Source organism: Streptomyces sp. Je 1-4 4N24 (assembly GCF_026239515.1).
Taxonomy (GTDB): Bacteria; Actinomycetota; Actinomycetes; order Streptomycetales; family Streptomycetaceae; genus Streptomyces; species Streptomyces nigrescens.
The window spans coordinates 970,693-1,026,728 of the sequence record NZ_CP110836.1 but is presented as its reverse complement, the minus strand read 5'-3'; the positions used below and the strand labels follow the sequence as shown (position 1 = coordinate 1,026,728).

52 protein-coding genes and 1 pseudogene (1 of these 53 running past the window's edge) are annotated in these 56,036 nt (G+C 71.2%); 23 read left to right on the top strand and 30 right to left on the bottom strand.

The window, feature by feature from the left end; translation table 11 throughout:
- Window positions 1-625, top strand: partial view of a hypothetical protein gene (locus SLV14N_RS04235; RefSeq protein WP_263268138.1) — the final stretch only. It extends 773 nt beyond the left edge of the window; 625 of the gene's 1,398 nt are visible here — the last part of the coding sequence; its start codon lies off the left edge, out of view; it ends in the stop codon at window positions 623-625.
- A complete protein-coding gene (locus SLV14N_RS04230; RefSeq protein WP_263268136.1) occupies window positions 622-1,188 on the top strand; it encodes a hypothetical protein in 567 nt (188 codons plus the stop codon). The genes SLV14N_RS04235 and SLV14N_RS04230 overlap by 4 nt, the downstream gene beginning before the upstream one ends.
- A gap of 295 nt (window positions 1,189-1,483) precedes the next feature.
- Here SLV14N_RS04230 and adh read toward each other — a convergent pair whose 3' ends face one another.
- The 3 genes from adh to SLV14N_RS04215 all read right to left on the bottom strand — a co-directional run bounded on the left by adh (window position 1,484) and on the right by SLV14N_RS04215 (window position 5,890).
- Window positions 1,484-3,007, bottom strand: a complete 1,524-nt coding sequence (gene adh, locus SLV14N_RS04225; RefSeq protein WP_263268134.1) for an aldehyde dehydrogenase — start codon at window positions 3,005-3,007, stop codon at window positions 1,484-1,486.
- A 67-nt stretch (window positions 3,008-3,074) separates the two neighbouring features.
- Window positions 3,075-4,397: a GAF domain-containing protein gene (locus SLV14N_RS04220; RefSeq protein WP_263268132.1), complete on the bottom strand. Its 1,323-nt coding sequence runs from the start codon at window positions 4,395-4,397 to the stop codon at window positions 3,075-3,077.
- Between the two features lie 224 nt (window positions 4,398-4,621).
- A complete protein-coding gene (locus SLV14N_RS04215; RefSeq protein ID WP_263268130.1) occupies window positions 4,622-5,890 on the bottom strand; it encodes a glycoside hydrolase family 18 protein in 1,269 nt (422 codons plus the stop codon).
- Between the two features lie 407 nt (window positions 5,891-6,297).
- Here SLV14N_RS04215 and SLV14N_RS04210 point away from each other — a divergent pair, with 407 nt between their 5' ends.
- Window positions 6,298-7,470, top strand: a complete 1,173-nt coding sequence (locus SLV14N_RS04210) for an acyl-CoA dehydrogenase family protein (protein WP_208679794.1) — start codon at window positions 6,298-6,300, stop codon at window positions 7,468-7,470.
- Between the two features lie 66 nt (window positions 7,471-7,536).
- Here SLV14N_RS04210 and SLV14N_RS04205 read toward each other — a convergent pair whose 3' ends face one another.
- On the bottom strand, window positions 7,537-8,085 hold the full coding sequence (locus tag SLV14N_RS04205; RefSeq protein ID WP_263268126.1) for a pyridoxal-phosphate dependent enzyme: 549 nt from the start codon (window positions 8,083-8,085) through the stop codon (window positions 7,537-7,539).
- A 335-nt stretch (window positions 8,086-8,420) separates the two neighbouring features.
- On the opposite strand from SLV14N_RS04205, the gene SLV14N_RS04200 reads away from it, so the two are divergent.
- Window positions 8,421-9,593, top strand: coding sequence for a hypothetical protein (locus tag SLV14N_RS04200; protein ID WP_263268124.1), 1,173 nt, complete (start codon window positions 8,421-8,423; stop codon window positions 9,591-9,593).
- Window positions 9,590-10,735, top strand: a complete 1,146-nt coding sequence (locus SLV14N_RS04195; protein WP_263268122.1) for a phosphotransferase family protein — start codon at window positions 9,590-9,592, stop codon at window positions 10,733-10,735. Before SLV14N_RS04200 ends, SLV14N_RS04195 begins: the two co-directional genes overlap by 4 nt.
- Before the next feature lie 49 nt (window positions 10,736-10,784).
- On the opposite strand, the gene SLV14N_RS04190 is transcribed toward SLV14N_RS04195, so the two are convergent.
- Window positions 10,785-11,210 carry a hypothetical protein gene (locus tag SLV14N_RS04190; protein ID WP_208679791.1) on the bottom strand — a complete coding sequence of 142 codons (426 nt, stop codon included), beginning with the start codon at window positions 11,208-11,210 and terminating at the stop codon, window positions 10,785-10,787.
- 209 nt (window positions 11,211-11,419) lie between these two features.
- Between SLV14N_RS04190 and SLV14N_RS04185 the strand changes: the two genes are divergently transcribed.
- The 5 genes from SLV14N_RS04185 to fxsA all read left to right on the top strand — a co-directional run bounded on the left by SLV14N_RS04185 (window position 11,420) and on the right by fxsA (window position 17,233).
- Complete coding sequence (locus tag SLV14N_RS04185) at window positions 11,420-11,860, top strand: Lrp/AsnC family transcriptional regulator (RefSeq protein ID WP_026170119.1); 441 nt, start codon at window positions 11,420-11,422, stop codon at window positions 11,858-11,860.
- 56 nt (window positions 11,861-11,916) lie between these two features.
- Window positions 11,917-13,584 (top strand): amidohydrolase, encoded by a 1,668-nt coding sequence (locus tag SLV14N_RS04180; protein ID WP_263268119.1) that lies wholly within the window; start codon window positions 11,917-11,919, stop codon window positions 13,582-13,584.
- Between the two features lie 533 nt (window positions 13,585-14,117).
- Window positions 14,118-15,791, top strand: a complete 1,674-nt coding sequence (gene lnt / locus SLV14N_RS04175) for an apolipoprotein N-acyltransferase (protein WP_263273016.1) — start codon at window positions 14,118-14,120, stop codon at window positions 15,789-15,791.
- Window positions 15,788-16,543, top strand: a complete 756-nt coding sequence (locus SLV14N_RS04170; protein ID WP_208679789.1) for a polyprenol monophosphomannose synthase — start codon at window positions 15,788-15,790, stop codon at window positions 16,541-16,543. Before lnt ends, SLV14N_RS04170 begins: the two co-directional genes overlap by 4 nt.
- A 90-nt stretch (window positions 16,544-16,633) precedes the next feature.
- Window positions 16,634-17,233 (top strand): FxsA family membrane protein, encoded by a 600-nt coding sequence (gene fxsA, locus SLV14N_RS04165; protein ID WP_208679788.1) that lies wholly within the window; start codon window positions 16,634-16,636, stop codon window positions 17,231-17,233.
- Between the two features lie 105 nt (window positions 17,234-17,338).
- Here fxsA and SLV14N_RS04160 read toward each other — a convergent pair whose 3' ends face one another.
- The 3 genes from SLV14N_RS04160 to SLV14N_RS04150 form a co-directional block, all read right to left on the bottom strand.
- Window positions 17,339-17,716 (bottom strand): RNA polymerase-binding protein RbpA, encoded by a 378-nt coding sequence (locus SLV14N_RS04160; RefSeq protein ID WP_026170122.1) that lies wholly within the window; start codon window positions 17,714-17,716, stop codon window positions 17,339-17,341.
- 451 nt (window positions 17,717-18,167) lie between these two features.
- On the bottom strand, window positions 18,168-18,968 hold the full coding sequence (locus tag SLV14N_RS04155) for a glycerophosphodiester phosphodiesterase family protein (protein WP_208679787.1): 801 nt from the start codon (window positions 18,966-18,968) through the stop codon (window positions 18,168-18,170).
- A complete protein-coding gene (locus SLV14N_RS04150; RefSeq protein ID WP_263268110.1) occupies window positions 18,965-19,642 on the bottom strand; it encodes a YitT family protein in 678 nt (225 codons plus the stop codon). Before SLV14N_RS04150 ends, SLV14N_RS04155 begins: the two co-directional genes overlap by 4 nt.
- Before the next feature lie 107 nt (window positions 19,643-19,749).
- Between SLV14N_RS04150 and SLV14N_RS04145 the strand changes: the two genes are divergently transcribed.
- On the top strand, window positions 19,750-21,255 hold the full coding sequence (locus SLV14N_RS04145; RefSeq protein ID WP_263268109.1) for a PLP-dependent aminotransferase family protein: 1,506 nt from the start codon (window positions 19,750-19,752) through the stop codon (window positions 21,253-21,255).
- Window positions 21,256-21,333: 78 nt separating this feature from the next.
- Here SLV14N_RS04145 and SLV14N_RS04140 read toward each other — a convergent pair whose 3' ends face one another.
- Window positions 21,334-23,181 (bottom strand): hypothetical protein, encoded by a 1,848-nt coding sequence (locus SLV14N_RS04140; RefSeq protein ID WP_263268108.1) that lies wholly within the window; start codon window positions 23,179-23,181, stop codon window positions 21,334-21,336.
- Between the two features lie 156 nt (window positions 23,182-23,337).
- Window positions 23,338-23,532: a hypothetical protein gene (locus SLV14N_RS04135; RefSeq protein ID WP_208679784.1), complete on the bottom strand. Its 195-nt coding sequence runs from the start codon at window positions 23,530-23,532 to the stop codon at window positions 23,338-23,340.
- A gap of 196 nt (window positions 23,533-23,728) precedes the next feature.
- Here SLV14N_RS04135 and SLV14N_RS04130 point away from each other — a divergent pair, with 196 nt between their 5' ends.
- The gene (locus SLV14N_RS04130; RefSeq protein WP_208679783.1) at window positions 23,729-24,157 is read left to right on the top strand and encodes a YchJ family protein; all 429 of its coding nucleotides are present in this window, start codon (window positions 23,729-23,731) and stop codon (window positions 24,155-24,157) included.
- A gap of 61 nt (window positions 24,158-24,218) precedes the next feature.
- On the opposite strand, the gene SLV14N_RS04125 is transcribed toward SLV14N_RS04130, so the two are convergent.
- A complete protein-coding gene (locus SLV14N_RS04125; protein ID WP_018092436.1) occupies window positions 24,219-24,593 on the bottom strand; it encodes an RNA-binding S4 domain-containing protein in 375 nt (124 codons plus the stop codon).
- A gap of 47 nt (window positions 24,594-24,640) precedes the next feature.
- Window positions 24,641-25,756, bottom strand: coding sequence for a Ku protein (locus SLV14N_RS04120; RefSeq protein WP_263268107.1), 1,116 nt, complete (start codon window positions 25,754-25,756; stop codon window positions 24,641-24,643).
- A gap of 30 nt (window positions 25,757-25,786) precedes the next feature.
- Here SLV14N_RS04120 and ligD point away from each other — a divergent pair, with 30 nt between their 5' ends.
- On the top strand, window positions 25,787-26,734 hold the full coding sequence (gene ligD / locus SLV14N_RS04115) for a non-homologous end-joining DNA ligase (RefSeq protein ID WP_208679781.1): 948 nt from the start codon (window positions 25,787-25,789) through the stop codon (window positions 26,732-26,734).
- Window positions 26,735-26,759: 25 nt separating this feature from the next.
- Here ligD and SLV14N_RS04110 read toward each other — a convergent pair whose 3' ends face one another.
- Window positions 26,760-27,194: a hypothetical protein gene (locus tag SLV14N_RS04110; RefSeq protein WP_263268106.1), complete on the bottom strand. Its 435-nt coding sequence runs from the start codon at window positions 27,192-27,194 to the stop codon at window positions 26,760-26,762.
- A gap of 159 nt (window positions 27,195-27,353) precedes the next feature.
- Between SLV14N_RS04110 and SLV14N_RS04105 the strand changes: the two genes are divergently transcribed.
- The 5 genes and pseudogenes from SLV14N_RS04105 to SLV14N_RS04085 all read left to right on the top strand — a co-directional run bounded on the left by SLV14N_RS04105 (window position 27,354) and on the right by SLV14N_RS04085 (window position 32,097).
- Entirely contained in the window at window positions 27,354-27,980 is a 627-nt protein-coding gene (locus SLV14N_RS04105) for a bifunctional 2-polyprenyl-6-hydroxyphenol methylase/3-demethylubiquinol 3-O-methyltransferase UbiG (protein WP_208679779.1), read from the top strand.
- 99 nt (window positions 27,981-28,079) lie between these two features.
- Window positions 28,080-29,112, top strand: a pseudogene (locus SLV14N_RS04100) (MFS transporter); the annotation flags it as partial.
- Window positions 29,113-29,310: 198 nt separating this feature from the next.
- Window positions 29,311-30,192 (top strand): endonuclease I family protein, encoded by an 882-nt coding sequence (locus SLV14N_RS04095; RefSeq protein ID WP_263268104.1) that lies wholly within the window; start codon window positions 29,311-29,313, stop codon window positions 30,190-30,192.
- Window positions 30,193-30,392: 200 nt separating this feature from the next.
- The gene (locus tag SLV14N_RS04090; RefSeq protein ID WP_263268102.1) at window positions 30,393-31,601 is read left to right on the top strand and encodes a D-alanyl-D-alanine carboxypeptidase family protein; all 1,209 of its coding nucleotides are present in this window, start codon (window positions 30,393-30,395) and stop codon (window positions 31,599-31,601) included.
- 292 nt (window positions 31,602-31,893) lie between these two features.
- Window positions 31,894-32,097, top strand: a complete 204-nt coding sequence (locus SLV14N_RS04085) for a cold-shock protein (RefSeq protein ID WP_006601696.1) — start codon at window positions 31,894-31,896, stop codon at window positions 32,095-32,097.
- A 262-nt stretch (window positions 32,098-32,359) separates the two neighbouring features.
- Here SLV14N_RS04085 and SLV14N_RS04080 read toward each other — a convergent pair whose 3' ends face one another.
- Both SLV14N_RS04080 and SLV14N_RS04075 read right to left on the bottom strand, forming a co-directional pair.
- Window positions 32,360-32,554, bottom strand: a complete 195-nt coding sequence (locus SLV14N_RS04080; protein WP_127154347.1) for an antitoxin — start codon at window positions 32,552-32,554, stop codon at window positions 32,360-32,362.
- A gap of 111 nt (window positions 32,555-32,665) precedes the next feature.
- The gene (locus SLV14N_RS04075) at window positions 32,666-33,691 is read right to left on the bottom strand and encodes an esterase family protein (protein ID WP_263268096.1); all 1,026 of its coding nucleotides are present in this window, start codon (window positions 33,689-33,691) and stop codon (window positions 32,666-32,668) included.
- 196 nt (window positions 33,692-33,887) lie between these two features.
- Between SLV14N_RS04075 and SLV14N_RS04070 the strand changes: the two genes are divergently transcribed.
- Window positions 33,888-34,187 carry a hypothetical protein gene (locus tag SLV14N_RS04070; RefSeq protein WP_018092446.1) on the top strand — a complete coding sequence of 100 codons (300 nt, stop codon included), beginning with the start codon at window positions 33,888-33,890 and terminating at the stop codon, window positions 34,185-34,187.
- Between the two features lie 38 nt (window positions 34,188-34,225).
- Here the strand turns inward: SLV14N_RS04070 and SLV14N_RS04065 are convergent, their stop codons facing one another.
- Genes SLV14N_RS04065 through SLV14N_RS04040 form a run of 6 tightly spaced genes read right to left on the bottom strand, consistent with a single transcriptional unit; the run spans window position 34,226 to window position 43,901 of the window.
- Window positions 34,226-37,267, bottom strand: coding sequence for a glycoside hydrolase family 38 C-terminal domain-containing protein (locus tag SLV14N_RS04065; RefSeq protein WP_263268094.1), 3,042 nt, complete (start codon window positions 37,265-37,267; stop codon window positions 34,226-34,228).
- A gap of 55 nt (window positions 37,268-37,322) precedes the next feature.
- Complete coding sequence (locus SLV14N_RS04060) at window positions 37,323-39,416, bottom strand: endo-beta-N-acetylglucosaminidase (RefSeq protein ID WP_263268093.1); 2,094 nt, start codon at window positions 39,414-39,416, stop codon at window positions 37,323-37,325.
- 29 nt (window positions 39,417-39,445) lie between these two features.
- Complete coding sequence (locus SLV14N_RS04055) at window positions 39,446-40,702, bottom strand: glycosyl hydrolase (protein ID WP_208679772.1); 1,257 nt, start codon at window positions 40,700-40,702, stop codon at window positions 39,446-39,448.
- 45 nt (window positions 40,703-40,747) lie between these two features.
- Window positions 40,748-41,632 (bottom strand): carbohydrate ABC transporter permease, encoded by an 885-nt coding sequence (locus tag SLV14N_RS04050; protein WP_208679771.1) that lies wholly within the window; start codon window positions 41,630-41,632, stop codon window positions 40,748-40,750.
- The gene (locus tag SLV14N_RS04045; protein ID WP_263268091.1) at window positions 41,629-42,594 is read right to left on the bottom strand and encodes a carbohydrate ABC transporter permease; all 966 of its coding nucleotides are present in this window, start codon (window positions 42,592-42,594) and stop codon (window positions 41,629-41,631) included. The genes SLV14N_RS04050 and SLV14N_RS04045 overlap by 4 nt, the downstream gene beginning before the upstream one ends.
- Window positions 42,595-42,608: 14 nt before the next feature.
- Window positions 42,609-43,901, bottom strand: coding sequence for a sugar ABC transporter substrate-binding protein (locus SLV14N_RS04040; RefSeq protein WP_263268090.1), 1,293 nt, complete (start codon window positions 43,899-43,901; stop codon window positions 42,609-42,611).
- Window positions 43,902-44,229: 328 nt separating this feature from the next.
- Here SLV14N_RS04040 and SLV14N_RS04035 point away from each other — a divergent pair, with 328 nt between their 5' ends.
- The 3 genes from SLV14N_RS04035 to SLV14N_RS04025 all read left to right on the top strand — a co-directional run bounded on the left by SLV14N_RS04035 (window position 44,230) and on the right by SLV14N_RS04025 (window position 47,238).
- On the top strand, window positions 44,230-45,342 hold the full coding sequence (locus SLV14N_RS04035; protein ID WP_263268088.1) for a LacI family DNA-binding transcriptional regulator: 1,113 nt from the start codon (window positions 44,230-44,232) through the stop codon (window positions 45,340-45,342).
- A 2-nt stretch (window positions 45,343-45,344) separates the two neighbouring features.
- The gene (locus SLV14N_RS04030) at window positions 45,345-45,599 is read left to right on the top strand and encodes a hypothetical protein (RefSeq protein ID WP_263268087.1); all 255 of its coding nucleotides are present in this window, start codon (window positions 45,345-45,347) and stop codon (window positions 45,597-45,599) included.
- A gap of 88 nt (window positions 45,600-45,687) precedes the next feature.
- Entirely contained in the window at window positions 45,688-47,238 is a 1,551-nt protein-coding gene (locus tag SLV14N_RS04025) for an SDR family oxidoreductase (RefSeq protein ID WP_263268085.1), read from the top strand.
- Window positions 47,239-47,351: 113 nt separating this feature from the next.
- On the opposite strand, the gene SLV14N_RS04020 is transcribed toward SLV14N_RS04025, so the two are convergent.
- The 3 genes from SLV14N_RS04020 to SLV14N_RS04010 all read right to left on the bottom strand — a co-directional run bounded on the left by SLV14N_RS04020 (window position 47,352) and on the right by SLV14N_RS04010 (window position 49,921).
- Entirely contained in the window at window positions 47,352-47,801 is a 450-nt protein-coding gene (locus SLV14N_RS04020) for a spore-associated protein A (RefSeq protein ID WP_259670105.1), read from the bottom strand.
- Window positions 47,802-48,021: 220 nt separating this feature from the next.
- Window positions 48,022-48,882: a lysozyme gene (locus SLV14N_RS04015; RefSeq protein ID WP_208679766.1), complete on the bottom strand. Its 861-nt coding sequence runs from the start codon at window positions 48,880-48,882 to the stop codon at window positions 48,022-48,024.
- 385 nt (window positions 48,883-49,267) lie between these two features.
- Window positions 49,268-49,921: a transglycosylase SLT domain-containing protein gene (locus tag SLV14N_RS04010; protein ID WP_208679765.1), complete on the bottom strand. Its 654-nt coding sequence runs from the start codon at window positions 49,919-49,921 to the stop codon at window positions 49,268-49,270.
- Between the two features lie 712 nt (window positions 49,922-50,633).
- On the opposite strand from SLV14N_RS04010, the gene SLV14N_RS04005 reads away from it, so the two are divergent.
- The gene (locus SLV14N_RS04005; protein WP_018092459.1) at window positions 50,634-50,837 is read left to right on the top strand and encodes a hypothetical protein; all 204 of its coding nucleotides are present in this window, start codon (window positions 50,634-50,636) and stop codon (window positions 50,835-50,837) included.
- 167 nt (window positions 50,838-51,004) lie between these two features.
- On the opposite strand, the gene SLV14N_RS04000 is transcribed toward SLV14N_RS04005, so the two are convergent.
- The 6 genes from SLV14N_RS04000 to SLV14N_RS03975 form a co-directional block, all read right to left on the bottom strand.
- A complete protein-coding gene (locus SLV14N_RS04000) occupies window positions 51,005-51,715 on the bottom strand; it encodes a transglycosylase SLT domain-containing protein (protein WP_208679764.1) in 711 nt (236 codons plus the stop codon).
- 478 nt (window positions 51,716-52,193) lie between these two features.
- Window positions 52,194-53,042: an SRPBCC family protein gene (locus SLV14N_RS03995; protein ID WP_263268080.1), complete on the bottom strand. Its 849-nt coding sequence runs from the start codon at window positions 53,040-53,042 to the stop codon at window positions 52,194-52,196.
- Window positions 53,039-53,356, bottom strand: coding sequence for a helix-turn-helix transcriptional regulator (locus tag SLV14N_RS03990; protein WP_263268078.1), 318 nt, complete (start codon window positions 53,354-53,356; stop codon window positions 53,039-53,041). Before SLV14N_RS03990 ends, SLV14N_RS03995 begins: the two co-directional genes overlap by 4 nt.
- A gap of 59 nt (window positions 53,357-53,415) precedes the next feature.
- Complete coding sequence (locus tag SLV14N_RS03985) at window positions 53,416-54,315, bottom strand: alpha/beta fold hydrolase (protein WP_263268076.1); 900 nt, start codon at window positions 54,313-54,315, stop codon at window positions 53,416-53,418.
- A gap of 61 nt (window positions 54,316-54,376) precedes the next feature.
- A complete protein-coding gene (locus SLV14N_RS03980) occupies window positions 54,377-55,615 on the bottom strand; it encodes a beta-ketoacyl synthase (protein WP_208679760.1) in 1,239 nt (412 codons plus the stop codon).
- Complete coding sequence (locus SLV14N_RS03975; RefSeq protein WP_263268073.1) at window positions 55,612-55,845, bottom strand: acyl carrier protein; 234 nt, start codon at window positions 55,843-55,845, stop codon at window positions 55,612-55,614. The genes SLV14N_RS03980 and SLV14N_RS03975 overlap by 4 nt, the downstream gene beginning before the upstream one ends.
- Window positions 55,846-56,036 lie beyond the last annotated feature (191 nt).

Genomic DNA, 56,036 nt, shown 5'->3' with positions numbered 1-56,036 from the left:
GGCCCTGCTGGTCCTCCCGGCCGCTGCACGCGACACCTACGTCGTCGACAAGGCCGCCGCCGCCCTGGTCTGCGACGGACCGGTGTGCGTGACGCAGGCAAGCCGCTCACGCCTGCCCGAGCTCGCACGGCACGGCAAGGAGGCGCTGCGCGTGCTGCACGAGGCCCTGGGCGACAAGGCGCCGAACGCGGTGCGGGAGGACACCAGGCTGCGCGCGATCGCCGACAAACGCGAACCCTCCGGCGACGTGGTGCTGGTCGACTTCGACGACCGGCTGCTCGCCGAGGCGACAGGTGAGAAACTGACCCGCGCGCTGATCGCCCAGGGTCTGGCACCCAGCTGCTACGGGAACAACGACCGGGAGGGCGGGGGGCGAGGCAACGTCCCTGTCCAGAGCGTCGCCGTGAGCTGGGCCCTGCACGATTCCCGGCTCCAACCGCTGGCGGAGAGGGGCAGCGACGCGTACTTGCGCACGATCTGGCCGGACGCCGACGTCGCCTGGCAGAGGCTGACGGCGCTGTCACCGGCCGAGCAGCGCTCGCGGATCGCCGAACTGCACACCGCCGGCCTCTCCTGTGCGGCGGACCAGCAGCTTGCGGTGCTGGCGGGGAAGGCGACGCGATGAGGTGGCTGATCCTGCACGCCCGTTCACGGCAGGTGCCCGCCTCGGCCGCCGCGGTCGCGCTCGTCGCGCTGGCGGTGTGGGCCCTCCACGGCCCAGGACCGGTGGATCAGGCGATGGCGGTCCTGCTCCTCACCGCGAACGTGGCGGCCGCTTCCGTCGGGCTCGGTGGGTGGGACGTCGTGCTGGAGAGGACGGCCGCGATCCGGTGGATGCCCCGCCGGGCGGCGCACGTGCTGCTGGCCGGCGCGTGCGCCGGTGCGGCGCTGCTGACGGTCCAGGCGGCGGGATTGAAGCTCGCCCCCGCCGAGGTCGTCGTCCGGGACAGCGCGGGCCTGGTCGGTCTGGCCGCGCTCGGGGCGGCGCTGTGCGGGGCACAGTTCGCATGGACCCTGCCGACCGGCTGGCTCGCGTTCACCCTCTTCGGACCGCCTCCGGGCGGCACCGCGGGAGAAGTGGTCATGTGGATGATCTATTCCCCTGCCACGACGGCGTCCACCGGGACCGCGTGGGCCCTGTTCGCGATCGGCACCGTGGTGTACGCCATCGCAGGACCAAGACGGTAACGGACACGCCCCGCGCCGAGCGCTTCAGCCGGCGAAGCTCGCCGACTGAAGCGCTCAGTCACCGCGACGACGCCCCCGCACCGCGCAACCGCCGCCCCGCGTCAGGGGGGTGGCGGGCCGGCCGCGCGCGTCAGGCGTGCTGCGGAATCTCGTCCCTGGCCCCCACCCGACCACTCGCGCGGCTGGCGGGGTGGGAGGAATCGGGAGTAAGGCCGAATTTCGTCTCGTGGCTCAGGCGCATCCCGGCAAGCCGCCTGCCGGACATCTGCCCTGGTCAGGCGCCCTTTCTTTGCGTCTAGAAGAAGCCGAGCTTCTTCGGCGAGTAGGAGACGAGCAGATTCTTCGTCTGCTGGTAGTGGTCCAGCATCATCTTGTGGGTCTCCCTGCCGATTCCGGACTGCTTGTAGCCGCCGAAGGCCGCATGAGCCGGGTAGGCGTGGTAGCAGTTGGTCCATACGCGTCCGGCCTGGATGGCGCGGCCTGCGCGGTAGGCGGTGGAGCCGTCCCTGGTCCAGACGCCCGCGCCCAGGCCGTAGAGCGTGTCGTTGGCGATGCCGATGGCGTCGTCGAAGTCGCTGAACGGTGCCACGGCCACCACGGGGCCGAAGATCTCCTCCTGGAAGACGCGCATGTCGTTGTTGCCCTCGAAGATCGTCGGGCGGACGTAGTAGCCGCCCTCCAACTCGCCGCCCAGTTCGGCGCGGGAGCCGCCGGTCAGGATGCGGGCGCCTTCCTTCTGGCCGATGTCCAGGTAGGAGAGGATCTTCTCCAACTGGTCGTTGGAGGCCTGGGCGCCGATCATGGTGTCGGTGTCCAGCGGGTGCCCCTGGACGATCTTCTCCGTGCGTGCCACCCCGGCCTCCAGGAAGTCCTGGTAGTGCCCGCGCTGGATCAGCGCCCGGGACGGACAGGTGCACACCTCGCCCTGGTTGAGGGCGAACATGGTGAAGCCTTCCAGCGCCTTGTCGTGGAAGTCGTCCGCGGCGGACGAGACATCGTCGAAGAAGATGTTCGGGCTCTTGCCGCCCAGTTCGAGCGTCACCGGCCGCAGGTTCTCGCTCGCGTACTGCATGATCAGACGGCCGGTGGTGGTCTCACCGGTGAAGGCGACCTTGGCGACCCGGGCGCTGGAGGCCAGCGGTTTGCCGGCCTCGGCGCCGAACCCGTTGACGATGTTGACCACACCGGGCGGCAGCAGATCCGCGACCAGGCTCATCCAGAAGTGCACCGAGGCGGGGGTCTGTTCGGCCGGCTTGAGGACCACCGCGTTCCCGGCGGCCAGGGCCGGGGCGAGCTTCCAGGTCGCCATCAGGATGGGGAAGTTCCAGGGGATGATCTGGGCGACCACGCCGAGCGGCTCGTGGAAGTGGTACGCGACGGTGTCCTCGTCGATCTCCGACAGCGAGCCCTCCTGGGCGCGGATGGCGCCCGCGAAGTAGCGGAAGTGGTCGATGGCGAGCGGGATGTCGGCCGCCAGCGTCTCCCGTACGGGCTTGCCGTTCTCCCAGCTCTCCGCGACCGCCAGCGCCTCCAGATTCTGCTCCATCCGGTCGGCGATCTTGTTGAGGACGGCGGCGCGTTCGGCGGCGGCGGTGCGGGCCCAGCCGGGGGCGGCCGCGTGTGCCGCGTCCAGGGCGCGCTCGACGTCTTCGGCGGTGCCGCGCGCGACCTCGGTGAACGGCGCTCCGGTGACCGGGGTCGGGTTCTCGAAGTACCGGCCCAGCGCGGGCGCCACATACTCGCCGCCGATCCAGTGGTCGTAGCGGGGCAGATAGCTCATCACGGCATCGGCGGAACCCGGGCTGGCGTAACGGGCCATGGTGCGGCCTCCCAATCGCTCTCGGCGCGGTGCCCGCCACTCCCGTGTGACGGGCGTTGAGCGCAGGCTAGAGCCGGGGAGGTTGCGCGAACGTTGCGACGCGCGCGGCGGCCGGTGCGCCCACCGCACCAAGGTGACCGCTGGTCAGGCCGTATGCCGCGCGCAGCCGGTGCGCGGTGGCCAGCGGGGCGCTGCGGGCCGGGGAGCGCTCCGGGAGGGCGTCCACCAGGGCTTCCCAGATCTCCAGGTCGTCCTCGCCCCAGGAGGTGTGTGACCACTCGCGCAGCAGGCCGGGATCGCGGGCCCCGAGCAGCGCGGACCGCATCCCGTCCGCCAGCGCGCCACGCAGCCGCTGCACACCGGGCGCCTCGGACAACGGCAGCAGCGGACCCTGATAGGCGTTCAGCGCGGAGCGCACCTCGCCGGCCGCCAGGGCCTCCTCGACCACGCCCAGATCGGTCTCGACGGACCTGCTCAGCCGGTACGGACGGGAATGCAGCAGCGCGCCCACCAGCTGCCGCAGCCGGGACAGCTCGGCCCGCAGTGTCACCGGGCGCATCTCGCGTTCGCCGTACAGCAGCACCGAGAGCTGATCGCCTGTCAGTCCCTCGGGGTGCCGGGCCAGCAGCATCATGATCTCGCTGTGCCGGCGGCCGAGCCGCAGCCGCTCCCCGTCCATGACCAGCAGCGCCTCGTCCCGGCCGAGCACCGACAGGCACACACCCAACTCCGGTACGCCCGACGTGAGATGGGCCTCCGCGGCACGGGCGGTGGCCTGTACCAGAGCCAGGCTGTGCGGACTTGCCACATGGTCCCCGCCGGTGATGTCCACCGCGCCCAGCAGCCGGCCGGTCCGTGGATCGTGCAGCGGGGCGGCGGCACAGCTCCAGCGCTGCACCTGCCGGTTGTAGTGCTCGGTGGCGAAGATCTGTACGGCGTGGTCGGCGGCGAGGGCGGTGCCCGGGGCATTGGTGCCGGCGTGCCGTTCGTCCCAGCGGGCGCCGACGACGAAGTTCATCCGCTCGGCACTGCGCCGCACCCCGGGGTGCCCCTCCACCCACAGCAGCCTGCCCTGCGGATCGCAGACGGCCAGCAGATGGGCGCCGTCCTGCGCGAAGCTGCCCAGCAGCTCCCGGAAGACCGGCATGGCGCGGGCCAGTGGATGCCCGTCCCGGTAGGCGCTCAGCGTGGCCTCGTCCAGCTCGATGGGCGCGGCGCCGTCCGCCGCCGCCTGGGCGTCGGCGGAACGGCGCCAGGAATCGGCGACGACCTGACGGACCGGCGGCGCGACGGTCCCGTCGGCCAGGAAGGCCGCATGCGCCCTGCGCACCGTGCGGGTGCGCTCCACCGGATCGGCTCCGGTCTCCATCGCCAGCCAAGGGTTGACCACGTGTCACCTCTCCGGTGCGGCTCCTGCCCCCGTACGGCCGATGGTGCTCGTACGGGGCGGGGCCGTAAACCCCACGGGGCGCGCGGGGGCACGGTGAGGGAGTGCGCGCCGAGCGGTCCGGCGCCGCCCGGCCGCCCGAGGGGAGGCCATCAGGCGGTGCCGCAGGACGGAGAACGGGCGGGAGGCCAGTGCCTTCCGCCCGCCCGGCTCCGAGCTCGCCGGCGCTACCTGATCGCCTTGATCAGCTCACCGTTGGTGGTGTCGCCGCTCAGCTCCCAGAAGAACGTGCCGCCCAGGCCCTGTGCGTCCTTGAAGGCCATCTTCGTGCCGATGGTCTCCGGGGTGTCATAGCTCCACCACTGGTCGCCGCACTTGGCGTAGGCGGTGCCGCCCACCTTGCCGGTGGCCGGACAACGGCTCTTGAGCACCTTGTAGTCGTCGATACCGGCCTCGTACTTGCCCGGCGCGGCGCCGGTCGCCGTGCCGCCCGGTGCGCTCTGGGTGACGCCCGACCAGCCGCGGCCGTAGAAGCCGATGCCCAGCAGCAGCTTGCTCGCCGGAACGCCGAGACCCTTGAGCTTGGCGAGGGTGTCGGTGCTGTTGAAGCCGGCCTTCGGGATGCCGCTGTACGACGTCAGCGGGGAGTGCGGGGCCGTCGGGCCCTTGGCGTCCCAGGCGCCGAAGTAGTCGTAGGTCATCGGGTTGTACCAGTCGACGTACTGGGCCGCGCCCGCGTAGTCGGCAGCGTCGATCTTGCCGCCGGCCGAGGCGTCCGCGGTGATCGCCGCGGTCACCAGATTGCTCTGGCCGAACTTCGACCGCAGTGCCTTCAGCACGTTGGTGAGGGCGTCCCTGCCGCTGGTGTCGCAGGTCAGACCGCAGGCGTTGGGGTACTCCCAGTCGATGTCGATACCGTCGAAGACATCCGCCCAGCGCTTGTCCTCGACCAGGTCGTAGCAGGACTGCGCGAAGGCGGCCGGGTTCTTGGCGGCCTCGCCGAAGCCGCCCGACCAGGTCCAGCCGCCGAACGACCAGATCACCTTGAGGTTCGGATGCAGCTTCTTGAGCTTTCTGAGCTGGTTGAAGTTGCCGCGCAGCGCGCCGTTGTCCCAGGTGTCCGCCGTGCCGTCGACGCTCTGGTCGGCGGTGTACGCCTTGTCGTAGTCGGCGTAGGAGTCGCCGATGGCGCATTTGCCGCCCTGGACGTTGCCGAAGGCGTAGTTGATGTGCGTCAGCCTGTCCGCCGAGCCCGACGTCTCGATGTTCTTGACGTGGTAATTGCGGTCGTAGACGCCCCAGTTGGTGAAGTATCCGACGACCTTGCCGCCCGCGGCGGCGGCTGCCGGGGCCGCGGCGCGCGGTGCGGTGGGGGTGTTCGCGGGGCTTGCGGAGGCCGGTCCGGCGAGCAGGGTGCCGGCCAGCGCCGCCGTACACAGCGCGGTGACGGCGGCGAGCACTCTGCGCGGTGAGCGCATCCGGTGCGGTCTGAGCATGTCGTCTCCTCGGAGGGGGTGGGGGTGCCCGCACACTCCCGGACGGCCCGTTCTCCGGGCGGATGACGGGGGCGCTGCGGACACCCCCTGGGGGGAGATCCTGACCTGCGTTCCGAATTGGCATGAACGCGTTGAACGTTGGAGGAGAAGGTAGAAGGACTAGACCAGTGAGTCAATGGTTCGGACCAATTTCCCGGCCAGTCGGTACGCCGGGCCGGATCCCCGCAGCCCGTGATGATCAACCCGTGACGCGGAGCCTCCGATCGGGCATACTCCTAGCGCCACAGTCGCAGGTCATCGCCTTCCGAGACCCGGAACGCGATCATCGGCCTGGCACTACGGAAACCGGCGCCGCCGCCCACCCCGCGCGTGTCGCCGCAGCGCCCGACAGGGAGGAGAGCGCCGCCATGACCGAGTACGGCCCCCGGCCGGTGGACCGCAGGCTGCCCACCGAAGAAGCCCGTGACCTGTTGACGCTCGTACGCGAGCTCGCCGAGCGCGAGATCCGGCCAACGGCCGCCGAGGAGGAGGACGCCGGGCACTTCCCCCGTGCGACCTTCACCCTGCTGTCGGAATCCGGACTGCTGTCGCTGCCCTACGACGAGGAATTCGGCGGTGGCGGCCAGCCGTACGAGGTCTACCTCCAGGTCCTGGAGGAGCTCGCCGCAGCCCGGCTCACCGTCGGCCTCGGCGTCAGCGTGCACACCCTCGCCTGTCATGCGCTCGCCGGATACGGCAGCAAGGAGCAGCGCGCCGAACACCTTCCGGACATGCTCGGCGGCGGACTGCTGGGTGCGTACTGCCTCTCCGAGCCCTCCTCGGGCTCCGATGCCGCCTCCCTGACCACCCGGGCCACCCGGGAGGGCGACGTCTGGACGCTGGAGGGCACCAAGGCCTGGACCACCCACGGTGGCGTGGCCGATTTCTATACCGTGCTGGCCCGCACCGGCGGCAGCGGCGCCCATGGCATCACCGCCTTCCTGGTGCCCGGCGACGCCGAGGGGCTGAGTGCCGCGGCGCCCGAGCGCAAGATGGGCATGAAGGGCTCCCCGACCGCCCAGCTGCACTTCGACGCCGTCCGCGTCCCCGACTCCCGCCGCCTCGGGGACGAGGGGCAGGGCTTCGCCATCGCCCTGTCCGCGCTGGACTCCGGGCGCCTGGGGATCGCGGCCTGTGCCATCGGCGTCGCCCAGGCGGCGTTGGACGAGGCGCTCGCCTACGCCGCCGAACGACAGCAATTCGGCCGCCCCATCGCCGACTTCCAGGGCCTGCGCTTCATGCTCGCCGATATGGCGACCCAGATCGAGGCGGGCCGCGCGCTCTACCTCACCGCCGCCCGGCTGCGCGATGCCGGTCTGCCGTTCTCCAAGGAAGCGGCGATGGCCAAGCTGTTCTGTACCGACACCGCGATGCGGGTGACCACCGACGCCGTCCAGCTCCTCGGCGGCTACGGCTACACCCTCGACTTCCCGGCCGAGCGCTTCATGCGCGAGGCCAAGGTCCTGCAGATCGTCGAGGGCACCAACCAGATCCAGCGGATGGTCATCGCCCGCCATCTCGCGGGCCCCGAGAAGCGCTGAGCGGGACGGGGCGGGCGGGGACGTCCCCGCCCACCCCGCGGCTTCCCGCCCAGCCGGGGCCCGGTGTCAGCCCACCAGCCCCTTGAGCCCCGTCGCCGTCCCGATCGCGATCACCAGCCCGCCGGATGTACGGGCCTGTGCCCGCGCCACGGCGGACGCGACGGCGGACGACGGCTCCAGGAGCAGGCCCTCCGCCGCCAGCCTCCGGTGTTCGGCCATGATCGCCTCGTCACCCACCGCGACCGCCGTGCCTCCGCTGCGCCACAGTGCGTCGAGCCCCTGCCAGCAGGGCCGCTCCTCGCCGAGGGAGAACGCCACCGTCGGCCCGCCCGCCACTCGCGTACGCTCCTGGTCCGCACGGTCCGGGTGGCGCAGCGCGGCGGTGAACGGTGCCGTGGCGGCGGTTTCCGCGGCCACCAGCCGGGGCTCCCGGCCGATCAGCCCGGCGGCCGCCAACTCCCGGAAGCCACGGCCGATTCCGGCCAGCAGATCCGCCCGGCTGGTCGGCACCACCACGGTGTCGAGCTGCCGCCCGGGAAAGTCCCGCGCCAGCTCGTAGGCGACCGACTTGTACCCCTCGTTGGCATGGGGGGCAGGGCCGCCGGCAGGCCCCACGGACCGCCGGGATAGCTGCTGAGGTCCACGCCGCACAGATCCGCGAGCGGCGGCATCGTATTGGCACCGATGCCCTCCGCTGCGCAGGTCCGGCAGCCGTCGAAACCCTCCGCGGGGCGGGCGCAGCGCAGACAGTGCAGAGATCGTGAGGTCACCGTGGCTCCAGGGAGCAGTGGCGCGTCGACCAGGTGACGGTAACAGGCAAAGCTCGACTTCGCCCCCTACGATTCATTCCGGGTCTGGCCGTCCGTTGAGAGCTGACGTACCGTCAACTCCCGTTCGCGGGCGTTGTGTCCGGGGTGACGCCCGGCCGTCCGCGCGCCCAGGAGGAGACCGTGCCCGACCGCCCGATCGCGCTCGACGAGTACCCGATCCACCAGGTCCCGCTGTCCCTGCGGTATGTCGCCACCGGCGACCGCAACGCCTACGACCGGTGCATCTTCCATGTCATGGACCACTCCGGCCGCGCCCTGCTGATCGCCGGCCTCGGTGTCTACCCCAACACCGGCGTCATCGACGCCTATGCCACCCTCCGCCTCGGCGACCGGCTGTATGCCGTGCGGGCCTCCGACGCGCTCACCGACGACCGCCTCGCGCTCACCGTCGGCCCGCTCACCATCACCGTCGAGGAGCCGCTCGCCCGTCTGCGGCTGACCTGCGCCGCGGACCCCGCCGACCCGGACGGCCTGGCCTACGACCTGACCTGGCACGCGGCGTTCCCCGCCACCTGGGAGCCGCACCACACCCAGTACCGCGGCGACCGGCTGATGCTGGAGGGCCGGCGGTTCGTCCAGGCGGGCACCTGCACCGGCAGCATCCGCGTCGCCGGCCAGGAGCTCGCCGTCACGGCGGGGGAGTGGACCGGCACCCGCGACCGCAGCTGGGGCGTCCGCCCGATCCCCGGTGAGGACGGCGGACGGGCCGCGGAGGAGCTGCGGCCCGAGGGCTTCCACTGGCTCTGGTGCCCGGTGCGCTTCGACGACCGCTTTGTGATGGTCATCGTCCAGGAGGACGCCGACGGCCATCGCACCCTCAACGAGGCCCTCGTGGTCCACGACGACGCCCGCGAGGTCCAACTCGGCTGGCCGCACACGGACATCGGCTACCGCCCCGGCACCCGCCACCCCGAACGCGCCGTCATCCACCTCACCGGCCCCGGCCGCAAGCCCCTGGAACTCACCGCCGAGATCCTCACCTCCTCGCCCCTCGCCCTCGGGGCCGGCTACCCTCCCCCAAGCTCTCAACTCCGTTCGAGCAGGGGGGACCCCCATGCCGACGACTGGCAGCACGGCACCTGGCGGGGCCGCGGCTGGACCGACCGCCGCAGTTACGACCTCACCGACCCGGCGGCACATCCGCTCGCCGCCTACGGAGTCACCGACCACGCCGCCCGTTTCACCCTCGAAGGCCGCACCGGCTACGGCATCTTCGAGCACGGAAGCTTCGGCCGGCACGACCCCAGCGGCTTCACCGGGTATGACTCCGTCGCGCGGGAGGCCGGCCGATGACACAGCATCCGTCACCCTCCGCGGGCCCCGACGGAAGCCACCCCGGGGGAGCGCCCGTGGGCCGGCGCCCCCGCACCACCACCCGTGACCCCGAAGCCCTCACCCGCCGGCTCACCGCCTGGCTCGGCACCCGGCTGCCCGGCGCCCGCGCCGTCGCCGCGACCGTCCCGGACTCCAACGGCATGTCCAGCGAGACCCTGCTCTTCGACCTCGACCACCCCGAGCCGCCGGTGCCCTCCTGCGCACTGCGCCTCGCCGCCGACCCCGCCGCATACACCGTCTTCCCGCGCTACGACATGGCCCGGCAATACCGCACCATGAGCCTGGTCGCCGCCCACACCGACCTCCCGGTGCCCCGCACCCTCTGGCTGGAGGAGGACCCGGCACACCTCGGCGCGCCGTTCTTCGTCATGGCCCGCGCCCACGGCCGCGTCCCACCGGACGTCATGCCCTATACGTACGAGGGGAATTGGCTGTACGAGGCCACCGATACCCAACGCGACCACCTGGAAGCCGCCAGCGTCTCGGTCCTCGCCCGGCTGCACGACCAAGTCCCGCCCGCCGCGGCCGACTTCCTCGCCACCCCCGGCACCGGTAGCGCGCTGCACCGACATGTCGAGGCCCAACGTGCCTACTACTCCTGGGTCATTGACGGCCGCCCGCGCTCCCCGCTGATCGAGCGTGGCTTCGCCCGGCTGGCCGACCACTGGCCGTCGGACCCCGGCGAGACCGTTCTGACCTGGGGTGACGCCCGGATCGGCAATATCGTCTACGACGGGTTCGAACCGGCCGCCGTCCTCGACTGGGAGATGGCCGCCCTCGGCCCCCGCGAACTCGACCTGGGCTGGATGGTCTACCTCCACCGCTTCTTCCAGGACCTCACCGAGGCCGGCGGCAAACGGGGACTGCCCGACTTCCTGAGCCGCGACCGCGTCGAGAGCCGCTATGCCGCGCTCACCGGGCACCCGCCCCGCGATCTGGACTTCCACACCCTCTACGCGGCCCTGCGGCACGCCATCGTGATGCTGCGAGTGGCCTACCGCCAGGTCCACTTCGGCGAGATACCGGTCCCGGCCGACGCCGATGCGCTGATCCTCCACCGGGACACGCTGGAGGCGATGATCGAGGGCCGCTACTGGTGAGCGCGGCCCCCCGGAATGGTTCTACGGGCCGGAAAGGCCCTATGGGCTCTCAGGCGCCTGGACGCATCCTTGGCACCCGGACCGGCTGGGTGCCGGGTCCGCCGATGTGCGAGAACGGCTGACGGCGCCAGTCCAGGCTCTCCGGAAGCGTCAGCAGCATCGCCGCGTCCTGCTCCTGGGCGTCCAGCCTGTCCTCGGTCTCCGGTGCCTCGGCCACCGCCCGGCCGGAGCCCTGGCACACCGTCAGCCCGAACGGGTTCCACGGCGAGGCGCACAGCGCGTGCTCCGGGAGCGTGTCCTCGTCCGCCAGCAGCGCGATCGGCTGCAGGCAGTCGGGGCAGGTCACTCGGTAGATCTCATAGGTGTCGAAAGAGTCGTACGCACCGTCGTCGCCGGAGAGGCCGGAACTGTCGCCCTCCTGGGCGTCGATGTTCGTGGCAGCGGAGTCCTGCTTAAGGCGTCGCATGATGTCCATCCCCCTCGGGTGGGCCAGTCGTACCGCTGACTTCCTGTGACGGGCGGTCCCGGCCACCAGCAGCAATTCCCTTCATGCCGCACGCATAATCGCCGGCACCCCACCGACACCGGATCACACGTGTGGCATTGGTCACATGGCCCGGCGTAAGGGGGTCCACGATCCGGCGCGCGGTGCGCATACGCGCCCGCGCACAGTAGGTTGAGTGCGTGGAGGAGCTGGACCGACAAATCGTGGATCTGCTCGTCAAGGACGGGCGGATGAGCTACACCGACCTGGGCAAGGCCACCGGCCTGTCCACCTCGGCGGTGCACCAGCGGGTGCGCCGTCTGGAGCAGCGCGGTGTCATCCGGGGCTATGCCGCCATCGTGGACCCCGAAGCGGTGGGCCTGCCGCTCACCGCCTTCATCTCGGTCAAACCCTTCGACCCCAGCGCGCCGGACGACATCGCCGACCGCCTGGCCGAGGTCCCCGAGCTGGAGGCCTGCCACAGCGTCGCGGGCGACGAGAACTACATCCTCAAGGTCCGGGTCGCCACCCCCTTGGAGCTGGAGCATCTGCTCACCCGCATAAGGACCCTCGCCGGTGTCTCGACCCGCACCACGGTCGTGCTCTCCACCCCCTACGAGGCCCGTCCGCCACGCATCTGACCGGTGATCGCCCCCCGCGCGCGGCCCGTCCGCGCACAGGGGTCAAACTGTCCGGTATGAGCGAGCGCACCCCCGATCCGGTCCGACAGCACCCCTCCGGCCCGGCCCGTCCCCGTACGGTCCTGCTGCGCGGCGGTGAGGTGCACAGCCCCGCGGACCCCTTCGCCACCGCCATGGTCGTCGAGGGCGACCGCATCGCCTGGGTCGGTGAGGAGGGCGCGGCCGACTCCTTCGCCGAGGGCGTGGACGAGGTCGTTCCGCTCGACGGTGCGCTCGTCACCCCGGCGTTCACGGACGCACATGTGCACACCACCGCGACGGGGCTCGCGCTCACCGGGCTCGATCTGTCCGGTGCGGCCACCCTGTCCGATGCCCTGGCCAGGATCCGCGGCTATGCGGCCGCGCGGGAGGCGGACCGGATTCTGCTCGGACACGGCTGGGACGCCAGCGCCTGGCCGGAGGACCGCCCGCCGTCCCGCGCGGAACTGGACGCGGCCACCGGTGGCCGCCCGCTCTACCTCACCCGGGTGGATGTGCACTCCGCGGTGGTGACGACGGCGCTGCTCGATCTGGTCCCCGGGGTGCGCGAGCTGGCCGGGTTCCGGGCGGACGCGCCGCTGACCGGTGACGCCCACCATGCGGTGCGCCAGGCCGCGTACGCCACCGTCACCCCCGCCCAGCGCGCCGAGGCCCAGGCCGCCGCGCTCGCCCGCGCCGCCTCGCTCGGCATCGGCAGCGTCCATGAGTGCGCGGGCCCGGACATCTCCGGTGAGGACGACTTCACGGCGCTGCTCGCGCTCGCCCGGGAGGGCAACGGCCCGCGCGTCGTCGGCTACTGGGCCGAACTGGTCGCGTCCGCAAAGGACGCGGAGCGGATCCGTGAACTCGGGGCCATCGGCGCCGCGGGCGATCTCTTCGTCGACGGCTCGCTCGGATCGCACACCGCCCATCTGCACGCCCCGTACGCGGACTCGCCCAGCTCCACCGGCGCCGCGCACCTCGACGCCGAGGCCGTCGCCGCCCATGTCACCGCCTGCACCGAGGCCGGACTCCAGGCCGGCTTCCACGCCATCGGTGACGCGGCCCTGACCGGCGTCGTCGACGGGGTGCGGGCCGCCGCCGAGCGCCTTGGCCTCGCCCGGATCCGGGCCGCCCGGCACCGCGTCGAGCATGCCGAGATGCTCACCGACCGCACCATCGCCGGCTTCGCCGACCTGGCCCTGACCGCCTCCGTCCAGCCCGCCTTCGACGAGGCGTGGGGCGGCGCGGAGGGCATGTACGCCGCCCGTCTCGGCGTCGACCGGGCCCGCACCCTCAACCCGTACGCCGCGCTGCTCAAGGCCGGGGTCCCGCTCGCCCTCGGCTCCGACAGCCCGGTCACCCCGCTCGACCCCTGGGGCACCGTGCGGGCCGCCGTCTTCCACCGAACCCGCGCCCACGGCATCTCCGCCCGCGCCGCGTTCACCGCCCACACCCGCGGCGGCTGGCGCGCCATCGGCAGGGACGACGCGGGCGTCCTGGTGCCCGGCGCCCCCGCCGATTACGCGGTCTGGCGCACCGGCGAGCTGCTCGTCCAGGCGCCCGACGAGCGGGTGGAGCGCTGGTCCACCGACCCCCGCTCCGGCACCCCCGGCCTGCCCGATCTCACCCCCGGCAACGACCTCCCGGTGTGCCTGCGCACGGTGGTCGGCGGGCGAACGGTCTTCGGACCGCCGAACGAGTGACATCACGCGGGCACGTGCCGGCGCGGACCGTGCTTGCTGCTCCTTGGCCCACCTGCGGGCGCTCGCGGCTGACCTGGGGCGACGCGAAACGACGCAGGCGGAGCACCTGTTGACAGCAGGCGGTCGGCGGCCGGTAGGTTCGGCCGAGTCCACCACAGGACGTCCGACCGGTAGATCTCCGCGCAGTCGTCGAACGCAGCTGGGCCATGGGGCGGTGCGCCACTGGGGCACACCGCCACTGGGAGCCAGGTCCAGTGACCCGCGGCACGGGGCGACGGAAGGTTTCGGCTGGTCGGCGGGTGCGACCCGGGTGGGGCCCGGACGCTCAGTAGACAACGGCTTTCGGTCGACCCGCAGCCAGCGGGTCCCAGGTCGGCCCGAAGGGCGCCGGGCCCCTATCCGCACCGCACATCATCCCGCGCGCATCCTCCCCGCGCTGCCTCTTTACCTTTTGTGCACCCCGCATCCGCAATCCCGGCCTCCCGTTGTACGGTCAGCTCACTACCGCTCGACCTGCAGGAAGGCTCGTGACCGTGCCATCGGGCTCCGACACCACCGAAGAAGCCGTCAGCGGCACCACGCCCGACGGCCCGGTGCCACCCGCCGGGACGGCCTCCGCCGCCGCGCCCGCCCGCCCCGGACGCGCCCGTCGTCTGGCCGCACTGGCCCGCCGTGAGGCGCCGCGCAGCGGCCTCGCGGTCGTCGCCGGACTCGCGCTCGGACTCGCCTTCCCGCCGTACGACCTGTGGCCGCTGTCCCTGGTGTCCGTCGCCGCGCTGTCGCTGCTGACCCGTGGCCGGACCGCCCGCCAGGGAGCCTGGACGGGCTTCGTGTTCGGGCTGCCCTTCTTCCTGATCCTGCTGAAGTGGCTGCATGTCGTCGGCTGGGACGCGGTGGTGGGCCTCTCGATCGCCGAGGCGTTCTTCCTGGCGCTGCTGGGCGCGGCGCTCGCCGTCACCTCCCGGCTGCCGGCCTGGCCGGTGTGGACGGCCTGTCTGTGGGTCGCCGAGGAATGGGCCCGCGACCGGCTGCCGCTCGGCGGCTTCCCGTGGGGCCGGCTGGCGTTCGCGAACACCGGATCGCCGCTCACCCCGCTCGCCGCGCTCGGCGGTGCCCCGCTGGTGACCTTCGCCGTCGCGCTGGCCGCGGCGCTGCTCGCCGCCTGCGCCGCCACCCTCTGGGGGCTGCGCAAGAACGGGTCGCTGCGCCGGGCCGTCCCGGCGCTGGAGGCGTTCGGGCTCGCCGCCGCGGTCACCCTGGCCGGGGCGCTGGTGCCCGTCCCCACGAAGGCCGACGACACCGTTGACATCGCTGTCGTCCAGGGCAACGTCCAGTCACCCGGCATGGACTTCCTGGGCCGCCCCATGATGATCACCGACAACCACGCCACCGCCACCGAGAAGCTCGCCGCGGACGTCAAGGCCGGCCGGGCCAAGAAGCCGGACCTGGTCATCTGGCCGGAGAACTCCTCCGACCTCGATCCGTACAAGTACCGGGAGGCGTACGATCGGATCGACGAGGCCGTGAAGGCCATCAACGTGCCCGTCCTCGTCGGCGCCCTGGTCGACCACCCCACCAAGAAGGGCTATGTCTTCAACGAGGGCATCGTCTGGGATCCGAAGAAGGGGCCGGGCGCCTCCTACACCAAGCAGCACCCGGTGCCGTTCGGCGAGTATGTGCCGTTCCGGGAGCAGCTCAGCAAGATCATCACGCGCTTCGAGCGGGTGCCCCGCAACTTCTACCCCGGTGACCACACCGGCGTGCTCAAGGTCGGCCCCGCCCGGCTCGGCGACGTCATCTGCTTCGAGGTCGCCTACGACGAGATCGTCCACGACACCGTCGACGCCGGTGCCCGTGCCCTGGTCATCCAGACCAACAACGCCACCTACGGCCGCACCGGCCAGCCCGAGCAGCAGCTGGCGATGTCGAAGCTGCGCGCCGTCGAACACGGCCGCGCCGTGGTCACCGCCGCCACCAGCGGAATCAGCGCGGTGGTCGCCCCCGACGGCACGGTCACCCACCGGATCCCCGAGTTCACGCAGGGCGTGGTCTCCGCGCGGATTCCGCTGCGGGACGAAACGACGCTCGCCGACCGCGTCGGTGCCGCTCCTGAGTGGGCGCTCGCTATCGTGGGCCTTCTGTCCTGCGCCGCCGCGGCAGTCATCGGCCGGCGTGGGCGTACGAAGGACGAGAAGGGGCAGCAGTGACAGACGGTCAGCGGCAGTACGGTCCGCTCGGCACCACGTTGGTGATCATTCCGACGTACAACGAGGCGGAGAACATCAAGCCGATCGTCTCGCGGGTGCGGTCCGCCGTCCCAGAGGCACATGTCCTGGTCGCGGACGACAACAGTCCTGACGGCACCGGCAAGCTGGCCGACGAACTGGCCGCCGAAGACGAGCAGGTCCATGTCCTGCACCGCAAGGGCAAGGAAGGCCTCGGCGCCGCCTATCTCGCCGGCTTCCGGTGGGGCATCGACAACGGCTACGGCGTGCTGGTCGAGATGGACGCCGACGGCTCGCACCAGCCCGAGGAGCTGCCCCGGCTGCTCACCGCCCTCAAGGGCGCCGATCTCGTCCTGGGATCGCGCTGGGTGCCCGGCGGCCGTACCGTCAACTGGCCCAAGTACCGCCAGCTCATCTCCCGCGGCGGCAGCACCTACTCCCGGCTGGCGCTGGATCTGCCGCTGCGCGACCTCACCGGCGGCTACCGGGCCTTTCGCGCGGAGGCCCTCAAGGGGCTGGGCCTGGATGACGTCGCCTCCCAGGGCTACTGCTTCCAGGTCGACCTCGCCCGCCGCGCCGTGCAGGCCGGCTATCACGTCGTCGAGGTCCCGATCACCTTTGTCGAGCGTGAGTACGGCGACAGCAAGATGAGCCGGGACATCGTCGTGGAGGCGCTGTGGCGCGTCACGGCCTGGGGTGTCGGCTCACGGGTGGACAAGCTCCGCGGCCGCTGACCCCGGCCCCGCGGCGCCCGGTGGCCGGGGAGTTGATCAGTCCGGCGACCCTTGGGAAAGGCCGCCCGACGGGCCAGGCACACTTGAGGCATGTCGTTCGGAGCCACGCCATCGCCGAGTCCCCGCCCGCCCCAGCGCTCGCGCGCCCGTAGGTTCGTGCCCTTGGGCATCGCCGCCTGGATGGTGCTGGAGATCTGGCTGCTGACCGTCGTGGCCGGTGCCACCAACGGTCTGACGGTCCTGCTTCTGCTGGTCGGCGGAGTGATCGTCGGCGGTTATGTGACCAAGCGGGCCGGCCGTCGCGCCTGGCGGAACCTCACCGAGAGCTTTCAGACCGCCGGCGACCCGGCGGCGCCCGGCAACTCCCTGTCCGGCAACGGAAGATCCGGCAGCGGGACGTCGGGCAGCGGCAATACGCTCCCGATGGCCGGCGGGCTGCTGCTGATGCTGCCGGGGCTGGTGTCCGACGCACTGGGGCTGCTCTGCCTCTTCCCGCCGACCGGAAAGCTGATCCAGCGCCGCGCCGAGAAGCTGCTGTCCCGGCGGTCGGGCTACGCCCCGGGCTCGTTCGGTGACGCGTTCCAGCAGGCCCGGATGCACCGGCCGGACGGCAAGGTCGTCCAGGGCGAGGTCATCCGCGACGACGAGCCCCCGTCCCCGCGCCGCCAGGATCCGCCGCTCACCGGCTGAGGCCCCCCGCGGCCGGACGGAGCGGCCACGGATGCGGCAAGGGCCGGGGCCACTGCGCAATGCAGTGGCCCCGGCCCTTGCGTGCTGCTTGTCGCAGGCCCGTTGTCAGGCGGACTTGCGGTTGCTGTCGCGCGGATGCACGGCAATGTTCATGGTGCCGGAGCGCAGGACGGCCAGCCGTTCGGCCAGCACCTCCTCGAGCTCCTCGCGGGTGCGCCGCTCCATGAGCATGTCCCAGTGCGTACGCGCGGGCTTACCCTTCTTCTCCTCGGGGCCGTCGCCATCCACCAGAAGAGAGGGTGCACCGCATACCTTGCACTCCCACTCCGGCGGAATCTCGGCCTCAACCGAGAACGGCATCTCGAATCGATGTCCGTTCTGGCATGCGTACTCCACCGCCTGGCGCGGGGCCAGGTCGATGCCGCGGTCGGTCTCGTAGCTGGTCACCACGAGTCGCGTGCCGCGGAGAGCTCGCTCACTCATGAATCGTGCCTCCCGGGCTTGTCGCCCACAGGACAGGTGTCGCTGTCGTCGTCATCCGGTCAACGTCCGGTCGGCGGTGAAGATTCCCGAATTCGGGACATGAGCCCACCCGTCGCCCACCACCGCCCTTGACGGAGGCGCTGTGCGCCGCTGCCTTCCTTCGTGCCGCCCCTTGTTGTACCCACCGGCGCCCGGTTTGTCACATCTGGCAGCAGATGTCACCCAGCGCCTTCCATGCTTGAGCGCGCAGTAACGGTCCGCCTGGTGAGCCAAAGGCGTACACTACCGCCCCGCACCCCCGGAGGCTAAATCCGGTCAGCTACTGGATTCCGGCCGCAGCGATCGCCCGCCCCACCGGGACCCTCGCCGGCAGGACGAAACCGACCGTGAAGAACGCCAAGGGGCACGATCCCCGTTCACGGCGGCGGACGGCGGACGGCCCACGGGCGGCTCAGGCCCAGCACCCCCGCGCGGTCAGCACCGTCCGCAGCGTCTCGATGTGGTCGGTCATGATGCCGTCCACGCCGAGATCCAACAGGGCGGTCATCCGCTCCGCGTCGTTGATCGTCCAGACATGGACCTGCATGCCCAGCGCGTGCGCGGCGCGCAGGAACAGCGGATCGACGACCGGGAGGCCGGACTGCCGCTCGGGGACCTGGACGCAGACCGCGCTGCGCCGCACCGCCGCACCCAGCAGCCGGTCGAGCGGCAGCACTCCGCGGCCGTACGAGCGCAGCCGCAGCCCGGCCACACCACGGGTGCCGAGCGAGCTCGCCATCTGCCGGCCGGCCAGCCGCTGGGCCCGCGCCACCCGTGCCTCCGAGAACGAACCGACGCACACCCGGTCCCAGGCGCGCGTGCGGCGCAGCAGGTCCAGCAGGGGCGGCAGTGCGGCATCGGCCTTGAGGTCGACGTTCCAGCGCGCCTCGGGGAACTCCTCCAGCAGCTCCTCGAACAGCGGCAGCGGCTCCCGGCCGCCGACCCGGGCCCGGCGCACCGCCCGCCAGGGGAGCTGCCCGATCGCGCCGCGGCTGTCGGTGACGCGATCGAGCGTCGCGTCGTGGAAGGCGACGAGCTGCCCGTCCGATGTGGCGTGCACATCGGTCTCCAGATAGCGGTAGCCGAGGCCGACCGCGCGGCGGAAGGCGGCGGCGGTGTTCTCCAGGCCCTCCGCGTCCCCGCCCCGGTGGGCGAAGGGGAGCGGCCCGGGGTGGTCGAGATAGGCGTGGCGGATGCGTATCGCTGAGGTCACTCCGGCAGTATTGCGCGCTCAGGTGAAGCCCCTCCGCGGGCCACCACCGGGGACGGTTTCGCGCGGGCGTCCCTGATCGCGAAGCGGCGGAGGAAGAACTGCGCCAGGGGGCCGATGGCCAGCGCATAGGCCACCGTGCCGACGCCGACGGACCCGCCGAGCGCAAAGCCCGCCGCGAGCACCGTCACCTCGATGCAGGTCCGCACCAGCCGCACCGGGCGGCCGGTCCGCCGGTGCAGCCCGGTCATCAGCCCGTCGCGTGGCCCCGGGCCGAAATCGGCGGCGATGTACAGGCCGGTCGCGGCGCCGTTCAGGAGGACGGCGCCCGCGAGCAGCGGGATACGGGCGCCCAGCGAGTCCAGCTCGGGCACCCAGGCCAGGGTCGCGTCCATCACCAGCCCGAGGATCACCACATTGGACACCGTGCCCAGGCCGGGGCGCTGGCGCAGCGGGATCCACAGCAGCAGGATCAGCGCGCCGGACACGATGGTGACCGTGCCGATCGACAGCCCTGTATGACGGGATATGCCCTGGTTGAGCACGCTCCATGGCTCCAGCCCCAGCTCGGCCCGCAGCATCAGCCCCATGCTGACGCCGTAGAGCGTCAGCCCCGTGTAGAGCTGAACCAGCCGGCGCACCGGCAGACGCCTCCGTGGGCCGGATTCACTGGTCATGGACACGACTATTCCCCCTCCTGGCAGGATTGGACCGATGCGTGACACCATGTGGCGTGTCCGGGCTCGGGAAGTAGAGCCAATTCGGGGAAGGTGGACTGATCTTCATGGCTCAGTGGACTTCAGCGGTCGGTGCGCCCCAACTCGCCCGGCTGCTCCGGTCGCAGGACCCACGTGACGCCCAACTCGCGGTCGGCGGGCGCCGGTTGCCCGCCTATCGCAGCCTCGCCGACGGTGTGCGCCTTCTCGTACTGGAAGGCCGGATACCGGTCGCCGCCCGCCTGCCGGCCGAGCGCGAACTGGCCGCGGCCTTCGGCGTCAGCCGGACCACCGTCGCCGCCGCCTACGAAGCGCTGCGCGCCGAAGGGTTCCTGGAGTCCCGGCGCGGCTCGGGCAGTTGGACCGCCGTACCGGCCGGCAATCCGCTCCCCACCCGCGGTCTGGAACCGCTGCCCCCGGAAGCCGCCGGCTCCATGATCGACCTCGGTTGCGCCGCCCTCCCGGCCCCCGAACCCTGGCTCACCCGCGCCGTCCAGGGTGCCATGGCCGACCTTCCTCTCTACTCCCACACCCACGGCGACTACCCGGCAGGCCTGCCCGTCCTGCGGCAGGCCCTCGCGGACCGCTACACCGCCCGCGGTATCCCCACCATGCCGGAACAGATCATGGTGACCACCGGCGCGATGGGCGCCGTCGCCGCGATCTGCCGGCTCTGTACCGGCCCCGGCGAGCGTGTGGCCGTCGATTCGCCCTCGTACGCCAACATCCTGCAGCTGATGCGGGACGCCGGTGCCCGGCTCGTCCCGGTCGCGCTCGGGGACAAGCTGGCCGGCTGGGACATTCCCGCCTGGCGCCAGGTGATGCGCGATGCCGCTCCCCGCATGGCCTATGTCGTCGCCGACTTCCACAATCCCACCGGCACCCTCGCCACCGAGGACCAGCGCCGCCGCCTCGTCGACGCCGCCCGGTCGGCCGGCACCCTGCTCGTCGTCGACGAGACCATGACCGAGCTCCGGCTGGACGAGGACGCCGAACCGCCCCGCCCGGTCTGCGCGTTCGACCCGGCCGGCAGCGCGGTGATCACCGTCGGCTCGGCGAGCAAGGCGTTCTGGGCCGGGATGCGGATCGGCTGGGTGCGCGCCGCCCCCGACATCATCCGCAGCCTGGTCGCCGCCCGCGCCTACTCCGACCTGGGCTCACCGGTCCTGGAACAGCTCGCCATCGCCTCGCTCCTGGAGAGCGGCGGCTGGGAGAAGGCCATCGGCATCCGCCGCGAGCAGGCCCGCGAAAATCGCGACGCGATCGTCGAGGCGCTGCACCGGCACCTTCCCGACTGGGAGTTCAGCGTGCCCCGCGGCGGCCTCACCCTCTGGGCACGTACGGGCGGACTCTCCGGCTCCCGGATCGCCGAGGCGGGGGAGCGGCTCGGGGTCCGGGTGCCCTCCGGCCCGCGATTCGGTGTCGACGGCGCCTTCGAGGGCTTCGTACGGCTGCCGTTCACGGTCAACGGAGCCGTCGCCGACGAGGCCGCGGTCCGGCTGGCCGGCGCCGCGCGACTGGTGGCGACGGGCGCACCGGTGGAGGCGGAGCTGCGGCACACCTTCGTGGCCTGACGGGCTGTCAGCAAGCGTTTCGCGGGCCGGACGGAGCGGACATCGGGGTCCGGTCGGCGTTCAGCGGGCGGATGAGCCTCATCCCTCCGCGCGAACGGCCTCCACGGATCCCTTGATCACCCGGGGTTCGCCGCCCTTGTCGGTCCGCACCCGCGGGCTCGCGCCCACCGGTTCGGCGGCGGACCCGGTCTCCTCGGCATCCGGTGCCGCACCGGCCGCCGCGGGCCCGCCGTCCGGCTCCGCCCCGGCGGCGCGCGCGGACGTGCCGACGTCCCCCGACTTGCCCACGTCCCCCGGCTTGCCCACGTCCACCGACGTGCCGCGGGTCACCGGCTTGCCGGTATCCAGCGGCTCGCGCCCGGTCACCGGCTCGGTGGGCTCGGCCCCGTCGGCCGGGACCGTACGCTCCGGCAGCAAGGCCGTGACGGTCTCCCGGTGCGCCTGCCCGGTGGCGTCGTCGAGCGGGTCGGGTGTGGCCGGCACCTGGAGCCGCAGTACGGGTGCGTTCCCCAGCCGCGCATAGCCGCGCCCCGGCGGCACCATCGCCGGCGGTGTGGTGTGCGGCGGCGCTCCGAGCACCGCCCGTACCTCTTCCGACGTGGCGGGGCCGAGCACCACCCGCGCCTTGGTGTGCGCCCGTACCGGATCGCTCAGCAGCTCGGCGGTCTCGAACTGGTCGGCCACGACGACCGTGACATGAGCGGCCCGGCCGTGTCGCAGTGGCACCTGCAGCCACCGCTGCGGATCGTCCCGGCCCTCCGCGACCGCGATATGGGAGAGCGCCGTCGGACGGTCCGCGATGATCCACAGCGGCCGCCGGGTGTCGTCCGGCGCGGCCCCGCCGGCCTGCCGCGCCCGGTTCCCCTCGACCAGCCGCCGCTCGGTCTCGTGTGACGCCCACTCCAGCGTCGCCAGCGCCCCCGCCAGCCCGCTCTCCACCCCCAGCACACCGCGGCGCCCGGCCAGACACCCGTACTCACCGGTTCCGCTGCCGTCGATGACCAGCACATCGCCGTGCTGCAGCGCCTGCAGCGCGATCGAGCGCAGCAGCGTCGTGGCGCCGGTCCCCGGCTGCCCCAGGACGAGCAGATGCGGTTCGGTGGAGCGCTGCCCGGTACGCCAGACGACCGGCGGGGCGTCCCGGGTCTCCTCCCCGCCGGTGACCGGCAGGGTCCGCTGTACGGAGTCCGGGTCGGTGAACCCGAGCACCGTCTCGCCGGGCGAGGTGACGAAGCGCTGGGCGGCGATATCCGTCGGCAGCGCGTCCAGCACGGTCAGGGTGAGCTGATTGGCCACCTCGTCCCAGGTGAAGTGGTACTCCCGACCGCGGCCGGCCTTGGCGTACAGCACCTGCTCGATGCGGACCCGGGACCGGTCCTCACCGTCGGTGAAGTACGCCGGGTACTTCAGCTGCAGTCGTTCCAGCCGCCCGCAATCATCGAAGGCGTACTCGACGAAGGCCCGCTCCCAGTCACCGCCGTGCGCGTACAGCGGGCTGGGGTCGCCCTCGGCGGAGAGGTAGGGGACCAGCGCCTCGTAGAGCGCCCGCAGCCGCTCGGTCTCGGCCTCGCTCGGGCCGGTCGCCACGGGCGTACGCTCCCGCCCCGCCCAGGCCCCCGCGCCCATCACCGCGATCAGGGCGAGCAGCGGCCCGTACGGCACCAGCCACACCACCAGCAGACACGCGCCCACGAAGAAGGCCAGCGGACCGCGCTGTTCCTTGGGCGTTCCGGCCCAGCGTTCCCGGCCGGCCGCGCCCAGCCGGCGCAGCCCCCGGCCGATGGTGATCAGCGGACGGAACACATCGGAGGCGCTGTCGGCGGCGCTGCGCGCGAGTTCGCGGCTACGAGTGAGCGGGGCGCTGTGTGCCATACGGGCGAGCGGTGCGCTGTGGGTCAGGATGCGGGGCAGGGGGCGCCGGGCCACGTCTTCTCCTGTTGCTCGTGCGGTGGGCGTGGGGGATCGGCCTGCGCTACGGGCCGGGGAGCGCGCCGCACACGGAACCGCGCCCGGACGGGAGCCGGTGCGGCCCGTTCGGGCGGGACCCGTGGTGGTGCGCCGGAAGCGGACTGCGGCCGGCCCCTAGATCTTGATCCCCCCGAGGAGGCTCGCCAGACTCGCCCCGCCGGCCTTGATGCTGGGCGCGATGGCGGAGCTGGCGAGGTAGAACCCGAAGAGCGCGGAGACCAGAGCGTGGGACAACTTCAGGCCGTCTTTCCGGAAGAAGAGGAAGACGATGATGCCGAGCAGGACGACGCCGGAAATGGACAGAATCATGGGGGGTTCTCTCCTGGGTGGTGGGGACGGACACCATGAGTTCTTCCAGCCTCACAGCACGTATCAAGCCACCAAAAGCTACAAATGGGTGATTTATCAGTGAAATTCCCCAAATGGGGGTATCTCCAGGGCGTGCCGGGTCCTGGTGTGCTCGGCGTGTCGCGTCCCGCTCCCGCCGACCCGGCACAATCGTGAGGTGTCGAAGCAGAAGAACAAGCCCCGCCGCCCCGCCGCTGTCACCCCCGCCTCGCCGTGCCCCTGCGGACGTGCCGAGACCTACCGCGACTGCTGTGCCGCCTTCCATGAGGGGCGCGCCACGGCCCCGACTGCGGAGCGCCTGATGCGCTCGCGCTACAGCGCCTTCGCCGTCGGTGACACCGGATATCTGCTGCGCACCTGGCACCCGACGACCCGCCCGGCCGGCCTCGACCTCGAACCGGCACAGCGGTGGACCGGCCTGGACATCCTCGGCACGACCGGCGGCAGCGCCTTCCACACCGAAGGCACCGTGGAATTCCGCGCCCACTACAGTCTGCACGGCCACGCCGACAGCCAGTACGAGCACAGCCGCTTCGTCCGCGAGGGCGGCCAGTGGCTCTACCTCGACGCGGTGCCGTCGGCATAGGGCACACCTGTCGCGGGCCCGCCCCGGAACCGGCCCCCGTGGTGCGCGGGGCCGGTCCGGTTCACAGTCCGCGCAGCTGGTCGATCTCGCGGCGGTCGCGCTTGGTGGGGCGCCCGGTGCCGCGGTCGCGATGCCCGATCACCGGGATCTCCTCGCGCGGCGGGGCCGGCGGACTGTTGTCGATGAAGCACTCCGCGGCGACGGCCGCGCCCACCCGCTTGCGCACCAGCCGTGAGACGACCACGATCCGTTCCCGGCCCGCATGCCGCAGCCGCACCTCGTCGCCGTTGCGCACGCCATGGGCCGGCTTCACCCGCTCACCGTTGACCCGTACGTGCCCCGCGCGGCAGGCCGCCGCGGCCAGCGAACGGGTCTTGGTGAGCCGTACGGACCAGATCCAGCTGTCGATGCGGGTGGTCCCCTCGTCTGAAGCCATACCAAGACTCTAGAACGGACGCCCGCCGTCGAGGGGGCCCGACGGCCCTACGCGGACGACCTCTTGCTCGTTTTCCTGGCCGCGGTCTTCTTGGCGGTGCTCTTCTTGGCAGTGCTCTTCGATGCGGCCTTCTTGGAAGTACCGGTGGCTGCGGTCTTCTTGGCCGTCGATGTGCCCTTCGCCCGCCCGCCGGCGGCCTTCGGGGCGGGCGCCGTCTTCTTCGCGGGCGCCTTCTTCGCGGTGGCCGAGGCGGTCTTCTTCGCCGTTGCCTTCTTGCCGGCCGCACCGCTCTTCTTGGCGGCACCCTGCTCGGCCTCGCCCTCCTTCGCCGCCTTCCGCCCCCGTATGGGCGTCACGGACGCCGGCTCCGCCTCGGTACCGGCCTCCTGGCCTCCCCGGGCCGCGCGCACACTCTTCTCCAGCGCCGCCGTGAGATCGATGACCTGGGCGCCGGACGTGCCCGACGCCGCGGGGGCGACCGGCTCGCCCTCCAGCTTGGCGGCGACCAGCTCCTCGACGGCCTCGCGGTAGTCGTCGTGGAGCTCCGCGGGGTCCAGCTCGCCCAGGGAGTCCATCAGGGTCTCGGCCAGTGTCAGCTCGTTCTCGCGGAGCTCGACCTCGTCGGGTGCCACACCGGTGGCGGGCCGGAGCTGATCCGGCCACAGCAGCGTATGCATCACGATCGCCCCGTTGTGCGCCCGCAGCATCGCCAGTGACTCCCGTCCCCGCATCGCCACCTTGCCGAGCGCGACCTTCCGGTGGTCCTCCAGGGCCTCCCGCAGCAGCGCGTACGGCTTGGTGGCGGCCGCCCCGTTGGGCCCCAGGTAGTAGGCCTTGTCCATCTGGAGCGGGTCGATCTCGTCGGGGTCGACGAACGACAGGATCGACAGCGTCTTGGCGGTCGGCATCGGCAGCCGGGACAGATCCTCGTCGGTGATCGGCACGATGGCGTCGTCACCCGGCGCCTGATAGCCCTTGCCGACTTCCTCGTTAGGGACTTCCTCGCCGTCCAGTTCACAGATCTTCCGGTACTGGATCTGTGCGCCGTCCTTATCGTGGATGCGCACGAAAGACACCGACGAGGTGCGGTCGGTGGCGCTGTAGGTCTTCACGGGGATGGTGACCAGACCGAACGATATGGACCCATTCCATATAGAACGCATATTTCATCCCTTGTGTGGGATTCTCATCGTATGTCGCCGATGACCGTCGTGGAGGGGCGGCGCCTCTCGCTGACCAACCTGGACAAGGTCCTCTATCCCGAGACGGGCACCACCAAGGGCGAGGTGCTGCACTACTGCACCACCATCGCAGGCCCGCTGCTGGCCCACCTCCACGACCGGCCGCTCTCCTTCCTGCGCTACCCCGACGGGCCGGACGGCCAGCGCTTCTTCACCAAGAACGTGCCGCCCGGCACGCCCTCCTGGGTGAAGACCTGCGAGGTCCCCCATTCGACGTCGGGGCCCACCCGGCAGGTCCTGCTGCAGGACCTGCCCTCGCTCGTCTGGGCCGCGAACCTGGTCGTCGAGCTGCACACCCCGCAGTGGACACGGCAGGATCCGGGCGTCGCCGACCGGCTCGTCTTCGACCTCGATCCCGGTGCCCCGGCCACCATCGTGGAGTGCTGCACCGCGGCACAGTGGCTGCACGACCGGCTGGCGGCGGACGGCCTCGATGCCTGTGCCAAGACCAGCGGCTCCAAGGGTCTGCACCTCATCGTGCCCGTCGAGCCCACACCGTCCGAGCGGACCACCGCCTACGCCAGGAGCCTCGCCGTCGAGGCCGCGGCGGCCCTGCCGGACCTGGTCGTGCACAAGATGACCAAGGCGCTGCGCCCCGGCAAGGTCTTCATCGACTTCTCGCAGAACGCCGCCGCCAAGACCACCGCGGTCGCCTACACCCTGCGGGCCCGTGCCGCCCCCACCGTCTCGGCCCCGGTCACCTGGGACGAGATCGCCGACTGCACCGACCCGCGGCAACTCACCTTTCTCTTCGACGAGATCGCGCCACGCTGTGAACTCCACGGGGATCTGCTCGCCCCGCTCCTCGACCCGGACCGCGCCCGCCCGCTGCCCGCCGCGGCGCCCTCCCGCGCATCGGCGGCACCCCCTCGGCCGGGGTCCGCCCGGGGTTCGGCTTAGGCCGGCGGGCCGCTCACACCGCGTTTCACACCGCGTGCGGCCGCGGCCATGATGCGCGCGCGGCGGTCCCGAGCCAGTTGATGACGGCACCGACCGTGGTGTCGCCCAGGGCCGTGATCTCCGCCAGGGCGGCGAGATCCCCGTCCGTCGGGGCGACCCCGGCCGCGGTCAGCGCGGCCTGGAGATCCAGCCGCCGGCGATCGGGCATGGCCACCGGCCCCTGCCGCTGCTCCTCGGGGCGCGGGGGCATGAACGGCCGGTCCTGCGGATGCGGCGGGCCGAAGTGCAGCCGGTCCTCCGGGCGCGGCGGCGGCAGCACATGGTCCGTGCGGTACGCGGGCGGGGGCGGCGGCGCCTGCGGTGCCATGGGCGCGCCGAGGCGTTCCTCGGGGCGCGGGGGAGCGAGCGCATACTCCGGCGTCACGCCGTAGGGCGGGGGAGTGGGGCGGTAGTGCGACATGGGGGGCCTCCACAACTCACGGTCCGAAGGGTCCAAGGGGTTCGGTGAATGAGGCTGTCAATTCTTCGGAAGCCGGGCGGCACCGGTTCGGTTGCGCGGGGAGCGCGGGTTCACCCGATGAGCCCAAGGCGCCCCACCCGCCTCGTTACGGTTGGCCGGATGCCTCACTCTTACGCCGCACCGCACCCGTACTGGAACCACAATGTGCACTACCACCGGCTGGTGCTCGACGCCGTGCCCGACGGCTGTGGCCGGGCGCTGGACATCGGATGCGGTGACGGGCTGCTGGTCCGCAAACTGGCGGGGCGGATCCGCGAGGTGACGGGGGTGGACCGCTCGGCCGCGATGGTCCGGCTGGCCCGCGAGCGCAGTGCACAGGTCCCGAACGCCGCCTTCGTCGAGGCGGACTTCATGACGCCGGACGGGGCGCCGTCCGGCGGCTTCGACTTCCTCACCGCCGTGGCGGTCGTCCACCACCTGGACTTCACCGCAGCGGTCCACCGGATGACCGGTCTGCTCGCCCCCGGCGGCCGGCTCGTCCTCGTCGGGCTGGCCAGGAACCGGACGCCGCTGGACTGGATCGTCAGCGGAGCGGGTGTTCCCGCGGCCCGGTTCCTCGCCCGGCGTCACGGCGGCAATTCCGGGCCGCCGGAGATGCCGGTCCAGGACCCGGCCATGGCGTGGGGCGAGGTCCGGCGCGCCGCACGGGGCTGTCTGCCGGGCAGTCGCTTCCGCCGCCATCTGCTGTGGCGCTATTCGCTGGTGTGGGACAAGCCGCGCAGCTGAACGCCAGGCACGGGCCCGCCGCTTCGGCCTCGGGTCCGGCATTCAAAGTTTTGGAACGATCAGTCCATTATGGGTAGAGTCCTCGGCGCAGGCGGGGCGCAGGCGGCGCTGATGGTCCTGTTCGGCATATTCCTGGCGGGTAATGTGCTGGCCGCCCTCGCGCCGGGCTACGGGGTCATGCTGATGGCGCGGATCGTCACCGGCGTCGCCTCACAGGCGTTCTTCGGTGTCGCCCTGTCGCTCTGTGTGCAACTGGCCCGCCCGGAGGTCCGTGGCCGTGCCCTTGCGCTGGTCATGAACGGACTGATGCTCGGCACGCTTCTGGGGCTTCCGCTGTCCACGCTCGTCGGTGAGCATTTCGGCTGGCGGATGGCGTTCTGGGTCATTTCGGGGATCACGGTTCTCGCCGCGGTGGCCACTCTCGCGGGAATTCCCCGGCTGGGCCGTGCCGAGGGTGGCGGGGGTGTCCGGCAGGAACTGGTGGTCTTCCGGAATCCCCGGTTGTGGCTGGTGCTGTCCACCAGCACTCTGATCATCGGTGCGACGTTCTCCGCATTCAGCTATTTCCACCCGATTCTCACCGAGGTCACCGGATTCGCCGCCGGAACCGTTCCGCTGCTGCTCGTCGGATACGGCGCGGCCACCGTTATCGGCAACACCGTCGTCGGACGACTGGCGGACCGGTACACGGTGGGTGTCCAACTCGTCGGCCTGACGCTCAATTTCCTCTTCCTCGCCGGATTCGCCGTCTTCGCCCACCTCCCCGTGCCGGCCGTGGCGCTGATGACGGGCATCGGCCTGGTCGGGGTCACCATGAATCCGGCGATGGTCACCCGGGTTCAACGGACCGGAAATGCACGCCCGTTGGTGAACACCGTGCATTCGTCCTTCATCACCCTCGGCGTCATCGTGGGTTCCTCGGGCGGCGGACTGGCCATCAACTCCTTCGGACTGCACGGCCCGTTGTGGCTCGGTGCCGCGCTGGCTCATCATCGGGGCCGGCACCCTGGTGCCCGACCTCCTGCGTCGCTCTCCGGTGGCACCCGTATCCGCCGCACCCGTCACGGATCACCCGGAATCCGCGATTTCCGTGGCTTCCGAACCGAAAGCGGTCTGTGCGGCGCGGTCCTGACGGGGGATCGGCGGCCGGCGGGCAATTTCGGGGGAATTCGGTGATTGCCACGGGGTGGACACATAACTCTTCCCCGATGTTCACACTGTGGTGATTACCGCGATGGAAAGCTGCCAGCGGCCGCTCCCAACGGCCGGCGCCGGTCGTGCCCCACATTTTCACGACTCGGTGCCACAATTCGGGGAGAGGACACCCTTCGTGGACAACACCCGCGTGACCCGTCGCGCCCGTATCGCGCTGGCCATCGCCGCCGGCACGGTATTGACCGCGGTGGCCGTACAGATTCCGGCGAGTGCGACGGCCACCCCGGCCGCACCGCACCGTGCCGCTGTCGCCTCCGCCGCCGCGCACTCATCTCTGTCCGCCCGCGCGGCTGACGACACGTCGTATGACGACACGTACTACAAGGACGCCGAAGGCAAGACCGGCCAGGCGCTCAAGGATTCGCTGCACCGCATCATCAGCAGCACCCAGACCGGAAAGCTGACGTATTCCCAGGTCTGGGACGCCCTCAAGGAAACCGACCAGGACCCGGACAACAGCGAGAACGTCATCCTGCTGTACACCGGCCGCTCGCAGAGCAAGAACTCCAACGGCGGCAACCCGGACGACTGGAACCGTGAGCACGTCTGGGCGAAGTCCCACGGCGACTTCGGCACCGACACCGGCCCCGGCACCGACATCCACCATCTGCGCCCGGAGGATGTGTCCGTCAACAGCATCCGCGGCAACAAGGACTTCGACAACGGCGGGACGAAGGTCGACGAGGCGCCCGGCAACTCCACCGACGACGACTCCTTCGAGCCCCGTGACGCGGTCAAGGGCGATGTCGCCCGCATGATCCTCTACATGGCCGTCCGCTACGACGGCGGCGACGGATTCCCCGATCTGGAACCCAACGACAACGTCGACAACGGCTCCCAGCCGCATATCGGCCGGCTCTCCGTGCTGAAGCAGTGGAGCCAGGAGGACCCGCCGGACACCTTCGAAAAGCGTCGCAACCAGGTGATATTCGACAAGTACCAGCACAACAGGAACCCGTTCATCGACCACCCCGAGTGGGTCGACGAGATCTGGTAACCCCTACCGGCCGGGCCCGGCGGTGATTCCGCCGGGTCCGGCCCACCGCGTACGGCAGTCGGGGCGCCCGCGCATCGGATGGCGTAGGCCAACCGGCGCCCGGGCGCGGTCGTTTTTAGCGTGGCCACATGTCGAGCGTGAGTTGGGCCCCCGTCAGAGTCGTTACCGCCGCCACCGTTTGTGCCGCGAGTCTGTGGGCCGTGCCCGGTCCGGCAGCCGCCGATGGCCCGCATGGCATCGACGATCTGCGGCCCGGGGCACACGCGGCCGAACCGGCCGAACCGGCCGACTCCGAAAGCCGGCTGGACCGGCGCGGAGTGCAGTACCTGCCCCGGCGGGAGGTGCCCGAGCCGCCGGAGGTCTCCGCCCTGTCATGGATGGTGACGGACCTGACCGACGGCAAGGTCCTCGCGGCCAAGGACGCCCACCGGCCACTGCCACCCGCCAGCACGCTCAAGACGCTCTTCGCCCTGACGGTGCTGCCGAAGTTCTCGCAGGGGGCGGTGCACACCGTCTCTCTCGAGGACCTGTCCGGGATCGAGGCGGGCAGTTCCCTCGCCGGCCTCAAGGAGGACATGCCCTACCAGGTCGCCGATCTGTGGCACGGCGTCTTCCTCAGCTCGGGCAGCGATGCCGTCCATACCCTGGCCGGCATGAACGGCGGCTGGCGCAAGACCATCGACGACATGCAGGAGACGGCCCGCCGCCTCGGCGCCCGCGACACCCGGGTGGAGTCCGCGGACGGCTTCGACACCCCGGGACAGGTCTCGTCCGCCTACGACCTGTCACTCTTCGGGCAGGCCGGGCTGACCGACCCGGACTTCGCCCACTTCGCCTCGACGAAACGGGCCGAGCTCCCGCAGGACGGCGGTCCGGACGCGTTCACCCTCCAGAACACCAACCGGCTGCTGGTCGGCTCACGCGGCGTCAGACCGTACGACGGACTGATCGGGGTGAAGAACGGATACACGACCCACGCCGGAAACACCCTGATCGCCGCCGCCCGACGCGACGGCCGGACGCTGCTGGTCACTCTCATGAATCCGCAGTCCGGCGGCCGGAACGCCGTCTACGAGGAGACCCGCGACCTGCTGGACTGGGGCTTCGAGGCGGCTCCCCGGGCCGCGGCCGTCGGCGTGCTCCCCACCATGGCGCCCGGTGAGCGCACCGGTGAACCGCAGCCCGTCGCCCACCGGCCGGGGTCCGTCGCCCACCGGCCGCGGTCGGTGCCGCTGCACAAGGCCGGGGTCGCGGCGCAGCCGGACGGCGAGCGGCTCACCCGGTACCGGTGGTTCCTGCCCGCTGCCGGAGCCGTCGGGCTCATCGCCGTCGCCGGGCTCGGCACCGTTCTGTGGCGGCGCCGGCGCACCGTGCGCGAGAGTCCGAGCGGCGGGTCCGAGTCCGCCTGAGGCCGTCCCCGTGCCGCCGGTCGTCGTACATACATCCGATCGGTCAGGGATACGGAGGACACCGGATGGCCTTGCCCGGTGAAGGGCGACGCGTCAGCCACGGTTGTGCGGCCTGCCGGGCGTTGCTCGGTGTAGCGTCCTGATCAGCTGTCGTGGTTCCGAAGTGCCGGACGCCCGTGTCGCCTTCACGGGCGTCCTTGCTGTGTAGCGCGTCTCCGGACCAGGGCGATCACCTCCGGGTTCCGCAGCAACGCGGAAGCCGATTCGAGCCCATTGAACGAAGGAGACGGACATGGCTTCCGGCACGGTGAAGTGGTTCAACTCGGAGAAAGGCTTCGGCTTTATCGCCCAGGACGGCGGCGGCGCCGACGTCTTCGCGCACTACTCGAACATCGACGCCACGGGCTTCCGCGAGCTGCAGGAGGGCCAGAAGGTGACCTTCGAGGTCACCCAGGGGCACAAGGGCCCCCAGGCGGAGAAGATCCGGCTGGCGTAGGCCCGGCGGACTCGCCCCTCGGTGCCCGCTCCCGAACCCCCGGGGCGGGCACCGTCGTGTGGTGTGCGGCCCCGGCCTCACCCGGTCGGCCGCATTTCACGGCAGCGTGCCGCCGGCCTCACGGGCGGCGGTCGCCGCGGATCGTCCGGCATCAGCACGTCAGGGGCCGGCCGGGCGGACTACACAGTGATCATCCGTTCGGCGCAACGGCGCAACGGCGCAACGGCGCAACGGCGGGGTGACCGCCGGGTGAGCCGCCGGTTCAGGGCCGCGGTGGCTGATCCGGGCCCTGCCCGCCGCCGAACTCGTCCCTGAGCTTCTCCTGGCCGGTGTCGACCTGGCCCTTGTGCTTGCCCTGGGTCTTCTCGTCGGCCATGTCGCCGGTCTTGTCGATGCCCTTTTCCGTCTGGCTTTCGTGGCCCTTCAGCATGCTCTTGATCTTGTCCATCATGGACATGATGCGTCCTCCTCACGAAGGTCCCCCACGACTCCAGCATCGCCCTCTCCCAGACGATCTGCATCCGCGCGCGGGGCGCCGCCGCACGCCCCGGCTGCCGTGGCGCCCGGTTCAGGAGCCGCTCGGGACCGGTGCCTTCATCCGGTCGCTGATGAACTTGATCGAACCGGCGGCCATGCCCTTCTGGTAGTCCCAGGCGTTGTGCCGGCCGCCGGGGATGATCTGCAGAGAGGTGTGGATCGGGCCCTTGCCGTACGCCCGCCGGAAGCGCTGTATGGGGGCGGTGACCGCGGTGGGCTCGCTGGAGCCGGCCTGGAAGGCGAGATAGACGTCCGGACCGCCCTTCTGCAGCAGGCGCTGGGCGAGCTTCTCCGGATCGTTGGCGTTCTTCTCCGCCTGATGGCCCGCCCACAACGGCGAATCCGGCGCCATGTCCGGGCCGCTGGCTATCGCCGCCTTGAACTTGTCCGGGTGCTTCAGCACCGACTTCAGCCCGGCGAAGCCGCCCGAGGACGACCCCATGAAGGCCCAGCCGTCGCGGGACTTGAAGGTCCGGAAATTGGCCCGGGTCAGCTGGACGACGTCCTCCGTCAGCCAGGTTCCCATCTTCTGGCTGCCGGGTATGTCGCTGGCGTCGTGGTACCGGGTGTCCGGGTTCAGCATCGGCATCACCACGATGAACGGCAGGCTTTTGCCCTCCGCGGTCCACTGGGTGAGGTTTTCCTGCAGCTCGATGTCGCCGCCGACCCAGTAGTTCGTGACCCCGCCCGGTTCCTTGGGGCTGCCCAGACCGCCCGGCAGGGCTATCAGCACCGGAAATCCGCTCTTGGCGTATTTCGGGTCCCCGTATTCCTTCGGAGCCCAGACCCAGACGCTTCCGGTGACTCCGGATTTCTGGCCCCGCAGCGTCGCCCGCGCTATATGGGTGCCGTCGTCCAGTGTCCGGGTGATCCGGAAGTCGCTCTTCGGGCCGGTCGGCATCAGGGTGTCGTCATCGACAGGCCTGGCCCGCGCGGCGCCGTCGCCCTTTCCGCCGGCGTTGAAGTCGACCGGCTTTCCGGCGTCCGAGCAGCCGGCGAGCAGCGAGGAGGAGGCGGCGAGCGCGAGGGCGAGCGCGACGGCGTAGGGGCGTTTCAAGGGAGGCTCCGCGGCTGAGTGATCACGTGCAAGTGCTCATAAAGAGGGAAAAGGGGTGGGGGAGGTTCCCTTGCCGTGGGCCGGGCCGCGGGGCTCGTCCCACCCGTATGGAGCAGCGCCGGCCCGCCGTTTTCCACCGGGCGGTCCCCGGCCCGCTCGACGGGCAGGGTCCCGTGGTCCGGCCGAGAATGCAGCGGTGAGCGATGAACACCGCAGTGCCGATGATCCCGCCCCGCGCGCCGGGCCGTGTGACGAGGAACGACGGCTCGCCAGGAAGGCGCTGGCCGGCCATGCGCGGAACGCGGACGATCTGTCGTTGTTGATGGACATGCTGGGCCTGGACCCGAGCCGGGATCCGGACCACGAGGCGCCGTACGGCCATGACACGGGCCGCGGCCAGGAATGGGGCGGCGGCCCCGGGCGCGGCTCCGGGCGTGAACGGCGGCCGGAGCTGCGCCGGGACGCCCGGCCGAGGTGGGGCGGGCCCCGGGCGTAACCCACGCCCCGGGGCTCTCCGCCCCCGTCCGACCGCCGCTACCGGCCGTCCGCCCGGGTCAGCCGCACCGTCACGATCTGGAACGGGCGCAGCCGCATCCGCAGGGTGTTTCCCTGCCGCTCGATCGCCGGGCCGTCATCGGTGGGGCGTTCGAGCAGATCGGTGGTGACGGCGCCGGCCGGCTCGAAGCCGGTGGTGAGGGTGGTGACGGCCCGCCCGCCGTGTGCCTCGTGGAGGCGGACGATCACATCGCCGCTCTCATCGTCGGCGAGCTTGACCGCGGTGATCACCGTGGCGTCATTGTCGGCCGTGACCAGGGGCGGCACCGCCGTGGCACCGGTGATCCGGCGCTCGGGCAGGTTGAGGCGATGGCCCTCGCGTACCGCGTCCCCGATGGCGGCGCCCGGCACGAGCGCATGGCGGAAGCGGTGTACGCCCTGGTCGGTCTCCGGGTCGGGGAACCGCGGGGCGCGCAGCAGGGAGACCCGGACGGTCGTGGTGGTGCCACGGTCGCCGTCCTCCCGGACGGTACGGGTGACGTCATGCCCGTAGGTCGCGTCATTGACCAGCGCGACACCCCAGCCCGGCTCTTCCAGGTGTACGAACCGGTGGGCGCAGGCCTCGAACTTGGCGGCCTCCCAGCTGGTGTTGGTGTGGGTGGGCCGGTGGACGTGGCCGTACTGGGTCTCGGCCGCATAGCGCTCGGCGTGCAGATCCAGCGGGAAGGCGGCCTTGAGGAACTTCTCGGTCTCGTGCCAGTCGACCTCGGTGCCCAGGTCCAGCCGCCGCTGCCCGCGCGCCAACGTCAGCGACTGCACCACCCGCGAGGCGCCGAACGTCCGGGTGACACGCACCGTCGCCGCCTCCCGGGACACCTCGCCGAGCACGACCTCGTCCGCGTCCGTCAGGTCGGTGACGACATTGCGGTAGAAGGCGTCCACGTCCCAGGCGTCCCACATGTTGGGGAAGTCCGGATGGAGCTGCAGTAGATTCGCCGCCCCGCCGGGCGCCACCGTCTCGCGGCCGGCCGCCAGGTCGTACACGGAGACCACCAGGCCGCGGCCGTCGATGCCGACCCGCAGCAGACCGTTGGTGAGGGTGAACCCGCCGCCGTCGCGCGGCACGGCGGACACCTCGGGCCCCTCGTTCACCGCGGGGCCCACGGCTCCCGCCGCGACACCTCCGCGGGCGTGCGGCGCGGAGTTCACCGTCAGCTCCGTGCCGCCGCGGCCGGTCAGTGCGGCCAGCGCGGCGGCGACGATGTCCTCCAGCTCGGCGGCGACCGCCGCATAGGTCCGGGCCGCCTCGCGATGCACCCAGGCGATGGAGGAACCGGGCAGGATGTCATGGAACTGGTGGAGCAGCACCGTCTTCCAGATGCGGTCCAACTCCTCGTACGGATAGGGATGGTGGGCCAGGACGGCCGCCGCGGCCGACCAGAGCTCGGCCTCCCGCAGCAGCTGTTCGCTGCGCCGGTTGCCGCGCTTGGTCCCCGCCTGGCTGGTGAGGGTCCCGCGATGCAGCTCCAGATACAGCTCGCCCACCCACACCGGCGCCTGGGGGTACTCCGCCTCCGCCTTCGCGAAGAAATCCGCGGGCCGTTCCCACTCGACCGTCGGCGAGCCGTCCAGATCGCGCAGCCGCCGCGCCTTGGCGATCATCTCGCGGGTGGCGCCCCCGCCACCGTCGCCCCAGCCGGTCGGCGCGAGCGAGTGCCTGGCCACTCCCTTGTCCTTGAAGTTCCGTGCCGCATGGGCCATTTCGCTGCCCGCCATCTGGCAGTTGTAGGTGTCCACCGGCGGGAAGTGGGTGAAGATCCGGGTGCCGTCGATGCCCTCCCAGCGGAAGGTGTGATGCGGAAAGGCATTGATCTGACTCCAGGAGATCTTCTGCGTCAGCAGCCACTTCGACCCCGCCGCCCTGATGATCTGCGGCAGCCCCGCGGCGAAACCGAAGGTGTCCGGCAGCCACGCCTCCTCGTTCTCGATGCCGAACTCCTCCAGGAAGAACCGCTTCCCGTGCACGAACTGCCGGGCCATCGCCTCCGATCCGGGCATGTTGGTGTCCGACTCCACCCACATGCCGCCCGCCGGAACGAACCGTCCCTCCGCCACCGCCTTCTTGACCTTGGCGTAGACCTCGGGCCGGTGCTCCTTGATCCAGGCGTACTGCTGCGCCTGCGACATGGCGAAGACGAACTCCGGCTCGTCCGCCAGCAGCGCCGTCATGTTCGACGTCGTACGGGCCACCTTCCGCACCGTCTCGCGCAGCGGCCACAGCCACGCCGAATCGATATGCGCATGCCCCACCGCGCTGATCCGGTGCGCGGAGGCCCCGGCGGGGGCCGACAGCACCTCCCGCAGTTCCGAACGGGCCGCCGTCGCCGTTGCGTTGACATCCTGCAGATCCACCGCGTCCAGCGCCCGGCCCGCCGCCCGCAGCAGCTCCCAGCGCCGGGGGCTGTCCACCGCGAGCTCCGCCATCAGCTCACCCAGCACCTCCAGATCCTGGATGAGCTCCCACACCTCGGTGTCGAACACCGCCAGATCCATCCGCGCCAGCCGGTACTGCGGTGCGCTGCCCGCCGTCTCCCGGTCGCCCAACGGCGTCGGCCGGAACGGGTGGACATCGAGGATGACGGGGTTGGACGCGGCCTCCAGATGCCACTCGACGCGTTCACCGCCGCGCACCGGGGCGCCTACCCGCACCCACTGGTTCCGCGGATTGACCGCCTTGACCGGGGTGCCGTCGGGCAGATGGACGAGCGCCTCGCACTGGAAGCCCGGCATCCGCTCGTCGAAGCCCAGGTCGAGCACCGCCTCCACGGTGCGGCCGGCCCACTCGCGCGGCACCTCACCGCAGACCTTGAACCATGTCGTCCCCCAGGGCGCGCCCCAGGCGTCACCCACCGCCACCGGCGTATGCGTGGCGGCCAGTCCCTCCGCCACCGGCACGGGCTCGCCCGGCGCGACCCACGCCGCGACCTCCAGGGGGACCGCTTGCGGATACAGGGCGGGCCGGATGCGCTCCTCCAGGACGCGCTTGAGGCGGGCTTCGGTCAGTGCACGGTCGTCATGCATGGGAGAGGGCTCCATAGCGTTGAGAGGAGGGGAGGACGGCGGTCACCGCGGGGGCTCACCAGGGCAGCTGGACCTTCGACGGCTTCGAGACGGTGAACAGTTCGTGCACCGCGCGTACTTCGAGCCGGGCGGCCGGTTCGTCCCCCGCACGCCGCAGGCCCGCCACGTAGTACGCCGTGCCGCAGGTGCCACCGAGGAACTCCCGCCGCCCGTCCGGCAGTTGGCGATACAGCTCGTAATGGCGCACCGGTCCCGTGGCGCGCCGCCAGCTCAGCCGCGCCGCGGTCACCCCGTCCGCGGAGGCGGTCCCCGTGACCGTCAGCCCGCCCGGCGCGGCCGGGGACGCGGTGCCGTCGCGGACCGCGAGCGCCCCCAGCCGCCAGGCCACCGCGGCGCCGCCACGGCCGGTCAGCCGCACCCCCAGGGCATGCAGGGTCCCGGTGCCGAGGGCGCCGAGGCGCAGGGAGACGGTGCGCCAGCCGTCGCCCGGCTGGAGGGTCCCGGCCGGCAGATGGACGTATGGGGCGGGTTCGCCCGGTGCGGGCGCCTCGCGCAGGGCGACCGCCACCTCGACGGTCACCGGCCCCGACGACGGGTCGGTGCGATGGGTGAGGTCGAGGACCGTGGCGGCGCCGGCCGGCAGCCGGGCGGGGAACAGCTCCAGGGTGGCCGGCCGGTCGAGGGCGCCCCGCACCAGCAGACTGCTGCCGCCGCGCCAGGCGTCGGCGAAGTCGAAGGACACGTCCGGGCGCGGGCCCGCCGTGCGCACCGCCCAGCGTCTCGGCGGCTGCCGGTCCTGCAGCCCGAGGTGGTTCCAGGGGGTGCCGGAGGTGGCGGCACCGTTCTCGTACCAGCGCAGTCCGTGCCCGGTGTTGAAGGTGGTGGCGAAGGGCAGTGAGGTGAGTGTCGAGCGGTCGGCGACGGCGGAGGCCGGCGCCCGCCAGCCGCCGCCCGTGCCGCCCGGCCGGGTCGGATCCAGGCCCTCGCCGGACCAGAACCGGTCGTCCGCGGCATGGAACTGGCCGGGCGTACGCCCCGCGGGCAGATGGCTGAGGGTCCACTCGGGGCGGTAGAAACCGTACGAGACGACGTGGTCGCGCCCGGTGGGGAGGATCGCCTCCCAGTCCGTGCCGCTGTCCCAGCCCGCCGATTCGACATCGACCCCGGCCCACAACTCATAGCGGCTGCGGCCCAGTTCCTCCGCCAGCCGGCCGGAGTCCGCCAGCCGTCCGGCGCTCCACCGGAAGTCCACGAACATCGAGTCGGCGACCGGCCCGGCGCCGTCCTGGAAGAACGGCTGATTGAGCTCGTCCAGCGCGCCCTGCCAGCCGACCTGTCCGGTCCGGTTCATCGCGTCGTACCAGGTGATCCGCAGACCGTGCCCGGCGCCCGCGGCGCGCAGGGCCCGCAGGAACGCCTGCATCTCGCCGGCCAGCGCGGCATCGCCACCACCGGTCTCCGCATTGAGGAACCAGCCGTCGAAGCCGTACACCCGCGCGACCTGCACCAGCTTCGCGGCCAGCGGGAAGCGCCCCGCCGCGTCCCGCTGCACCAGATCGCGGGTCCAGCGCAGCTGCCCGCCGTAGGCGACCGGCGGGAGGAAGACCGTGCCCAGGACGGGGACACCGTTGCGGTGGGCGGCGTCGACGACCGGGGCGTTCGGCGCCAGGATCAGGCCCTCGCCGGACGAGCCGCCCCAGAAGACCAGCTCATCGAGGTACGCCCAGTGGGTCGGCGCGTAGTGGTCCGCGGTCGCCGAGCCCTGCGACGGGTTGCCCGCGGTGTGGTCGAAGGCCGCGAGCGCACTGATCCGGGCCTGCCCGGTGCGGGCCGTGGTGTTCGCCAGGACCGGTGTGAACCGCTCGGCGAGCGGCACCGTCGCGGTGTTGAACGCCAGATCCCGGTCGGTCGCGGGCGTCCAGGCGGCCAGGCTCCGCCAGGTGATGCCGTCCCCGGGGGTGCCCGACGGCAGCGAGTCGGGGAACCAGTACGAGGCATACGGCTGCAAGGAGTCCGCGGCGGCGGCCCGGGGCCGGCCGGCGGCCGCCGCGGTGCCGCCCCCGGAGGACGGACCGAGCAGCGCGGCCGCGGTGCCTGCCCCGGCCAGCAGCACCCGGCGGCGGGAGACGGGGAACGGTTGCCGGTTCATGAGGTGCTCCTCCGGTGGGGGACGGTTGGTCACGGCCGGCGCGGGGTGCGGCCGACGTCATCGGGTGTGCAGACCTCGGTGATGCCACGGGACGTCAAATGTGCCCTGTCCGCGGCGAGTTCGGACAGTACGAGGGCGGGCCGGACCCCCTGGGCGGAGAGCTCGGACCAGGCCTCGAAGACCGGGCCGCCGGGTGCGCACACCGAGCGGCGGGGCGCGGCCTCTGCCTCGCCGGCGTCGACGGTCAGCGCGGTGCTGCGGACCGGCGGGCGGTGCGTACGGCCGCGCCACTGTGCGACCAGCGCCGCGAGGGCCCGCCCCGCCGGTTTGACCGTACGGTCGTTGCCGAGCAGCCCCAGCCCGTACTCCAGCTCGGGGAAGTCCGCCAGCGACCGCGGCACATCGTGCGAACACCACCAGGTGATGCCCCAGAGGTCCGGGCAGTCCAGCGCGGCGGTGACGGTGGCCTCGGTGAACCGCGCCGCGAGGTCCTCGGGGATGTGCGGGGCGGGCGCGCCGACCTCCTGGAGCCAGACCGGGCGGTGCGGGTCCGTGGCCCAGGCCTTGGACAGCTCGATGAGGTAGGCGGCGTGGTGCTCGGTGGCGGTGCCCGCCGGACCGTGCCGCTGTGCGGTGCCGTTGAAGACCCAGGAGTGCACGGCCGTGACGGCGCCCAGCCGGGCGGCGTGCGCCGGGGTGAAGGGATGCCCGTCCTGGTACCAGGCCGCGTCGTAGGCGGCGTGCAGATGCATCCGGCCCGGCGCGCCCCGCTCGCACGCCGCCAGCATCCGCTCCAGCCAGGCCGCGGCCTGCTCGTCGGTGATGCGGTCGGGATCCGGATGCGGCCGGTCCGAGAACTGGTTGATCTCGTTGCCGAGCGTCATCCCGAGGAAGTTGGGCCGGTCGGCGAGCGCGGCGGCCAGTGTCCGCAGATACTCCTCCTGGCCGGAGCGCACCTCGGGGTCGGTGAAGAGGCTGCGGCGGTGCCAGGTCTGCGTCCAGGCGGGCAGGAAGTCGAAGCTCGACAGATGGCCCTGCAGTCCGTCGACATTCACCTCGAGGCCGCGTTCGGCCGCGGCGTCCGCGAGCTGCACCAGCTGTTCCACGGCGCGCGGCCGGATCAGGGTGCGGTTGGGCTGGAACAGCGGCCAGAGCGGGAAGACCCGGATGTGGTCCAGGCCCAGCCCGGCGATGGAGTCGAGGTCGGCGCGTACGGAATCCAGGTCGAAGTCCAGCCAGTGGTGGAACCAGCCGTGGGTGGGTGTGTAGTTGACACCGAAGCGCATGGGGCTCCTGGGGGTATGGGGGCGGGGATACGGCGGGGCGGGCGGTCAGCCCTTGACGGCGCCCTCGCCGACGCCGCGGAAGAAGGAGCGCTGCAGACACGCGAACAGCACGATCAGCGGGAGAACGGCGATGACGGTGCCCGCCGCGACCAGCCGCTGGTTGTCCGCGAAGGTGCCGTGCAGAAAGTTCAGCCCGATGGTCAGGGTGAACTTCGACTGGTCGCTCAGCACGATCAGCGGCCACAGGAAGTCGTCCCAGGCCCCCATGAACGCGAAGATCGCGACCACCGCGAGGGTGCCCCGGACCGACGGCAGCGCGATCCGTACGAACCGTTGCCAGGCGTTGGCGCCGTCGACGAACGCGGCCTCCTCGACCTCGTACGGCAGGGTCGCGAAGGCATTGCGCATCAGCAGCACATTCATGGCGCCGATACAGCCGGGCAGCACCACCCCGAGCAGGGTGTTGTTCAGCTGCAGCTCCCGCATCGTCACGAACTGGGCGATCATGATGCTCTCGACCGGCACCAGCATCGCCATGATGAACACGACCAGCGCGCTCTTCCGGCCCGTGAAGCGCATCCGGGCCAGCGCATAGCCCGCGAGCGCCGCCCCCGCGCAGTTGGTGAGCACATTGGTGACGGCCACCTTGAGGGAGTTCAGCGCGAAGTCCCAGACGGGGATGGTCTCGGCGACGCCGGCGTAGTTGTCCAGCGTGAACCGGTGCGGCAGCAGGCTCGGGGGATAGCGGTAGATGTCCTCGCCGGGGCCCTTGAGGGAGGTGGACAGCTGCCACAGGAACGGACCGATGGTCAGCGCCAGAACGGCGAGCAGCAGCAGATAGCGGAGCAGCAACCGCCACCGCGGTAGCCGGCGCCCGCCGCGCGCCCACCCGGCCCGGCGGTCCGGCTCCCGCTGCACGGTGGCGCTCATGCGTCCTCCTTCCGGTTGGCCCGCAGCACCAGCAGCATCAGCCCGAGCGTGAGGACGAAGACCACGACGGACAGCGCCGAGGCATAGCCGACCCGGCCGCTGAGGCCGGTGCCGACCTGCTGGACGAGCATCACCAAGGTGGTGTCCTCCCCGCCGGGGCCGCCGGTCGGACCGGCCATCAGATAGACCTCGGAGAACACCTTGAAGGCCCCGACCGAGGACAGCGCGGCCACCAGCACCATCGTGGAGCGCACCGCGGGGACGGTGACGGTCAGGAAGCGGCGCACCGCCCCCGCTCCGTCCACCGCGCAGGCCTCGTGCAGCTCCCGGGGGACATTGGCCAGCGCCGCCAGATAAATGATCATGTAGTAGCCGAGGCCCTTCCAGACCGTGACCGCCATCGCGCTGAGCAGCAGCAGCCAGGGATCGCTGAGAAAGCCGACCTTGCCGAGGCCCAGCCCCTCCAGCAGCGCATTGATCAGCCCCCGGTCGTCCAGCAGCCACACCCAGATCAGCCCGACCACCACGACGGAGGCGACCACCGGCGTGTAGAACGCGGCCCGGAAGAAGGTGATTCCGGGAAGGTGCCGCTGCACCAGCATCGCCAGCAGCAGCGGCAGCATCACCAGGAGCGGCACGACCCCGAGGACGTACAGCAGGCTGTTGCGCAGCCCCGTCCAGAACATGGCGTCATGGACCAGCTCCCGGTAATTGGCGCCGCCGACGAACTGCCCCGCGGTAAGGGTGCGCGCATCGGTGAACGAATGCGCCACCGTGCTCAGAAACGGATACAGGCTGAATGCGGCGACGATCAGCAGGCCGGGAGCGAGAAAGAGCCACGGACTGGACGGCAGCTGCGTACGGGTGCCTCGGGCGGGCCGCCGCGCCGGGGCCGGCGGGGGAGTGACGGCCGGTGCATCGGCCACTGTGAACCGCTCGCGCGGTGTCATTCCGGTCTTCACGAAATACCCCGGCCTCAGGCGGCCTTGAGCAGGCGATTGCACTCGGCGACCGCGCCGTCCAGCGCCGCCTGGGGAGACTGCTTTCCCTGTACGGCCTTGGCGACCGCATTGCGCAGCACGGTCTTCATCTGGTCGCTGAGCGGCACAGGGGTGTAATTCACCGCCGTCTTGAGCGACTTGGCCGAGGCCACCCGCACCCGGGTCGCATCGGTGCCGTCCTCCTTGGTGAAGTACGGATCGTCCAGCGAGCCCTTGGTGCTGGGGAAGATCGTGACCTCCTTGGCGAAGGCCATCTGGTTCTTCTTGTCGGTGACGAAGTGCGCGAACGCCACCGCCGCCGGCTTGACCTTGCTCTGCGCATTCACCATCAGGCCCTGGACGTACATATTGGCCTTACCGGTGTTGTTGACCGCGTCCGTGATGCCGATGTGCCGGTAGAGGCCCGGCGCCTCCTTCTTGAAGTTCTCCAGGTCGAGCGCGCTGCCCGGATTCATGGCCACCGACTGCTGCTGGAACTTGCGCCCCGCGGACTCGGCCTGCGCGGTGAGCGCCTGTGAGTCCAGCGCCCCGGCCGCATACAGCTCCTTGTAGTGCTTCAGCAGCTCGACGCCCTTGGGCTCGTTGAAGGTGAACTCCGTGCCCCGGGCGTTCATCAGCCGCACGCCATAGCGTCCGAAGTCCTCGATCGACGGGGTGCCGGCGAGCATGGCGATCTTCCGGTCGCTCTTGCGCGCCATGGTCACGGCGTCCTTGAAGAGCTGGTCGTACGACGTCGGCGGCCGCTCCGGATCGAGCCCGGCCTTGGTGAAGAGGTCCTTGTTGTAGAACATCGGCCCGGTGTTCAGATACCAGGGGAAGGCATAGACGCCTGTCATTCCCGGCATCCGGTGGCTCTCCCACGCCCCGTCGAGATATTCTCCACGGTATTTCCCGGCGGTCTTCTCCAGATCGAGCGCGATCCCGGCCTTGGCCAGCGGATAGGCGAGATCCGGCGAGACATTGACGACATCGGGCAGCGTGCCGCCGGCGGCGTCCGCGCTCAGCTTTTCCGGATATCCCTCGGCCGGCTGGTCCACCCATCTGATCTCGGCGTCCGGGTATTTATTCTCGAAGTCCGCGATCACCCCCTCGAAGTACTTCTTGAAATTGGCCTTGAGGTTCCAGGTCTGAAAGGTGACCCGGCCTTCGACCTTCCCCGAGGCACTGTCCGATCCGCCGGCTCCCCCCGAGGAACCGCATGCGGTCAGGGTGAGCGCCGAGGTGACCAGGGCGGCGGTGGTGGCGGCTGCTCGGCGGGATATACGCATGGCTGGCTGCTCCTTCACTCGGACCGGACACCAGGGAAATTTTCGCGACCGGCCGGAATTCCGATTGCTTTACGGCAGCCGGAAATGATGCGGCTGCCTTTCCGGTCATTGTGCTGGTCATTGTGCCGATGATTACCCGAGTCCTCGGGCGACGATGCGGCAGACGCTACTAATGCGTTTTAGTAGGTGTCAACACCCCGTCGGTCAACTTTCTCGGCCGAGGGATGAGTTGTCCTGATCAGGGGCAGCCGGACGGCGTTTGACAGGTCACTCGACGCTGATCAGACTGAGGCGCACTAATGCGGTTCAGTACGAGGGAGAGCCCGCCATGACAGCGCCCGGTGAGGCGGCCCGGCGTAAGCCGGCCCGCCGGCCGACGATCAAGGACATCGCCCGCCGGGCCGGGGTGTCGGAGAGCGCCGTCTCGTTCGCGCTCAACGACCGGCCGGGCGTCTCGCAGGACACCCGCGCCCGGGTACGCCGCGTCGCGGAGGAACTCGGCTGGCAGGCCAACAGCGCCGCCCGCGCCCTGTCCGGCGAACGCGCCGGTGCCATGGGGCTGGTGCTCGCCCGGCCCGCACAGACCCTGGGTGTGGAGTCCTTCTTCCTCCAACTGGTCTCCGGCATCCAGGAAGTGCTCTCCGCGCGGCAGATCGCGCTCCTCTTCCAGGTCGTCGAGGACCTCGACGCCGAGTGTGCGCTCTACCGCCGCTGGTGGGCCGAACGACGGGTGGACGGCGTCCTCGTGGTCGACCCGCGCACCGCGGACCCCCGCCCGGAGCTGCTTGCCGCACTCGGCCTGCCCGCCGTCGTCGTCGGCGGCCCGGCCACCCCCGGACCGGACCCCGCGGAGCCGGCCACCGAACCGGCCACCACCCCGCCCCACCCGCTGCTCTCCACCGTCTGGGCCGACGACGCCAAGGCCATGGCACGGGTCCTGGACCACCTCTACGGCCTCGGACACCGCCGGATCGTGCATATCGCCGGGCTGCCCGGCCTCGCCCACACCGCACGCCGGATCCAGTCGCTGCGCACCGAAGCGGACCGGCGGGGCCTCGACCGGCGCCAGGTCCACTCGGTGACCACCGACTACTCCGACGCCGAGGGAGCCGAGGCCACCCGCCGTCTCCTGGACGCCGCGCGGCCCCCGACGGCGCTCATTTACGACAACGATGTGATGGCCGTGGCGGGCGCCTCGGTCGCCGCCGGGCGCGGTATCCCCGTACCGGGCGCGCTGTCGATCGTGGCCTGGGACGACTCGGCGCTGTGCCGGGTCACCCACCCCCGGCTCACCGCGCTCGTCCGCGACACCCCTGGCTTCGGCAGGCTCGCCGCCCAGGAACTCCTCGCGGTCCTCGACGGCGGCCCGCTGCGGACCGTCCAGGGTGAACTGCCGCACCTGGAGGCACGGGAGAGCACCGCAACGCCCCCGCCCGGCTGACCGTGGGGCCATGGCCCCGGCGGCACGAGCGTGCCGGTGACCTTGAGCTCTACCGCGCCCGGATCGGCGAGCGCCTCGGCCGGAAGAAGCCCACGGACACCAAGGCCTTCTTCCGGTTCCACACGTACCGGGGCGTCGGCGCACGCGGCCTGTTGGACGTCGCCGCGGAGCACGGCCGGCAGCTCGACCCGGACAAGAAGCTCCGCCCGCTCCGACAGGTCGACCTGACCCGGAAGGCCCGGCAGGACCCGACCTGACCTCCGTCGTGATGCCCGGCGCAGGGAGCGGTGACAGACTTGGCGGGCAGCCTGGTCGTGCTGCTACCCGCCGGAGGAGGCCCCGCACATGGCCGGCACGGACGATGCCCCGCAGCCCACGGCACGCCCGCGCGCCCTGGTCACCGGCGCCACCGGCTACATCGGCGGCCGTCTGGTCCCCGAGCTGCTCGCGGCCGGATATGCCGTACGGGCACTGGCCAGGGCACCGGAGAAGCTGCGCGATCATCCCTGGGCCGGGCGGACGGAGGTGCTGCGCGGCGACGTCACCGACGAGGACTCGGTCCGTACCGCGATGGCCGGTGCCGAGGTCGCCTACTACCTGGTGCACGCCCTGGGCAGCGGCCGCCGGTTCGAGGACACCGACCGCCGGGCCGCCCAGATCTTCGCCCGGCAGGCCCGCGCCGCCGGAGTCCGCAGAATCGTCTACCTCGGCGGCCTCACCCCCGAGGGCATCCCCGGCCAGGAGCTGTCGCCCCACCTCCGCTCCCGGGCCGAGGTCGCGGAGATCCTGCTGGCGTCCGGTGTCCCCACCGCCGTACTGCGCGCCGCCGTCATCATCGGTTCCGGCTCGGCCTCGTTCGAGATGCTGCGCTATCTCACCGAGCGGCTGCCGGTCATGGTCACCCCCAGCTGGGTGGGCACCCGCATCCAGCCGGTCGCCGTCCGCGATGTGCTGCGCTATCTGGTCGGCTGCGCCCGCCTCCCCGACGACGTCAGCCGGGCCTTCGACATCGGCGGGCCCGACATCCTCACCTACCGCGACATGATGCAGCGCTACGCACGGGTGGCCGGGCTGCCCGAACGGCTGATCCTCCCCGTGCCGATGCTCACCCCGCGCCTGTCCAGCCTCTGGATCGGGCTGGTCACCCCCGTGCCGCCCGGCCTGGCCCGCCCGCTCGCCGAGTCGCTGCGCCACGAGGTCGTCTGCCACGAGCACGACATCGCCCGCTACGTCCCCGACCCGGACCCGCCGGGGCACCCCATCGCCTTCGACGACGCCCTGGAACTGGCGCTGCGCCGGGTACGGGACGCCGAGGTCGCCACCCACTGGTCCAATGCCGCGGTGCCCGGAGCACCGAGCGATCCGCTGCCGACCGACCCCGACTGGGCCGGTGGCAGCCTCTACACCGACCGCCGGGAGCGGACCGTGGACGCCCCGCCCGAGGTGCTGTGGCGGGTGGTCGAGGGCATCGGCGGCGACAACGGCTGGTACTCCCTTCCGCTCGCCTGGGCGGTGCGCGGCTGGCTGGACCGGCTGATCGGCGGGGTGGGGCTGCGCCGCGGCCGACGGGACGCCGGCCGGCTACGGGTCGGTGACTCGCTCGACTTCTGGCGCGTCGAGGAGGTCGAGCCGGGCCGGCTGCTGCGGCTGCGCGCCGAGATGCGGCTCCCCGGCCTGGCCTGGCTGGAGCTGACGGTCGGCCGTGATGCCCACGGCCGTACGCTCTACCGCCAGCGGGCCCTGTTCCACCCGCACGGACTGACCGGCCATGCCTACTGGTGGTCCATCTCCCCTTTCCACGCCGCGGTGTTCGGCGGGATGGCCCGCAACATCGCGGCCGCGGCGGCGGCCGAGCACCGGAGCCGTCCGGAGCGAGCGGCCCGCGCCGAATCCTGACGGTCGTCAAGTTGCCCTCCGGGCAAGCAGGTTGACGCGCGCGATGCGCCACGCGAGATGCCGACGGCGGGTTCCCGGGCGCGCGCTGCCCGGGAACCCGCCGTCGTGGACGATCAGTGGTGTGTCACCACACCGGCCGCCATCCGGCCGCAGTTGGAGCCGGAAACACTGACGCTGACCGACTCGATCGCACCGCCCCAGTCCACACAGATACCCTTTCCGGGCAGGTAGACGGGGCCGGCGTAGGAGGTGTACTGACCGCTGTCGTAAACCCAGTCCGAACTGCCGTCGGTGGCCGTCAGATAGGTGTACATGTACACCCGCTTACCGGGACTGTTCCGCACCGTCACGACACAGTTCTTTCCGGTCTTTGCGCTGTACGTCAGGTACACGGTCCCCTTTCCGGTGACCGGTACGGAATTCACTACGCTGTAGCCGCTTCCGCAGGCTCCGTTGTACGCGGCGGCCTTCGGCGCGGCGGACGCGGTGGTGGCCGTCGCCATCGTGGCGATACCGGCCAAGGCCAGCACTGCGGATCCTGCGATGGCACGAGAACGCTTCATGGAATACCCCCCGTTGGGTGAAGTGCGTCGTGTGGACATTTCGCAGTGTTGGACAGCGGCCGGCCATGGATGGTTGTACCGCGGCGTGAATTCGTTGCCGTGCCGGAAGAGTTGTCCAAAATGGCCTTCCGCCGTCGCCCGCGGCCGCGGGGCGAACGGAGAACGGCCGGTCCCTGGCGCCGGAGCAGGCGCGCCGGGGGACCGGCCGTTGCGCGTGGGGTCAGTGGCCGTTCGCGAGGACCTTGAGGCGGGTGTACGAGCCGTTGAAGCGGTTACGGTCGCCGACCCGGTGGCCCGAGGAGGTGTGCTGCCAGATGCTGTGATACTGCCAGCCGGCCGGCAGCGAGCCCACGGACGAGCCGTAGCGCGGGATCCACAGCGGGTTCGTCCTGCCGAACTTGCCGGAGTTGCCGGTGCACCGCTTCCACCAGTTGGTGGAGGTGTAGATGACCGCGTGACGGCCGGTCTCCTCCCGGTAGGTCCGCACGAAGTCCTGGATCCAGCTGACCATCCCCTTGTGGCTCTTCCCGTAGCAGGTCGCGCCGTAGGGGTTGTACTCCATGTCGAGCGCGCCGGGCAGCGTCCTGCCGTCCCTGGACCAGTCGCCGCCGTGATCGACGAAGTACTCCGCCTGGGAGCCGCCGCTGGAGTGGTCGGGCAGCGCGAAGTGGTAGGCGCCGTGGATCATGCCGGATTTGTACGAGCCCCTGTACTGCTGCGCGAAGTACGGATTCGTGTAGTTGGTCCCCTCGGTGGCCTTGACGTACGCGAACCGCACCCCGGACTTACGCAGCGACGACCAGCCGACCTTGCGGTTGTGGCTGGAGACGTCGACGCCGGCCACGGCCCGGTGGCCCGACGCCTGCGGCTCGGCACCGCCGGCCCGGTCGCCGCCCTCGTGGGCGATGATCGTGGAACCCATCCAGTCCTGTTCGGGGTGGGCGGGTCTCTTCTCGGCATCCGACGCCGTGGCGGAGCCGGTCAGCGCGAGGGGCAGCGCGAGCACGGAGAAAAGAGAAACGAGAGTTCCGGCCGCAAGGGGGACTGTACGGCGGGCCGGACCGGATCTGCGCAAGGGCATCGCATGCCTCCGAAGGCCTTCGGTTGAGTCAGGTTCGGCAGCTTTTGAGCAGAATCCTGCCGATAAGAGACATATACGCAGAACCGCCTGACTCTATGGCCCAACAGACCGTCAGTCCGCCGACCGGCCCTGCATCTCACCCGTCCGGCGGGCGGAAACGGTCACTCACGCCCCCGGTCCGGCCTCCGGGTCGTACGACAGAGCGAAGCGGGCCCCGGCACTGCCGGGACCCGCTCCACCGCGCAGCGGCGAACGCGCCATTCCGCCGCTTCGCAAGCTGCTCTATGCCGAGCCTGCCGGCTCGCTTGTGTGATCCGTCATGTCCCTGGCCTCATCTGGCAGGGCCGGCCTCGGGTGCCCATGACGGCTCTTCGGCTGCATCGGCTCAGTAGGCCGAGTCGACGTTGTCGATCGAGCCGTAACGGTCGGCCGCGTAGTTGGCCGCGGCGGTGATGTTGGCGATCGGGTCGGTGAGCTTATTGGGGGTACCGGCCACGTGGTAGGCGTCGAACGTGGGCTGGATCACCTGGAGCAGGCCCTTGGAGGGCGTGCCGTTGACGGCGTTGACGTCCCAGCCGTTGACGGCGTTCGGGTCACCGGCGGACTCCCGCATGATGTTGCGGTGCAGGCCCTCGTAGGAGCCGGGGATGCCCTTGTCCTTCATGATGTCCAGCGACTCGCGGATCCAGCCGTCCAGGTTGTTCGGGTAGTCCTTGACGGCCTCGCGCTCGGTGGAGCGGTTGGCGGCCTGCTGGGCGCTGTGCTGCTTCTCTACGGCGGTGACCTTCACGTGGTCGGCGACCGAGGCGGTCACCGGGCGGCCGGTCTTGGCGTCGTCAGCCTTGGACGGCTGGCCCTTCGCGCTGACGGGCTTGACCGCGGCGGGGGAGTGCTCAGAAGCGGCCTGAGCGGTGTCCGGAGCCGAGGTGAGGGCCAGGCCCGAGGTGGCACCCGCGGCGGCCAGAACGGCCACGGCGACCTTGTGGGTACGGGTGATGCGGGTGATACGGGCAGCGCGGGGCAGGGTGAAGCTAGGCATGCAGAGTGACCTCTTCCAGGTACTGGGGACGGGGAGGCGGCCTTTTTTGGCGGCGCGTTACGTACCGGAGGTCTTTGCTGCGATCGCCTTGGGGCGTGATTCGCAAACTCGCTCTCGGTGCGTCGGAATCCATGGTTAACGCCGGTCCCGAATCGAGGCAATGGTGCTCTGTACTACTCATCTTCGTGAGATAAACCCGGATCTTCGAAGCGATAAGCGTTCCCGGCGGCGTTGGCCCGGAATGGGCGCATGCCTGTCAACTAGGCAGGTTCGTAAGTGACGTACATCGCGTGCCTCGGGTCACCCGATAACGGCATCGAAGGCCGCTTGGCCCCCCTCTATAAGTTGCCTGGCTCACAGCGGAATTAGCGCTCTCCGGCACCGGTTCGGGCGCCGGCGGCAGCCGATTTATCCGGGTGCCGGCCCGATGGGACGGTAGGGGAATCCTCAAATGTGGTGAGGGGCACTGTGGGCGGGGCCAAAAGCGCGCCAATTGTGCCCTGATTCACGAGCGGCCCACGGCCGGCATTTACGGCGGTGCGGTGCAGGAGAAGGGCAGAGCAGACCGGCTCGGCCGTTGGTGAGAGCTCCACTACGGCAATACGGCGGTGCCGCTGGTCCGTTCGCAGCAGCGCCCGGACCTGTCGCATGACTCCGGGACCTCCGCCCCCGGAAGGTGGCACCGCACACCGTCACCACTCACCGTAGGGACATGCTGATGCTCCGTCGTATTTCCGTTGTTCTCACCGGTCTTCTGGTCACCGGCTTCCTCGCGACCGGCGCTGCCGCCGCCGCACCGGTCGATGGCCGTCACCAGGACCGGCTCACGGCCAAGGAGCGGCAGGGACTCCGCATCGCCGGCGACGTCCTCGACGCGCTCTTCGGCGAGGGCCTGCCCCGGCGCGACCGCTACTGACCGGCGGCGCCGGGCGCTTGATGCCCGGCGCCGGTGCCACACGGCAAAACGGCAGTGGCCCCGCCCGCGGGATGCGGGCAGGGCCACTGCCGTTGCTGTGCTCGGGGCCGCACGGCGGCACCCGTATCAGTCTGCTCCGACCGTACTGACGGTCGTGTCCCTCCGGCTCAGTAAGCCGAGTCGACGTTGTCGATCGAGCCGTAACGGTCGGCCGCGTAGTTGGCCGCGGCGGTGATGTTGGCGATCGGGTCGGTGAGCTTATTGGGGGTACCGGCGACGTGGTAGGCGTCGAAGGTGGGCTGGATCACCTGGAGCAGGCCCTTGGAGGGCACGCCGTTGATGGCGTTGATGTCCCAGTCGTTGACGGCGTTGGGGTTGCCGCTGGACTCCCGCATGATGTTGCGGTGCAGGCCCTCGTAGGAGCCCGGTATGCCCTTGGCCTTCATGATGTCGAGCGACTCACGGATCCAGCCGTCAAGGTTGTTCGCGTAGCGCTTGGGGGTGGCCTTGGGCGCCTTGGGTGCCTTGGGGGCGGCCTTCGGCGCGACGAGGGCCTTGCGCTCGACGGAGCGGTTGGCGGTCTGGTCGGCCGCGTGGTTCTGCTTCTCGACAGCGGTCCCCTTGAGGCCGGCGGCGACGGACGAGGCGACCGCACGGGCCTGCTCGCCGTCGTCGGCCCGGTCCTTCGCGGTCATCGGCAGGCCGTTGGCGCTGACCGGCTTGACCGCGGCGGACGCGTGGGCGGCGGTGGTCTCGGCGTCGCTCGGCGCCGCGGTGAACGCCAGGGCGGCGGCGCAGCCCGCGGAGGCCACCAGGGCGGCGGAGACCTTGTGCGTGCGGGTGAGGCGGGCGGGGCGGGGCAGGGTGAAGTTGGGCATGCGGATATGACCTCTTCCAGAGCTTTGTGGCGGGGGAAACGGCCTTCGGTTGGCGCGTGAGGACCGAGGGTCATTGCCGCGTTTCGCCGCTCCGGCTGAGATCGCGGGCTCGTTCTCGGTGCTACCCGGAACATGGTTAGCGCGGGCCCAGGATGGTGGCAAAGATGCCTTGTACTACCTATCTTCGTGAGATAGGGCGAGATGTCCGTTGTAAATACCGTGAATCGCGGTGTGCGCCGGGAAGGGCATCGACTAGGAATGCTCGTACGTGACGTACGTCTCGTGCCCGGCATCACGCGACACGGACGCCGCATTCCGCTCCACGGCACCGCGGAGTTGCCTGGCTCACACGGTGAAGAGGTAATTCCGCAACGGGCCGCCGACCCGGTCGGCAACGCCGGGGAGCTCCCATCACTCGCGCCCCCTATGGGCTCCATAGGGGGCGCGAGTATGCGGCGGTAAAGGGGGAGGCGGTAATTCAGTCCGCCAGCAGCCGCGCGGCGAGCTGCTCGATACGGTCGTGCCACGCATCCAGCGCGGCGTCCGTGTCAAAGCCCTCCGGGCCGGTCTGGGTGAGGACGAGACGGGGGCCATGGCCGGTGCCCTGGCCCAGCTCCCACCGGACCGTCCCCTGCGGATGCCAGCGGTACGCGAGCACCGCCGGGGCCGTGACCTCGGTGACGGGCCCGGCCGGCGCCTGCCGGCTGGTGAAACCCTCCGGTGCGGGCTCCCCTGCGGCAGGCTCGTCTCCCGAGGTCAGCGCCGTCCAGACGGCCTCGGCGGGCCGTACGAGCTGGCGCTCGAAGCGGACCCGAGGGCCCTCTGTGGTGTCCTCGACCACCCCGCGCCCGAGATCGAACTGCTCCAGATACGCCTCGTGCAGTTCGCCCGCGTCGCGATCGACATGGGTCGAGTCGCCGTCGAGCAGCTGCGACAGCGCGGTGAGGCACAGATGCCAGCCGGAGGCGAAGCTGGCGCCGCCGAACCGGTCGCCGAAGGTGTGCACCAAAACCAGCAGCGAGCCGTCGCCGTCCGGGGTGATCTCCCAGCGCAGATGGTCCTCGCCCCAGGTGAAGGCGAACAGCCGGGGCTCCTCGGCGTCGGTGACCGTACCGGTCATGGCGATGCCGCTCACCCCGGGCATGGCGAAGGTCATCGCTCCGCCCGGGCGGAGCTCCACGGTGACCTCGGAGGGGAACCACTGCCCGAGGTGCGCCGGGTCGGTGATCGCCGACCAGGCCTTCGCGGGCGGATGGGCGAGCCTGCGCTCCATACGCAGCGCGGTGCGGCCGTCGGCGGTGGTGAGGGTGTCGGAGTGCGGGTTCATCGGGGATCGTCCTCCATGGCGTCGAGGTGCCGTTCCAGAGCATCCAGGCTCCCGGTCCACAGATGCCGGTAATGCGCGAGCCAGGCGTCCAGCTCCGCCAGGGGCTCGGGCCGGAGCTCGTACCAGCGGCGCTGGGCGTCCTGCCGGACGTGGACGAGACCGGCCTCGCGCAGCACCCGGAGATGCTTGGAGGTGCCGGGCTGGCTCAGCCCCAGCTGCTCCGTGAGCTCGCCGACCAGCCGCGGGCGCTCCAGCAGCAGGTCGAGGATCTTGCGCCGGCTCGGCTCCGCGAGAACGTCGAACGGTAGGGTCATGACCTCAGCATGCCACTTGGGTTATATAGCCACAAGGGAATGTTGCCGAGTTCCAGGGCTCACACACATGCCGGATCGGCAGGCGACGGCTCCTCGCGCACCACCGGCGCGAGGCAGGGCGCCGAGCTCAGCGGTTCATCGGTGAAGAACCGGGCCGCCAAGTCCGCCACCTCCTGCGGGCGTTCGAGCACCACCCAGTGATCGGCGTCGGGAATCGTCAGAAAGCGGCTGCCCGGGATGGTGGCCGCGAAGTCCCGCTGCCGGCCCGGGGAGGTCACCGTGTCGTGCTCACCGCTGAAGACGAGTGTGGGGACATCGGTCAGGCCGCCGGAGAAGTCCGGCCGGTCCGAGATCCCGCGGCGCAGTGAGTCGACCGCGTGCCGGGAGTTCCGGGCCGCATGCAGCATCGAGCGCCGGACATAGCGGTACGCCAGCTTCCGCCGGGCGACGTGCCGGCGGTCGTCGAGGCACATCAGGCCCTGGGCGACCAGGGTGGCAAAGGCCTCGGTGTCGCCCTGCGCGAGATGATCGGAGGCCCGCCGCCACAGTTCGACCTGGGCATCGCTGATGTGCGCCGGAACCCCGCCGAGAGCGAGCCGCGCGATGCGGCCGGGGAACCGCCGGGCGCACCCGTAGGCCAGACCCGCCCCGTACGAGAACCCGAAGAGGTTGATCCGCGGGACCTCCAGATCGTCGATGATGCGCTCGATCGCCGCGCACACGACATCGATGCTCGGCCCCGGAGGGAGCGGGTCGGCGCTGCCCATGCCCGGCAGATCGGCGGTGACCACGTCCGCCACCGGCCCCACGTGATCTTCCATCTGCGGCCAGCCGTACATCCCCTGCAGTGCGCCGCCCAGCACCAGAACGGGCTCGGTGATCCGCTCCGGCTGCCGCAGCCGCCGGTAGGAGTAGGACACCCCGTGCACCGACAGAGAGCGGATCATTTCCTCGGACATGGCAGATTCCTTCTCGGGGCACCGGCGGGCGGGCGCGCCGGTGAGGGCGCGCGGTGGCGGTCTAGCGGGTCAGTACGAGCGCGGCATTGTGCCCGCCGAAGCCGAGCGACGTCTTGACCGCGCAGTCGAACGCGGCCTGCCGGGCCTCCGTGCGCACGATGTCGATCGGGATCCGCGGATCCGGTACCTCAAGATTGGCGGTCGGCGGCACCAGCTGCTGCTCCAGGGCGAGCACGGTGAGCGCGGTCTCGATCCCGCCGGCGGCGCCCAGCGCGTGCCCGGTCATCGCCTTGGTCGAGGTGACCAGCGGGTGATCGCCGAGGACCCGCTGCAGCACTGTGGCCTCGACACGGTCGTTGACGACCGTCGAGGTGCCGTGCGCATTGACATGGCCGACGTCCCGGCCCTGCACCTGCGCGTCCGCCAGTGCGATACGCAGCGCCCGCTCGATGCCGTTGCCCTCGGGGTCCGGGGCCACCGCCGCGTAGGCATCGCTCGACGCGCCGTAGCCGCGGATATGGGCACGGACGGGTGCCCGGCGGGCGCTCGCGTGCTCGGGCCGCTCCAGCACCAGGAGCCCGGCGCCCTCGCCGACCACGAAGCCGTCGCGGCCCGCGTCGAAGGGCCGGCAGGCCGCGGCCGGATCGTCCCGGCGGGTGGAGACCGCCTTCATCTGGCAGGCGCTGGCGATCAGCAGCCGGGACAGGACCGACTCCGCCCCGCCGGCGAGGGCGATATCGCAGACCCCGGCGCGCAGCAGCTGGTGTGCGGTGCCCAGGGCGACCGTGCCGGAGGAGCAGGCCGTTGCCACGCCCATGCTGGGGCCCCGCGCGCCGATGTCCATACAGACGCTGCTGGCGGCACTGTTGACGACGGTCAGCGGGGCGAGCTTGGGGGAGACCCGGCGGGCGCCACGCCCGGCCATCGCGACATGCTGCTGGTCGTAGAACGGCAGCCCGCCGTGCGCGGAGCCGATGACCACCGCGACCCGGCTGCTGTCCCAGGACTCCGGGTCGAGCCCGGCATCGGCGAGTGCCTCGCGAGCGGCGATCACCGCCAGCTGCGAGAAGCGGTCCATCAGCCGCTGGGTGGCCACACCGAGCAGCTCGGTCGTGTCCAGATCCGCGATGGTGTACATGAAGTCGCAAGGCAGATCGGCGAGTTCTTCCTGGTGGCTCACTCCGCCGGGCACCGTGTCCTGGGTGACGGAGTGCCAGGTGGCCTTCGCCCCCACGCCCGCCGCGGTCACCAGCCCCAGTCCTGTTACGGCCGCGGAGAACGGCTCCTGGCGGGCCGTCATGCCGGAACGTTGCCGTCGACGGCCGCCACCAGCTGGCCCACGGTGTTCCGCGGGGTCAGCGACACCTCGTCGAGGTCGATGTCCAGCCGCTCCTCGATGAGGACGCGGAGCTCCTCCAGTGCCAGGGAGTCCAGGCGCAGGCTGCGCAGCGCCGCCTCGTCGGTGATGTCGGTCGGGGGAACCCCGAATCGCTGGACCAGCAAGGTGTTGACAACTTCTGCCGCATTCACGTGGCGCTCCTCCGCTTGTCGTAGGCGATGCTGCCAACCGCGTCGTGGGCGGGATATCACCGGCGGCTCCGGCTGGTTTGACCACCCTTTATACGCCTTTGTACCGATGACTCCCCAACCTTGGTAGCTCAATGGGGTGATGAGCGGCCGGGGTGGAGAATGCGTCCGCACCTCGCCTTGCGGACACCGCG

What these genes read in the sequence shown, in the direction of transcription:
- SLV14N_RS04230 (WP_263268136.1), top strand. Translation starts at nt 622, where the DNA reads ATGAGGTGGCTGATCCTGCACGCCCGTTCACGGCAGGTGCCCGCCTCG.
- adh (WP_263268134.1), bottom strand. Translation starts at nt 3,007, where the DNA reads ATGGCCCGTTACGCCAGCCCGGGTTCCGCCGATGCCGTGATGAGCTAT.
- SLV14N_RS04215 (WP_263268130.1), bottom strand. Translation starts at nt 5,890, where the DNA reads ATGCTCAGACCGCACCGGATGCGCTCACCGCGCAGAGTGCTCGCCGCC.
- SLV14N_RS04210 (WP_208679794.1), top strand. Translation starts at nt 6,298, where the DNA reads ATGACCGAGTACGGCCCCCGGCCGGTGGACCGCAGGCTGCCCACCGAA.
- SLV14N_RS04195 (WP_263268122.1), top strand. Translation starts at nt 9,590, where the DNA reads ATGACACAGCATCCGTCACCCTCCGCGGGCCCCGACGGAAGCCACCCC.
- SLV14N_RS04190 (WP_208679791.1), bottom strand. Translation starts at nt 11,210, where the DNA reads ATGGACATCATGCGACGCCTTAAGCAGGACTCCGCTGCCACGAACATC.
- SLV14N_RS04180 (WP_263268119.1), top strand. Translation starts at nt 11,917, where the DNA reads ATGAGCGAGCGCACCCCCGATCCGGTCCGACAGCACCCCTCCGGCCCG.
- fxsA (WP_208679788.1), top strand. Translation starts at nt 16,634, where the DNA reads ATGTCGTTCGGAGCCACGCCATCGCCGAGTCCCCGCCCGCCCCAGCGC.
- SLV14N_RS04160 (WP_026170122.1), bottom strand. Translation starts at nt 17,716, where the DNA reads ATGAGTGAGCGAGCTCTCCGCGGCACGCGACTCGTGGTGACCAGCTAC.
- SLV14N_RS04150 (WP_263268110.1), bottom strand. Translation starts at nt 19,642, where the DNA reads ATGACCAGTGAATCCGGCCCACGGAGGCGTCTGCCGGTGCGCCGGCTG.
- SLV14N_RS04145 (WP_263268109.1), top strand. Translation starts at nt 19,750, where the DNA reads ATGGCTCAGTGGACTTCAGCGGTCGGTGCGCCCCAACTCGCCCGGCTG.
- SLV14N_RS04135 (WP_208679784.1), bottom strand. Translation starts at nt 23,532, where the DNA reads ATGATTCTGTCCATTTCCGGCGTCGTCCTGCTCGGCATCATCGTCTTC.
- SLV14N_RS04125 (WP_018092436.1), bottom strand. Translation starts at nt 24,593, where the DNA reads ATGGCTTCAGACGAGGGGACCACCCGCATCGACAGCTGGATCTGGTCC.
- SLV14N_RS04120 (WP_263268107.1), bottom strand. Translation starts at nt 25,756, where the DNA reads ATGCGTTCTATATGGAATGGGTCCATATCGTTCGGTCTGGTCACCATC.
- ligD (WP_208679781.1), top strand. Translation starts at nt 25,787, where the DNA reads ATGTCGCCGATGACCGTCGTGGAGGGGCGGCGCCTCTCGCTGACCAAC.
- SLV14N_RS04110 (WP_263268106.1), bottom strand. Translation starts at nt 27,194, where the DNA reads ATGTCGCACTACCGCCCCACTCCCCCGCCCTACGGCGTGACGCCGGAG.
- SLV14N_RS04105 (WP_208679779.1), top strand. Translation starts at nt 27,354, where the DNA reads ATGCCTCACTCTTACGCCGCACCGCACCCGTACTGGAACCACAATGTG.
- SLV14N_RS04085 (WP_006601696.1), top strand. Translation starts at nt 31,894, where the DNA reads ATGGCTTCCGGCACGGTGAAGTGGTTCAACTCGGAGAAAGGCTTCGGC.
- SLV14N_RS04080 (WP_127154347.1), bottom strand. Translation starts at nt 32,554, where the DNA reads ATGTCCATGATGGACAAGATCAAGAGCATGCTGAAGGGCCACGAAAGC.
- SLV14N_RS04065 (WP_263268094.1), bottom strand. Translation starts at nt 37,267, where the DNA reads ATGCATGACGACCGTGCACTGACCGAAGCCCGCCTCAAGCGCGTCCTG.
- SLV14N_RS04060 (WP_263268093.1), bottom strand. Translation starts at nt 39,416, where the DNA reads ATGAACCGGCAACCGTTCCCCGTCTCCCGCCGCCGGGTGCTGCTGGCC.
- SLV14N_RS04055 (WP_208679772.1), bottom strand. Translation starts at nt 40,702, where the DNA reads ATGCGCTTCGGTGTCAACTACACACCCACCCACGGCTGGTTCCACCAC.
- SLV14N_RS04050 (WP_208679771.1), bottom strand. Translation starts at nt 41,632, where the DNA reads ATGAGCGCCACCGTGCAGCGGGAGCCGGACCGCCGGGCCGGGTGGGCG.
- SLV14N_RS04040 (WP_263268090.1), bottom strand. Translation starts at nt 43,901, where the DNA reads ATGCGTATATCCCGCCGAGCAGCCGCCACCACCGCCGCCCTGGTCACC.
- SLV14N_RS04035 (WP_263268088.1), top strand. Translation starts at nt 44,230, where the DNA reads ATGACAGCGCCCGGTGAGGCGGCCCGGCGTAAGCCGGCCCGCCGGCCG.
- SLV14N_RS04025 (WP_263268085.1), top strand. Translation starts at nt 45,688, where the DNA reads ATGGCCGGCACGGACGATGCCCCGCAGCCCACGGCACGCCCGCGCGCC.
- SLV14N_RS04020 (WP_259670105.1), bottom strand. Translation starts at nt 47,801, where the DNA reads ATGAAGCGTTCTCGTGCCATCGCAGGATCCGCAGTGCTGGCCTTGGCC.
- SLV14N_RS04015 (WP_208679766.1), bottom strand. Translation starts at nt 48,882, where the DNA reads ATGCCCTTGCGCAGATCCGGTCCGGCCCGCCGTACAGTCCCCCTTGCG.
- SLV14N_RS04010 (WP_208679765.1), bottom strand. Translation starts at nt 49,921, where the DNA reads ATGCCTAGCTTCACCCTGCCCCGCGCTGCCCGTATCACCCGCATCACC.
- SLV14N_RS04005 (WP_018092459.1), top strand. Translation starts at nt 50,634, where the DNA reads ATGCTGATGCTCCGTCGTATTTCCGTTGTTCTCACCGGTCTTCTGGTC.
- SLV14N_RS04000 (WP_208679764.1), bottom strand. Translation starts at nt 51,715, where the DNA reads ATGCCCAACTTCACCCTGCCCCGCCCCGCCCGCCTCACCCGCACGCAC.
- SLV14N_RS03995 (WP_263268080.1), bottom strand. Translation starts at nt 53,042, where the DNA reads ATGAACCCGCACTCCGACACCCTCACCACCGCCGACGGCCGCACCGCG.
- SLV14N_RS03990 (WP_263268078.1), bottom strand. Translation starts at nt 53,356, where the DNA reads ATGACCCTACCGTTCGACGTTCTCGCGGAGCCGAGCCGGCGCAAGATC.
- SLV14N_RS03985 (WP_263268076.1), bottom strand. Translation starts at nt 54,315, where the DNA reads ATGTCCGAGGAAATGATCCGCTCTCTGTCGGTGCACGGGGTGTCCTAC.
- SLV14N_RS03980 (WP_208679760.1), bottom strand. Translation starts at nt 55,615, where the DNA reads ATGACGGCCCGCCAGGAGCCGTTCTCCGCGGCCGTAACAGGACTGGGG.